Consider the following 55,067-nt stretch of genomic DNA (forward strand, 5'->3'; position numbering starts at 1 on the left):
GACCGGTGTCGATGGTATTCCAGGAAAACAACCTTTTTGCCCATCTTTCCGTCGAACAGAATGTCGGGCTCGGCCGCTCGCCCTCGCTGCGGCTGACCGAAGCCGACCGCGCTGATATCGCGGAGGCGATCGCGCGCACCGGCCTCGCGGGTAAGGAAAGACGTCTGCCGCGCGAGCTTTCGGGAGGCGAACGCCAGCGTGTCGCATTGGCGCGCGTGCTGGTTCGCGACCGTCCGGTGCTTCTCCTGGACGAGCCTTTCGCTTCGCTCGGACCTGCCTTGCGCGACGACATGCTCGATCTTGTCGCCGACCTTCATGCCGAGCGGGGCATGACGCTGCTGTTCGTCACGCACCAGCCACAGGACGCGCGCCGTATCTGCGAGGAGGTGGTGTTCCTCGACAATGGTATGGTTGCCGCCAAGGGCAAGGCGGATGATTTCTTTGCCGGGGCTGGTCCTGAAGTTTTCCGGCGCTATGTTGGCACAAGCACCTGGGAGGCTGGATCACGAGATATTGCCCGGAAGCGGACATAATTTACGCTCAAACCGGCTCCTGGCGACGGGGCGATTGCTTGCCATGATAGAGGTAGTGTGGCTAGGTCCGCCCAGTATCGGTCCGGTGCAGGCCGTGATTTGCCTGCAGCATCCGCCGCGCGTTGGGATGTCGTGGGTGCTGTAACGCTTTGATTTGCGCATGAGCCCTTGCGAGGATCGCCCCGATTTTCGCGGCATGCGCCAGACCCGAAAGGAAGCCGTTCTGCCGACCGGCATGGAAAGACCAAGAGGGAAAATGCTGGCGCGCTTTCTGGCGCTGGCCGGCTTTGCCGTGGCGCTGGCAAGCTGCCAGATGTTCACGCCTCCGGAAGTCCAGGAATCCGGCTTCCAGCCTTCCGACAAACCGATCACGGTCGACAATGTCGCGGCCAATAGCAAATTGGCCGAACTGGCCAAGGCGCAGCATCCACGCATCCTGGCGACCTATGGCGGCGAATATTCCGATCCCAAGCTCGAGCGCATGGTCGCCAAGGTCGTCGGCAGCCTGACGGTGGTGTCGGCCAATCCGACCCAGACCTATCGCATCACCATCCTCAATTCGCCCAACGTCAACGCCTTCGCGCTGCCGGGCGGCTATCTCTATGTCACGCGCGGCCTGCTGGCGCTGGCCAATGATTCGGCCGAGCTCGCCGCCGTCATCGCGCATGAGATGGGCCACGTCACCGCCAACCACGGCTTGCAGCGCCAGCAGCTCGAGGCCGAGGAGGGGCTCGCCACCAAGGTCGTTTCCGACGTGCTCGGCGACAGCCCGACAGCCAAGGCGGCGCTGATCCGCGGCAAGCTGAGACTGGCGCAGTTTTCGCGCAACCAGGAACTGGAGGCCGACGCGATCGGCATCAAGTCGATCGGCGAAGCCGGCTACGATCCTTACGCCGCCGGCCGCTTTCTCCAATCCATGTCGGCCTATACCGATTTCCGCTCGATCAGCGGCGCCACCGACGCCAGCCTCGACTTCTTGGCAACGCATCCCAATACCCCGCAGCGTATCGACCTTGCGCAACGCCATGCCCGCCAGTTCGGCCCGCCGGGCGTCGGCACCCGCGATCGCGACGCCTTCCTCGCCGGCATAGACGGCCTGCTTTACGGCGACACGCCGGAAGAAGGCTATGTGCGCGGCGAGACCTTTCTGCATCCGGGCCTGGGCGTGTCCTTCTCCGTGCCGGAGGGCTTCATCATCGACAATTCGGCCGCCGCGGTGACGGCGACCGGGCCGGGCGACATTGCGATCCGCTTCGACGGCGTGTCGATCGACAAGAACCGAGCCCTGACCGACTATATCAGGAGCGGCTGGGTGGCCGGCCTCGATGACGCGAGCGTCAGGCAGGAAACGATCAACGGCAACGAGGCGGCGACGGCGCATGCCGGCGCCGAAGGCTGGCAGTTTGACATCGCGGTAATCCGGGCCGGCGGCCAGGTCTACCGGCTGCTGACGGCGGCACCGTCCGCCAGCACGTCGCTGGACACCGTGGCGCGTTCCGTCAGCGGCTCGTTCCGCATTCTGAGTGCCGCCGAAAAGGCGGCGCTGAAGCCGCTGCATATCCGCGTGGTCACCGTCCAGCCGGGGCAGACAATGGGTTCGCTTTCGGCGCAGATGGTCGGCGTCGACCGCAAGCTCGACCTGTTCCGAGTGCTCAACGCGCTGTCGCCTGGCGCTGCGGTGTCGGCCGGCGACAAGGTCAAGATCGTCACCGACAAATAGCCGATTGTCGGCCTGACCCGCTCTATCGTTTTCGCAATCCCCCGACGGAAAACCGTTGCACGCTTTCCTGGAATTGATTTAGGCGGCGTTGGCAAGGAATTCCGGATTCTGCTTCACCAGCGCCACTTTCAGCTTTTCCATAGCGCGGGCCTCGATCTGCCGCACGCGTTCCTTGGAAATGCCGAGCGTCTCGCCGAGCGCTTCGAGCGTGGCGCCCTCGTCGCTCAGTCGACGCTCCTCGATGATGCGCAGCTCACGCGCGTTGAGCGCGGCAAGCGCCGCCTTCAGCCATACCGAGCGGCGTTCGATATCGATGGTGTCGCTGACGACCTCGTCGGGCAAGGGATCGTCCGACACCAGGAAGTCCATCCGCTCGGTCGCGCCCCCATCGTCGGCAAGCGGGACATTGAGGGAGGAGTCGGGCGCCGAGAGCCGCGAATCCATCAGCGCGACGTCGGCTTCGGAGACGCCGAGAGCTGCTGAAACCTCCCGGTACAGCGTCGTGTTCGACAGCGGTTCCGCCGCTCCGTTCGCCAGCCGGGCGCGCAGGCGTCGCAGGTTGAAGAATAGGGCCTTCTGCGCCGAGCTGGTACCGCCGCGCACGATCGACCAGTTGCGCAGGATGTAATCCTGCATAGAGGCCCGGATCCACCACGTGGCATAGGTCGAAAACCGCACCTCGCGCTCCGGCTCGAATCGGGCCGCGGCTTCGAGCAGGCCGACATGGCCCTCCTGAACCAGATCGCCAAGCGGCAGGCCGTAATGGCGGAATTTGGAGGCCATGGAAATGACCAGGCGCATATGGGCCACGGTGATGCTGTGCAGAGCGTTCTGGTCGTTGTCCTTTTTCCAGCGCAGCGCCAGCCGCAGCTCCTCGTCGCGTTCGAGATAGGGAGCTCTCATTGCCGCGCGGACCATGATCCGTCCTGCCGTGTCTTCCATCATGAGGCGCTCCCTGGCTCAGGCGATACGGATGTCATTTCGAAGCCCGGCAGCCGCCTCGACTTGAAATGACGGCGTCCTGCCCTACAACGAACGCAAAACGTGCCATGCGCGGGAAAGGTTCCGCCGCCGGCGGCGCGGCGTGGAAGCTGCGCGAAAAAACTCCAGGCGGGTTCGACGCGCCGCCAGAAACGTCAGTTGTAGAATCAAATTCCGAATAATGGATGTTTTTGAAATTCCATTCCTTATTTTTTCAACTCACATCTGTCAATTTCCAGCGCTCACACCATGCCGCATATCAGGCCAGGACGGGATCACAGAAAAATGAAATGGCTCAAGTCGCTCATCGTCGCCGGAACCTTGCAGGTTCTGGCTGTCACCGCAGGCTATGCCGGCGCCAATCTCGATCAGATCAAGCAGGCCGGCGTCATCAAGGTCGGCACGGAGGGCACCTACGCACCCTTTACCTATCATGATGCCGGCGGAGCGCTGGTCGGCTTCGATGTCGAAATCGCCAAGGCGATCGGCGACAAGCTCGGCGTGAAGGTTGAGTTCCTCGAGGGCAAATGGGACGGGCTGATCGCGGGCCTCGATGCCAACCGCTATGACGCGGTCATCAACGAAGTCGGCATCACCGACGCCCGCAAGGCAAAATACGATTTCTCCGACCCCTACATCGCCTCCAAGGCAGTACTGATCGTGCGCGGCGACAACACCGACATCAAGAGCTTCGCCGATCTCAAGGGCAAGAAGTCGGCGCAGTCGCTCACTTCGAATTTCGGCAAGCTTGCCGAGGCCAACGGCGCCGAACTGGTCGGCACCGACGGGTTCGACCAGTCGATCCAGCTGCTTCTGACCGGCCGCGCCGACGCAACCATCAATGACAGCCTGTCCTTCCTCGATTTCAAGAAGCACAAGCCGGATGCCAATGTAAAAATTGCCGCGCAGGAAGAGAACGCCGACTATTCGGGCGTCATCGTGCGCAAGGGCGACCCGGAACTGGTTGCCGCGATCAACAAGGCGCTGGCCGACATCAAGGCCGACGGCACCTATCAGAAGATCGCAGACAAATATTTCGGCCAGGACGTTTCGAAGTAATTTACGGCCGGGCCGTTGGCGGCCCGCGCGACATCGCCCGGCGGCGGACCGTTTTGACGGCCCGCCGCCTTTCGCGTGATATACGGCAGTCGCAAGAAGGAGCCTTTCGTGCCGCACTGGCTGCAACTCATGCTGGAATCGTTGCCTTCGCTGCTGTGGGCCGCGTTGATCTTCACGGTACCGCTGACGCTCTTGTCCTTTGTGCTTGGCTTGAGCGTCGGTCTCGGAACCGCGCTGATCCGGCTCTTTGGGCCAATGCCCCTGGTCGCGGTGGCGCGCTTCTACGTCTGGATATTCCGCGGCACGCCGCTCCTGGTGCAACTGTTCCTGATCTTCTACGGCCTGCCCTCGGTCGGCATCCTGCTCGACGCGTTTCCCGCGGCGTTGATCGGCTTCACGCTCAATATCGGTGCCTACTCGTCGGAAATCGTCCGCGCGGCGATAGGCGCGGTGCCAAAGGGGCAATGGGAGGCGGCCTATTCGATCGGCATGACCTGGAGCCAGGCGATGCGCCGCACCATCCTGCCGCAGGCCGGGCGCGTGGCGGTGCCGCCGCTCTCAAACACCTTCATCTCGCTGGTCAAGGACACGTCGCTGGCCGCCGCCATCACCGTGCCGGAAATGTTCCAGGCCGCGCAGCGCATCGTCGCCACAACCTATGAGCCGCTGATCCTCTATGTCGAGGCGGCGATCCTCTATCTGGCGATGAGTTCGGTGCTTTCGGCCTTGCAGACGCGGCTGGAGGCGCGGCTCAACCGCTATGGCGGGTTCCTGGAGGCGCGCTCGTGATCGACCTTGCCAATATCGAAAAGCGCTTCGGCGACAATCTCGTGCTGAAGGGCGTGACGGTTGCCATTGCCGAAGGCAGCGTCACTGCGCTGGTCGGTCCTTCGGGTGGTGGCAAAAGTACGCTGCTGCGCTGCATCAACCTGCTTGAGATCCCAACCTCGGGCACAGTGCGTATCGGCGATCAGGCGCTGGAGTTCCATCCCGGAGCGAAGGTGGCGGCCCGGGACATTCAGCGGCTGCGGCTGCAGACCGGCATGGTGTTCCAGAATTTCCAGCTGTTCCCGCATCGCACCGCGATCGAGAACGTCATGGAAGGGCTGGTGACGGTGCTGAAGTGGCCGCAGGCACGGGCGCGCGAACGGGCACTCGCGCTGCTGGAAAAGGTCGGCATGGCGCACAAGGTCGATGCCTGGCCGGCAACGCTGTCGGGCGGCCAGCAGCAGCGGGTAGCGATCGCCCGGGCGCTGGCGCCGTCGCCAAAGGTGCTTTTGTGCGACGAGCCGACCTCCGCGCTCGACCCGGAACTGGCGCAGGAAGTCGTCGACGTGCTCGGCCGGCTCGCCAGCGAGGGGACGACGATGGTGATGGCCACGCACGATCTGCGGCTTGCTTCAAAGATCGCTCGCGAGGTGGTGTTCCTCGACGCCGGCATCGTCGTCGAAAAAGGCCCCGCGGCGGTGCTGTTCGGCAATCCGGAGCGCGAACGGACAAGGCGATTCATCGCGACGCTAAAGCAGGAAATGGCGGAGAAGGAGGGTGGGGGAGAAGGCGGGAATATCCCTTCGTAGGCCTGCGTTGCCCCTTACTTTGCGGGCGTTGCTCCTTGTGAACCCGCCGCAAGGCACGGTCTGTTATTTCGATGGACGGGAATGCTCACGGGCTGCGATAGTGGGCTGATGGTTCGCGACGTTGCTCTTGTTCTCGGTGGTGGCGGGGCCGCCGGAAATGCCTGGCTGATCGGCATCATCGCGGGCCTCGCCGAAGCTGGTGTCGATCTGACGGAGGCCGCCGATCTGGTGATCGGAACCTCCGCAGGCGCCAATGCGGCAGTGCAGGTGCGCAGCGGCATTCCGCCGGGCGAACTGCTGGCTGCGGTGCTGTCCCCGCTGCCGGTTCAACCGGCCGGACAGAGCCGTCAACCGCCGTTCCCGTCGATGGATAGTGTGTTCGAGCGGATGCGTTCCATTTCTGCCGCCGCTACCTCGGCAGCCGATCTGCAGCGGGCGATGGGCGCATTCGGATTGGAGAGCGATGCCAAATTCGGACCTGAAGTGGCCAAACAGCGGCGCGCATTGGTCGCCGCCAGATTGCCTCGCCATGAATGGCCGGAAAGGCCGATGCTCGTGGTGGCCGTAGACGCGCTTACCGGTGAACTGGCTGCGTTCGACCGCGATTCCGGCGTCGATCTGGTTGACGCGGCCACCGCGAGCACCGCGCTGCCCGGTGCGGGGCCTACGCACAGCATTAATGGCGTTCGCTACATCTCGGGTGGCGTGCGCTCCGCCGATAATGCCGACCTTGCGTCGGGCTATGCGAATGTGATCGTGCTCTCGCCGTTCAGCGGACGGAGCGGGCCGCTACCGGAAGGCCAGTTCGAGGGCCTGCGCAGACCGCCGGGGGCGGACCTTGCAAGCGAGGTCGAAGCCCTGCGCCAGCAGGGCAGCCGGGTGGTGGTGATCACGCCTGACGTCGATTCCCGTGCCGCAATGGGCACCAACCAGATGGATCTGGCGACCCGCATTCCCGCGGCCCGTGCCGGTTTCGCCCAAGGCAAGCAGGAAGCGACCCGCATAACGTTCCTGTGACGATTGCACGCCGAGGGGCGTGCACCAACTTTCCAATATTGCCTGCAACAAAAAACCCGGCGCGAGGCCGGGTTTTTCAGAAACTCATAAGGCGCGAGGCCTCAGGCAGCTTCTTCCTGCTCGGCTTCCTCATTGTCGGCCTTGGCGCCGCGCTTAGGGCCCTTGTTGAGGTTGACCTCGATCAGGCGCACGGCTTCGGTCTCCGACATGCGGTTGACGGCAGCGATCTCGCGGGCCATGCGGTCGAGCGCGGCCTCGTAGAGCTGGCGTTCGGAATAGGACTGCTCCGGCTGGTTGTCGGCGCGGTAAAGGTCGCGAACAACTTCCGAGATCGAGATCAGGTCGCCGGAATTGATCTTGGCGTCATATTCCTGCGCGCGACGCGACCACATGGTGCGCTTGACGCGGGCGCGGCCTTGCACGACCTTCAGTGCGCGCTCGACGTAATCCTCTTCCGACAGCTTGCGCATGCCGATCGAGGTTGCCTTGGCGACCGGCACCTTGAGGCGCATCTTGTCCTTCTGGAAATCGATGACGAACAGTTCCAGCTTGTGCCCGGCCACTTCCTGCTCGTCGATCGAGACGATCTGGCCGACACCATGCGCCGGATAGACGATGTACTCGCCGGTCTTGAAACCGTGACGTGCAGCGGTGGACTTCTTCTGCGGGGTGATCGTTGCCATTACGCCCTGAACTCCTTGTTGTGGGCCGGCGGCGGTGCCGGCTGAACTCGCGCGATCGGGTTACCGATCATTAGCCGCACAACAGATGAACCCACCGGAAAAGCCGGGACCGGCAAACCGCACGATTGCGATCGCCTGGCCCAGATCGCTCTGGTCCGATATGGGATTTTCACCTTTCAGTGATTTGGGGCGTTAGCGCCATAAATCGACGTTGTGTCACCGGCATGTTTCGCTCATGTAACACAAAAAGTCGGAAGAATCAAGGTTTTGCTGCATAAGCGAAGGCCACAGGTCCACGCCGCCTGTCAAGGCGGTTAATAGGCCGTACCTCTTACGCCGCGTCATGCCGGTTGAAACGGCAGCGTTGTCAGTCGCCTTCTCCAGGTTCAGCCGAGAAATATTTCTCGAACTTGCCGGCCTCGCCATCGAAGGCCTTGGCGTCGGCCGGCGGCTCCTTCTTGGCGGTGATATTAGGCCATTTCTCGGCGTATTCGGTGTTTATCTGCAGCCATTTGTCGAGGCCCGACTCCGTATCGGGCTTGATCGCGTCGGCGGGGCATTCCGGTTCGCAGACACCGCAGTCGATGCACTCGTCGGGATGAATGACGAGCATGTTCTCGCCCTCGTAGAAACAGTCGACCGGACAGACCTCGATGCAGTCCATATATTTGCATTTGATGCAGTTGTCGGTCACGACATAGGTCATCGATCTGCTCCGGGACGTCCCGTTTTTGTTGGCTTTTTTTGTGAGGTAACGCCTTTGGCGCTCGCTTGCAAGGGCGGCCATTCCGGCCATGCCGGCCTTGCCGGAATGGAATTCCAACGGGGTCGGCAATGGCGGGCATCGGTCATGTGCCCGGACCGTTGTTCGGCGGCGTGGAAGAACATACATGCTCCCTCCGTGCACCGGCGGTCAGTCGTCGCCAAGCAGGCGGTCCGTCTCGCGGCGCTCCTTCTTCGTCGGGCGGCCGCTTCCGGCCTCGCGCAGCCCTGGGATCGCGTCGGGAGGCGCCTCGCCCGTCGGCGCGGCAGGCGACATGTCTTCGTAGAGCGTGCGTGCCTCCACGGCGGGGCCGCGCCGGCTTCCCGCATCGAGCACCTTCCAGATGAAGATGCGCCGCTCCAGCGTGATGGTCAGGACGTCGCCAGGCTTGACCAGGTCGGAGGCCTGCGCTGCTTTGTCGCGATTGATGCGCACCCGGCCGGCCACGACCAGTTTGGCGGCCAGCGAGCGCGATTTCACCGCGCGCGAGAAGAACAGCCATTTGTCGATACGCTGGCGGTCGGTGGCCATCGGGGCGACCATCGGATCCTGTGCGGCTATTTCTTCAGCTGGTCGCGCAAAGCGGCGAGCTTGGCGAAAGGAGAGTCGGGATCGAAGCGAGCCGGGCGCTCATCGCGCGGTTTTGCCTGAAACGAGGGCTTGCCGCCCTGCGGGCCGCCCTTGCCACCCGGCCGGCCTTCACGGCGGTCGGAACGCTCGCCCTGCGGCTTGCCCTCCCGCCGTTCCCCGCCTTCGCCTTGCGGCCTGGGCTTGAACTTCGAGCGATCGAAACGCGGCTTGCCGGCCCCATCGCGGCGGCCTTCATGGACGGGCCGGGTGCCGGGCTGGCCGCCAGCGGCATCCGCCGGGGCATCGGAGCGCGCCGCCTGGCCGTTGCGCGGACGGGCGCGGTTCTCGTGATGACGGTGACGGGGCCGCTGGTCAAAGCGGCCCTGCCGCCACAACAGGATCGGCTTAGGCTCTTCGGCTTCCGCGGCGGGCACGCCGGCTTCATCCTGTCCCTGTTGGAGAGCGTCGGCGCTGTCACCCCCACCACCGCCGCTTCGCTCCGCGACCTCCCCCGTCGAGGGGGAAGTGAGAGCGTCGGCGCTTTCGGCGGCAGGAGTCTCAAGGACGGCTTCTGCTACAGGCGCAACCTCTTCCGTAGCTTCGGCTGGAGCTTCGGGTTGTTCTTCCGCAACAGACTCGGCCGCTTCCGCAATGGGTTCAGGAATTTCGACGGCGGTCTGGGCAGTCGCAGTTTCCGGATCTTCCGCGGATGTCTCCGCGGCCATATCCGTCGCAGTCGCCTCCGCCGCCTTGGCCTGCTCGGCGCGCGCGGCCTCTTCCGCTGCCAGCTTGGCCGCCACGGCTTCCCGGGCGGCATTGTCCTGCGCTTCCAGCCGTGCCTTGACTTCGACAGCCGGCTTCGGCTCGGCACGGTAGCCAAGACCTTTCAGGATTTCTTCCATGTCATCGGCGGTGGCGCCGAGGATCGACATCATCGGCGGCGTCACCATGAAAGACTGGCCGTCATAGGCGCCATCCGGACGCTGGCCGAGGCCGGGCTTCCAGTTGGTCGCCGGGCGGATCAGGTCGGCCAGCCGTTCCAGAATGTCGATGCGCACGGCGCGGCGGCCGAGATTGCGGTAGCCGGCAAGCTTGTAAAAGGCCTTGTCGAAAGCCGGATCGATGACTACCGAGGTGCGGCCCGATGCCAGCGCATGGACGACGTCGCCGAAGCCGGGCTTATCCTTGCCGTCGTTTTTCAGCGCCCACAGCAACGTCACTAGTCCGGCGGGCGCTGGCTTGATCAGCGCCGGCACGAAGACATGATAGGCGCCGAAGCGCACGCCCAGCCGGCGCAGTGCCGCGCGGCCTTCCTGGTCGAGCGACTTCATCTCCTCGGCGATGTCGCGGCGGTTGATAAGGCCGAAATTCTCGACCAACTGGAAGGCAATGCCGCGGCCGATGCCTGATAGCTGCTCGGCATTCTTCAAATCGACCAGCGGCTTCAGCAGGGATTCGATCTGGAAATTGACGAAGCGCTCGGCGCGCGCGGCGACCTTGTCACGCGCGGGGCCGGTCAGTTGTTCATCGGCCAAAAGAACCAGGCGCGGCTTCAGCGCGTCTTCGCCGGCAACCAGCGTGCCGATCGGCGCGCCGATCCAGCGCAGCGTGCCGTCGGAACCGAGCGCGATGTCGCCATTGGCGCAGGCGCCGAAGCGTTCGGCGCGTGCCTCGAACTCCGCCGCCAGCGCCTTCTGGGCGGCCGCGCGCACGGCCTTGGCGTCTTCGCCGCCAGCGCTCTGATCGGCGGTGAAACGGAATCCCTGCAACTCGCCGACATGGTGGCCTTCGACGAGGACGGTCCCGGTTGGGCTTATTTCGGCTTCAGGCATGGTATTTTCTCTAAGGCGCCGCATGAGGACGGAAGTCCTGCGGTCTACGAAGCGTTTCGTCAACCGCTCATGCAGTGCATCCGACAATCTGTCTTCGATTTCGCGCGTCTTTTCCTGCCAGTGTGCCTGATCGGCCAGCCAGCCGGGCCGGTTCGACACGAATGTCCAGGTGCGGATCTGGGCGATGCGATGCGACAGCGTATCGATATCGCCCTCGGTGGTATCGGCGCGGCGCACCTGCTCGGCCATGTAATTCTCGTCGACATGGCCATGCCTGGCGAGGTCCATGTAGATCGACGCAATGAGGTCGGCGTGCTGGGCCGGCGCTATCTTGCGGTAGTCGGGGAGCGCGCAGGCCTCCCAAAGCAGCGCGACGCGCCTGGCATCGGTAGCCAACGCGCGGATGTCTTCGTCACGAGAGAGATGCTCGAGCGCCTGCGCATCGACTGCCGGCAGCGCACGGGTCAGGCCCTCCACCGGGGCGTTGGTCTCGATCGAGCGCTTCAGCGCGTCGAGGCTGGCGAAGTTGAAACGCGCTGTGCGCCATTGCAGCACCTTCACCGGATCGAAGTCGTGGCTTTCGATCTTTTTGACCAGCTCCTCGTCCAGCGGGTCGACCTGGCCGGTGACGCCAAAGGTGCCGTCGCGCAGGTGCCGGCCGGCGCGCCCGGCGATCTGGCCAAGTTCGGCCGCCGTCAGGTTGCGATACTGGTAGCCGTCGAACTTGCGGTTCTGGGCGAAGGCGACATGGTCGAGATCGAGGTTAAGGCCCATGCCGATGGCATCGGTGGCGACGAGATAGTCGACGTCGCCTGACTGAAACAGCGCCACCTGGGCGTTGCGGGTGCGGGGCGAGAGCGCACCAAGCACGACGGCCGCACCGCCCTGCTGGCGGCGGATCAGTTCGGCGATGGCATAAACCTCGTCGGCGGAGAAGGCGACGATCGCTGTGCGCCGGGGCAAGCGGGTCAGCTTCTTCGAACCGGCATAGGCCAGATGCGACAGCCGCGGCCGCGTCACCACCGAGACGCCCTTCAACAGGCGCTGCAAGATGCCGTGCATGGTGGCGGCGCCGAGCAGCAGCGTCTCCTGGCGGCCGCGCAGGTGCAGGATGCGGTCGGTGAAGATGTGGCCGCGCTCGAGGTCTCCGGCAAGCTGCACCTCATCGATGGCAACGAAGGCGGCGTCGGTCTCGCGCGGCATGGCTTCGACGGTGCAGACCGAATATTTGGCGCCTGGCGGCTGGATCTTCTCCTCGCCTGTGATGAGCGCCACCTTGTGGGCACCGACCTTTTCGCAGACGCGGGTATAGACCTCTCGCGCCAGCAGCCTGAGCGGCAGGCCGATGATGCCGCTTTCATGCGCCACCATGCGCTCGATGGCGAGGTGGGTCTTGCCTGTGTTGGTCGGCCCAAGCACGGCAGTCACGTCGCGACCCGACAGGATCAGCGGCTCGGTGGGTTTCGGACTGATGTTCATCGGCTCGGAAATAAGGCTTTCTGGCCTCTCATTGTCGGGAGCACGCCTCGGGTGGCGCGTATGACAGGCGACACATAGGGATTTCAGACGCGAAGCGAAAGCGGAATGTTCCGCCGTCGGTTCGAAGCCGCCTCCGTCAAACTTCGGTTCGGCTGCTGATTAAGGGTTGGAACGAGTCTGGAACGAATCGGCGACGAATCGCTGACTCGCCCGGATTCAGGTTTTGTTCACGGCTAGATGTGGAGTTTTGGCTGATGACTCTTACCACATGCTGAATCACGGAATTGGCCCGTTTCATGCTAAGGGAGAGTCGCCGTTAACTTTTGCCGGCAAAGCCGTTACGCAGCCCCGCCTGCTTCATCCAAGCTTATGAAATTATTGACTTTTCTTAAGAGGAATTAACGGTTTGACGGGCGATCCCGGCTGCTCTCGTTAACATTGCGGCCAAACATGGAACGAAAGGGTTACGAATCGGCGATGTCGGCATTTTCCCTGTTTGTTCACGACAAGATGTAGTGTTGCGCACAGGTTTTCCACCGACAATGCACAGCTTGTCCATGCAGTTTTGCACACTCCCCGCTGGCGCCATTAACCTTTGCGTGCCGGATTGGAACAGCAGACCGACAGCCATCATCGAACGGCGTCACGGACATGCGAAGCGGACGGCGAACGAGCCCTCCTTCAAATCGGCACCGGAAAGCCGGCAGTCCGGTCTCAGGCGAAGTACTGGCCGCCATTGGCGGTGATGGTCGATCCCGTGATGAAGCCGGCGTCCTCGGAGGCGAGGAAGACGACGCAACGCGCGATCTCCTCCGGCTCGCCGAGGCGCCCGACCGGGATTTGCGGGATGATGCGTTCGTTGAGCACCTTCTCGTCGATCGCCCGGACCATTTCTGTGGCGATATAGCCTGGGCAGATGATGTTGACGGTGATGCCCGCGCGGGCCCCTTCCTGGGCCAGGGCCTTCGAGAAACCGATGTCGCCGGCCTTGGCCGCGGAATAGTTGACCTGGCCGGCCTGGCCCTTCTGGCCGTTGATGGAGGAGATGGTGATGACGCGGCCGAACTTGCGGTCGCGCATGCCGCTCCACAGGGGATGCGTCATGTTGAAAACGCCTGAGAGATTGGTGTCGATGACCTCCTTCCACTGCTCACGCGTCAGCTTGTGGAACATGGCGTCGCGCGTGATGCCGGCATTGTTGACCAGCACCGCGACCGGGCCGAGATCGGCCTCGACCTGCTTGATGCCGGTGGCGCAGGCGTCGTAGTCGGCGACCGACCATTTATAGGTCTTGATGCCGGTCGAGGCCGTGAACTTGCTCGCCGCCTCGTCATTGCCGGCGTAATTGGCGGCAACCGAATAGCCGGCTTCCTTCAGCGCCATCGATATTGCCGCGCCGATGCCGCGCGATCCGCCCGTGACGATTGCAACCTTGGTCATGCGTTCCCTCCCTTTGGTCGGGAGAGTGAATGGGGAGCAGCGAATAGCGGCAGGGATCAGATAGCCCGTTGCGCTGACGCCGTTCTTCCCTATTCGCTACTCCCCATGCTCTTCTCTTTTAGAGCGCTTCGACGCACATGGCGACGCCCATGCCGCCGCCGATGCACAGCGTGGCGAGACCCTTCTTGGCACCTCTTCGGCGCATCTCGTGGACCAGCGTGTTGAAAATGCGCGCGCCAGAGGCGCCGATCGGGTGGCCGATGGCGATGGCGCCGCCATTGACGTTGACGATCGAGGGATCCCAGCCCATGTCCTTGTTCACCGCACAGGCCTGCGCGGCGAAGGCCTCGTTGGCCTCGATCAGGTCGAGATCACCGACTGACCAGCCGGCCTTTTCCAGCGCCTTTCGCGAGGCGGGAATCGGGCCGGTGCCCATGATCGCCGGGTCGACGCCTGCGGTCGCCCAGGAGACGATGCGCGCCAGCGGGGTGATGCCCCGCCTGGCAGCTTCCGCTTCGCTCATCAAAAGCGCGCCGGCGGCGCCGTCGTTGATGCCGGAGGCATTGGCGGCGGTCACAGTGCCCTCCTTGTCGAAGGCCGGCTTCAGCTTGGTCATGGCATCCAGCGTCGCGCCATGGCGGATGTATTCGTCCTGGTCGACAATTGTATCGCCCTTCTTGCCCTTGATGGTGAACGCGACGATCTCGTCCTTGAACCGGCCGGCCTTCTGCGCGGCCTCGGCCTTGTTCTGCGATGCCAGCGCGAACTGGTCCTGGTCTTCGCGGGTGATCTGGAACTGGCGGGCGACGTTCTCGGCCGTGTTGCCCATGTGATAGCCATTGAAGGCATCCCACAAGCCATCCTTGATCATGGTGTCGATCATCTTGTAGTCGCCCATCTTGACGCCAGCGCGCAGGTGCTGCGCATGCGGCGACAGCGACATCGATTCCTGGCCGCCAGCGACGATCACCTTGGCGTCGCCGGTGGCGATCTGCTGCATGCCGAGCGCGATGGCGCGCAGGCCCGAGCCGCACACCTGGTTGAGGCCCCAGGCGGTGGTCTCCCTGGGCAGCCCGGCGAGGATCGAAGCCTGGCGGGCAGGGTTCTGCCCTTGGGCCGCGGTCAAAACCTGGCCAAGAATGACCTCGTCGACCTCGGCCGCCTCGACGCCGGAGCGCGACAACAATTCCCTTACGACGACGGCGCCAAGCTCGTGAGCCGGGGTGGCGGCGAAAGCGCCGTTGAAGGAACCGACCGGTGTGCGCGCGGCGCTGGCGACGACGATGGCATTGGAAGCGGGCATTCTGTTCTCCAAACTTCAAGCTGATGTTCTGTCGTTGAAGACTTTTCTTGCCCTTTCCAAATCGCGAGTCAAACCGGAAATCGGCAGGGCACCCATGCGTCGCAAGCAAGCCGCGCGTTGCCGCGGCATCAAGCTGTCCGCTGCTGCGCAGCATGTTTCACCGGCCGTGCAGCGATAATTAATCCCGCACTGCACAAACTGCTTGGAATTGTGAGGCTTTTGCGCATATCCTTTGCTCGGGCGCAATCGTTACCGGCGGCTTACCCAAGCGCGCCGGTGTCCGGGGAGGATGCAGATGGCCGCGAAAGACGATCCGATCGTCATCAAGAAATATGCCAATCGCCGGCTCTACAACACCGGCACCAGCACCTATGTGACGCTTGAGGACCTGGCCGAAATGGTCAAGAAGGGCGAAGAGTTCACGGTGCAGGACGCCAAGACCGGCGACGACATCACGCATCCGGTTCTGACCCAGATCATCTTCGAATTGGAGAATAAGGACGGGCAGAACATGCTGCCGATCCCGTTCTTGCGCCAGTTGATCGCCTTCTACGGCGACCAGATGCAGATGATCGTGCCGAGCTTCCTTGAACAGTCGATGATCGCCTTCTCCAAGGAACAGGAACGCTTCCGCGAGCAGATGAAGGGGGCCATCGGCAAGTCACCACTCGACATGATGAAGATGGCCACGCCGATCAAGGCGCTGGAGGAGCAGACGCGCCGCAACATGGAAATGTTCCAGAATGCCATGCGGCTGTTCACGCCTTTCCCGCCGGCAGGCTCGGCACCCGCAGCGGCCCCCGCCGAACCGGCCAGGAAGGAAACGCCGGAAAAACCCGACGATCTGCAGCAGCTGAAGGACCAGATCGCGGCCATGCAGCGCAAGCTCGACACCATGTCGTGAGCGCCTAGCGCTTTTCTTCCGATCCTACGGCAATAATCCCTCATAGCGACCGCGCGGCCTGATGCTGCCGCCGCTCATTGCCTGTTCGACCATGTGGGCAGCCCAGCCGACGCTGCGTCCAAGCGCGAACAACTGGAACGGCGCATCGCGCGGCAGGCCGAGGCTGCGCGTCAGAACGGCCAGGGCAAAGTCGACGTTCGGGCGGGCGCCGGTCGCGGCGATGGCGGCGATTTCCAGCGATCGCAATGTTTCGTCGGCGTTGTCGATGGCCGCCAAAAGCGCCGTGGCGCGGGGATCGCCTTCGGGATAGAGCGGATGGCCGAACCCCGGCAGTGGTCGATCATGGCCGAGCCAGCGCCGGATCGCGGCATCGGCGTTGTGCCGCCCCGCATCCTCCGCCAGCTGCATCACCGCTTCGCTGGCGCCACCGTGCCGCGGGCCGGACAGGGTTGCCAGGCCCGCCAGCAGGCTGGCGGCGGGCGAGGCTCCGGTCGAGGCCGCGACGCGCGCGGCGAAGGTCGATGCGTTGAGTTCGTGATCGGCGAGCAGCACAAGGGCGCGCCGGATCGCCTGCGCACCGCCTTCATCCACCGACCAGCCTCGCGCCAGTCGCATGTGCACCGGATCGGATCCCGCGGAGGCGCCAAGAGCGCCTGCCAGCACGCCGATCGCGCGCGCGGCGTCGGCGCACAGCGAGGCGGCGCCGCGTCCAAGTGAAGGCCGCCCCTGGCCGGCGAGCATGGCAAGTTGCATGAAGGCTGGGGCTCGGCCGAGTTGTTGGGATGTATCCGAGGCCGGGGCCTCGAAACTCACCGGCTCAGGCAGGGCCCACAGCAAGGCGGCGGTCTCTTCGAGCGTGGCATGTTCGGACAGCGCGACGGCGTCGCGGCCCCGATAGACGAGGTGGCCGTGCGAAACGGTCGAGATCGAGGTGACGATCGACGGTTCGCCCCAGGCGATGGCGCTTTCGGCGATGGCCGACGGGCTGCGTCCGCGCGCTCTTCGCGTCGCCAGGGCCGCGATATCGTCGGCGCGATACTGGCTGCGGCGTGGATCGGCGCTGTCCGGGCGCATGCCGATGCGTCCGCGACTGACATAGGCGTAGAGCGTCTGCGGCCGCACCCGAAGTCTTTCCAGCGCCTCTTCCCGTGACAGCCATTCGGACATCGTGATCTCTGATATTGATTCTATTGATCAAGATTGATGCTTGTCTTCCCCACCCTTATCTCCCATCCGCAAAAGCTTCAAGGAGACAGCCATGGCGAATGGGCTTGACGATGTGGTGGCGGCCGAAACCGTTCTTTCGGACGTGGATGGCCTGGGCGGCCGCCTGACGATCCGCGGTCACTCCCTGCCGGAACTGGCCGGACGATGGACCTATCCGCAGGTCACCCGCCTGCTGCTGGACGGGTTCTTCGACGACCTTCCCGGAGACGCGGAACTGGCCGCGAGACTGGGCCAGGCGCGGGTCGAGGTGTTCGACCGCCTCCTGCCTTCGCTGCCTTTGCTGGCACCGCTCGATGTCTACAGTGCCATGCGCGCCGGCATGGCGTTGCTGCCGGACGGCGAGACGCTGGCGGACGCGCTTCGGCTGATCGCGGCGCCCGCCGTGCTGACGCCGGCCCTCTTGCGGCCGCAGCGCGGCGAGCAGCCGGTCGCGCCGGATGGGAAGGCCGATCATGCTGCCGATATGCTGAGAATGCTCGACGGTTTCGTGCCGACGCCGGCCCTGGCAAAAGCGCTCGACACCTATCTGGTGACCGTCTGCGACCACGGTCTCAATGCTTCGACCTTCGCCACGCGCGTCGTCGCCTCGACGCAGGCCGGGCTGACATCGTCGGTGCTGGCTGGCCTCGGCGCGCTCAAGGGGCCGCTGCATGGCGGCGCGCCGGGCCCTGTCATCGAGATGCTCGACGCCATCCAGGCGCATGGCGACGCCGCCGGCTGGCTACGCGGCGAGATCGCGCGTGGCGAACGCATCATGGGCTTCGGCCACCGCATCTACCGCGTGCGCGATCCGCGCGCCGATGTGCTGAAGACGGTTGTGCGCCAGCTCGGAGGCGAGGGCGAAACCGGCCGCCGGCTGGCCTTCGCGGAGAAAGTCGAGCAGGCTGCGCTCGAGGCGCTTCGCATCGCCAAGCCGCAGCGCTCGCTGCAGACCAATGTCGAGTTCTACACCGCGCTCGTGCTCGAAGCGGCGGGGTTTCCGCCGGAGGCCTTCAGCAATGTCTTTGCCGCCGGGCGCGTCGCCGGCTGGGTTGCGCATGCCCGCGAGCAGCAGACGACGGGGCGGCTGATCCGGCCGCAGTCGCGCTATGTCGGACCGATGCCGCACCTCGTCGCCTGAGCATCAAATCTGTTTGGAAGATACACGGCGCCCTCCGCCACAAGGCGGAGGGCGTTTCCGCATGATCGAAATTTCATGCGATCACGCGACCGTGCTCGTGTCCTTGCCTTGGTGTGTCCTTATATGCTGCACTGCAACATAGGTCTGCCGTGACGCTGACGTCCCGATTTCCGGGCGCGCAATAAGTCAGGCACTGGGATGGGCAGGAACGCCATGACAAAGAACGGCAAGGCGGAGGAAGTGAAGAAGATCAACATCGCGCTTCAGGGCGGCGGTTCGCACGGGGCTTTTTCCTGGGGCGTGCTCGACCGGCTTCTGGAGGATGGCCGGCTGGAGATCGCAGCGGTGTCCGGCACAAGCGCGGGCGCGATGAACGCGGTGGCGCTGGCCGACGGCTTCGTTCGCGGTGGCGTCGAAGGCGCCCGCAAGAAGCTCGACGACTTCTGGCGTGCGGTGGCGGCGAAGGGCCGGTTCAGCCCGGTGCAGCGCATGCCGTGGGACGTCGCCTGGGGCAATTGGTCGATCGAGAACACGCCGGGTTATGTCTTCTTCGACACCATGTCGCGCGTGTTCTCTCCCTATGTCGCCAACCCGCTCGGCCTCAATCCCTTGCGCGACGTGGTCGCGCAGGAGATCGATTTCGACAATGTACGCGCCTGCAAGTCGATGGAACTGTTCATCTCCGCCACCAATGTCGAGACAGGGCAGTTGCGGGTGTTTTCCGATGGCGAGATCGACCTCGACACAGTGATGGCCTCGGCCTGCCTGCCGCAACTGTTCCGTGCCGTCGAGATCAAGGGCGAGCCCTATTGGGACGGTGGTTATGGCGGCAATCCGGCGCTCTATCCGTTCTTCAAGACGGCTGCCACCGAGGATGTGCTTTTGGTGCAGATCAATCCGGTCGTGCGCGAGGGAACGCCCAAAAGCGCCAACGAGATCCAGAACCGCATTGACGAGATCACCTTCAATGCCGGGCTGCTGCGCGAATTCCGCTCGATCGCCTTTGTCAAGGAACTGATCGCCGCCGGCCGCCTGCCGCGGGGCGAGTACCGGGACATCCGCATGCACCGCATCGACGCCGACGAGGCTTTCAAGGACCTGTCGGCATCTTCCAAGGTCAATGCCGAATGGGCATTCCTGGCCTATCTGCGCGATCTTGGCCGTACCGCCGCCAGCGACTGGCTGGAGGAGAACTATGATGCCGTGGGCAAGCGGCCGACGCTCGACCTCTCCGGCGAACTCGACGACGGCTTCAAGCCGGTGCGGGGTCCGGCGCCTGGCCGACGGGTGAAGGAATTTCTGGCGGCGCGCAAGAACCCCGAAGCGGAGCGCCGCCGGGCCTGAGCCCGCATCCGTCACACGGGCGTGACCCGCCTCGCGGCGCCGGCAAGTTCCTTCCGGCGCCAGCAACAACCATCGCGTGTGAAGCGCGCATCATCATGCTGACGCCTGCTGCCAGTGTCGTGCGGGCGCCGGTGTTCGCTGCCATCCCTCGGCCGCATCCGGAACGGTGACTGGCGGGCGAGGAATACTGTCACGAACAGCACCAGCAGGCGGTTTGTTCGAGGCTATGTCACGTCTCAAGGCCAGACGGCGGAACGCCATGGAGCAGACGCATCGAGGCGATCCGCCCCGCTTTCGGAACATCTGTCTTGGTCAAGGAAGGGCAATCCGGACCTGAGTTGGGCGATCCGTTCTTTAAGCAATTCCAATGCATTACCTGAAATGCCGCGCGCCGGAATCATCCGTCAGGCCGAGGCCATCAGCATGGTCGACATCCGCGCCGGGGTGGCGATCGCTCGGCGCCGGCGTCGTGTTTGCGAGAGCACAAGCGGCCCTGCGGCGCCGGATCCCAACAGCCGATCATGGGCCGCTGGCGAGCCGCGCCAAAGCCGCTCCGCATCTGTGCAAAAAACGTTTCGCGACGGTCACACTCTGCCCGGCTTCGCAATGCTGCTGCAACTTTCCGACTATATTGCGTTGCAAACTTGATGTAGAAGCGCGCTTCGCCGATCACGGCAATTTGAACACGGCCTGGCGCGCACCCATATCGGCGACGCGCTCCTCGAGGAGGACGCAGTCCCGGCCAAACCCCGCAGTGGAAAAACGACGATGCCGAAAATCAGGTTTCACAAGCTTGCTGCCATTGTTGTGCTCATCGGTTTCGCCGCCTGGATGGTGACGGGAGAATTTTCGTCCGTTGGCAGTGCCGCCGCCGACGCCCAGAAAGCGGGAGAGGCCGATAAGGCCAAGACGCCGGAGGCCGGCAAGCCGAACACGGCGCAAGCCGAGCCGAAGGCCGCGCCGCGCACCGTCGCGGTGGTGACGCCGCCGCGCAAGACCTATGCGCGCGCTATCCGCATTTCGGGGCTGACCGAGGCCGACAAGCGCGCGGTGCTGGCAACGCGCGTCGCCGGCATCATCGACAAACTGCCGGTCAGCCAAGGCCAGCACGTCAAGGCGGGTGACCTGGTGCTGATGCTGGCGGCCGAAGAGAAAATCTCGAATGTCGACAACGCCAAGCAATTGCTGGCGCAACGCAAGGCCGAGCTCGACGCCGCCGAACGGCTGGCCAAGACCGGCAATCTGCCGAAGCTGCAGCTCGATACGGCGCGCTCGAATTTGACCTCGGCGCAATCGATGCTGGAGACCGCGCAGGCCGAACTCGACCGCAACGAGGTCAAGGCGCCGTTCGACGGCGTCATTGACAGGGTGCCGGTGGAACTCGGCAGCTCGGTCATGCAAGGCGGCGAGGTGGCGACCATCCTCAAGCTCGATCCGGTGATCGCCCGCGGCGAAATCAGCGAACGCGACCTGCGCTATATTAAGATCGGCGAAGAGGCCAATGTGCGCCTGGTCAACGACCAGAAGGTCACCGGCACCGTGCGGTATATCAGCCGCGACGCCTCCTCCCAGACCCGCACCTTCCGTGTCGAAGTGGCGATCCCCAATGCGGATGGCAGCATCCCCGCCGGCATGACGGCCGAGATTACGCTCAGCGCCGAACCGACCGACGCGGTTCTGCTGCCGCGTTCGGTGGTGACGCTGGGCGACAAGGGCGATCTCGGCATTCGCGCCGTCGGCGGCGACGACAAGGTGGCCTTCTACCCGATCGACCTGGTGGACGACACGCCGAACGGCCTCGTGCTCGGCGGAATTCCGAAAGATGCGCGCATTATCGTCGCCGGCCAGGAACTGGTGAAGGAAGGCGACATCGTCAAGCCCGTCGAGGCCGACCAGGCGACCATCAACAAGCTGATCGGCGAAGCCACCGCCGGTACGCAGTAGCGCAAGGCTCGGCGCCGTAACCTCAGGCGCTACCCGCCAGTTCGCCGCTTCCCAAGAAACAGCAGGCATCAAGTCATGGATATCGTCAGACTCGCAATCCACAACGCCCGCCTCACAATATCCGCCCTGCTGTTCCTGCTGGCGGCGGGCTGGGTCGCCTATCAGTCGACGCCCAAGGAAGCGGAACCCGACGTTCCGATCCCGATGATGTATATCAGCCTGATCTACCAGGGCATTTCGCCGGAGGATTCGGAACGCCTTCTGTTGCGGCCGATGGAAAGCAAGCTGAAGAGCCTGAAGGGCCTCAAGGAGATGCGCTCGGCCGCCTTCCAGGGCGGCGGCTACGTGCTGGTCGAGTTCCAGCCGCAGACCAATCTGGCCACGGCGCTCCAGGACACGCGCAGCAAGGTGCAGGACGCCAAGGCCGACCTGCCGCAGGCGGCCGAGGAACCGACGGTCAACGAGGTCAACGTCTCCGAGTTTCCGGTCCTCGTCGTCACTCTGTCGGGCGACGTGCCGGAGCGCGTGCTGACGGCGGCTGCGCGCGAACTGCGCGATCGCATCGAAGAGGTGCCGGGCGTGCTGGAAGGCTCGCTGCAGGGCGCGCGCGACGATCTGGTCGAAGTGGTTATCGATCCGGTGAAGCTGTCCTCCTACGGGCTGCAGCTCGACCAGGTGATGCAAGGCGTCGGCGCCTCCAACAGCCTGGTCGCGGCCGGCAATCTCGAAGGCTCGGAAGGCAAATACGCGGTCAAGGTACCGTCGCTGATCGAGACGCCCGAGGACGTCGCCAACCTGCCGGTCGTCGCTACACCCAACGCCGTGGTGCAGGCCAAGGACATCGCCACCATACGCTCGACCTTCAAGGACGCCGAGACGGTCACTCGCCTCGACGGCAAGCCGGCCATCGCCATCGAGGTGAAGAAGCGCATCGGCGCCAACCTGATCGACACGCTGAACCATATCAGGGAGGTGTCGGACACCTTCATCAAGACGATGCCCGAGGGCATGCATGTCACCTACACGCAGGACAAGTCGGTCTTCGTCAACCAGCTCTTGGGTGACCTTCAGAACCACGTCATGATCGCCGTGATCCTGGTGTTCATCGTCATACTCTACGCGCTGTCGGGCCGCGCCTCGCTGCTCATCGGGCTGGCCATTCCATCGTCCTTCCTGATCGGCATATTGCTGCTTGCCATGATGGGCTACACGATCAACATGATCGTGCTGTTCAGCCTCATCCTGGCGGTCGGCATGCTGGTCGACGACGCCATCATCGTCACCGAGTTCGCCGAGCGACGCATGAGCGAAGGCATGCCGAAGGCGGATGCCTTCGCGCTCGCCGCCAAGCGCATGGCCGGCCCGGTCATCGCGGCGACGATGACGCGCATCGCCGCTTTCTCGCCGCTCCTGTTCTGGCCAGGCATCATCGGCGACTTCATGAAATACATGCCGATCACGCTGATCGTCACGCTGTCGGCCTCGATGCTCTATGCGCTGGTGTTCGCGCCGACGTTGGGCGCGATCTTCGCCAAGGCGCCGAAGCATCACGAGGACGACAATCGCGACGGCTGGTACATGGCCATCGTCAAGCAGGCGGTGCGCTTCCCGATCACCGTCCTGGTGCTCACCGTGGCGCTGCTGTTCGGCGTCGGCTACGCCTATTCGAAATACGGCGCCGGCGTCGAGTTCTTCCCCAGCGTCGAGCCGGACTACGGCCTGCTCTACGTGCATGCGCGCGGCAATCTTTCGCTGGCCGAGATGGATGCCGCCACCAGGACGGCGGAGAACAGGCTGCTCGGCTGGCCGGGCGTGAAATCGGTCTATACCCGTGTCGGCAAGACCCAGGGCGGCGGCCAGGACATTCCCGAGGACGTCGTCGGCGTGATCCAGTACGAATTCGTCGACTGGCGCGAGCGCAAATCCGCCAACCAGATACTCAGCGATCTTCGCGGCGTCATGGCCGGCATTCCCGGCGTCGATGTCGAGGTGCGCGTGCCGGAGGCAGGCCCGCCGACCGGCAAGCCGATCCAGATCAGGCTTTCGGCCGCCGATCCCAAGGGGCTCGACGACAAGGCGCGCGCGGTGGCGGCGCGGATCGCCAAGGTGCCCAACGTCATCGACATTTCGGACGGCCTGCCGCCGCCCGGCGTCGACTGGGCGCTCGAGGTCGACCGCGCCAAGGCCGCCCAATACGGCATCAGCCCGACCTCGGTCGGCACCGTGGTGCAACTGGTGACCAACGGCTTGAAGCTGTCGGAATACCGCCCGGCGGGCGCCGACGATGCCGTCGACATCCGGCTGCGCCTTCCGGAAGACCGGCGCACGCTGTCGACGCTCGACGAACTCAGGGTGCAGACCTCGCAAGGGTCGGTGCCGATCTCGAACTTCGTCGTGCGCAAGCCCGAGCCGACGGTCGGCATCCTCAACCGCATCGACGGCGCGCGCACCGTGGTGGTGCAGGCCAACGTCGCCGCCGGAGCGCAGGTCGCCGCAGTACAGGAGCAGGTGACCAAGGCGGTCTCGGACATGGATCTCGGCAGCGGCATACGCTGGAAGCTCGCCGGCTCCAACGAGGACAGTGCGGAAGCGAGCGCCTTCCTCAGCAAGGCCTTCGGCGCGGCGATCTTCCTGATCTTCCTGGTGCTGCTGGCGCAGTTCAACAAGTTCACCAGCGTCTGGCTGGTGCTGTCCTGCGTGGTCATGGCGACGATCGGCGTGTTCCTGGGCCTGCTTCTGACAGGCGAGGCGTTCGGCATCGTCATGTCGGGCATCGGCGTCATCGCGCTGGCCGGCGTGGTGGTCAACAACAACATCGTGCTGATCGACACCTATGACCGGCTGCGCGAGGAGGGCTGGGACAAGATGGAAGCGGTGCTGCAGACCTGCCGCGAGCGTGCCCGCCCTGTGGTGCTGACGGCGGTTTCGGCTATCCTCGGCGTGTTGCCGATCGCCTTCGGCCTCGGCCTCGAGATCTTCCATCATGAGACGACGATCAATGCGCCTTCGACGCAGTGGTGGATTTCGCTGTCCTCGGCGATCGTGTTCGGCCTGTCCTTCGCCACCGTGCTGACGCTGGTGGTGACGCCGTCGATGCTGATGGTGTTCACCCGCGCCAAGGTCAAGCCCGGCGCGCGGCGAGGGTGGTTCAGCCGGCTGCTGCGACGCGGCAAGGGAGAGATATCGCCGCAGGAACCAACGGCCGATGGCGACGCCGAGCCGGCAATCGCCTTCCCGAAGGCCGCGGAATAGAGCGGTTTCGCAAGCCCGACCAAAAGGCCGCCCGGGAACTACCGGGCGGCCTTTTGCATTGTTCCCTCGGATTCAACCAGACGGCGAGGGCTCTAAAATGACGATCAGCACCATTCTCATCATCATCCTGATCCTGATCCTGATCGGCGCGGTGCCGGCATGGCCGCATTCGCGCTCCTGGGGCTATGGGCCGTCGGGCATCGTCGGCGTCGTCCTCGTCGTGGTGCTTATCCTGCTTCTGATGGGCCGGATCTGACCGGCAACGATTTGCAGCCGAGACCGCCGTTCTCATCTTTTCGGTACGCTCGGCAATCACGCTGCTTGGTGCCAGGCCGGCGCGACGGCGACGCCGATATCCTGCAAGGCTTCATGCACCGCCTGGTCCAGAGGGGTGTGCGGGATTTCACCGATGATCTCGTGCAGTCGCGCCGAGGCCAGCCGGTGCGCCTCGAAGCGCAGGTAGGACATCGAGACGATCTCGCGCCACATCGCCACGAACGGGCTGCCGGCGCGCAGCACCCACCAGGGCATGAAGCTTAGTTTAAGCTTGCGTCCGAGCGCCCTTTCGGCGGCCATCTTGATCTCGACGTCGGTGACGGCATGGCCCGGAAAATTCAGCGCCTCGTAAGAGCCGAGCTTGTCGAGATTGCGCGCCAGCGCGACGAAACCGACTGCGAAATCCGGCAGATAGGCCCATTCATGCACCAGATCGGCCGGGCCGGGCGCAGTGTAGATGCCCTTGCTCATCTTGGCGGCGACGACGAGGTCGAACCAGGAGCCGTTGCCGGTGCCGCCGAAGAAATCGCCGGCGCGCAGAATGATCGTGCGCACCCGACCGGCCTCGGCTTCACGGCGGAACAGCTCCTCCATGGCGCAGCGGATCCGCCCTTTCTCGGTTGTCGGATGGAACGGCGTGTCTTCCGTGATCACCGCCGGCATCGGCGAGCCATAATTGTAGACGGTGCCGGGGAAGAGATGCAGCGTGCCGTTGGCCCGGCAGGCGGCCATGACATTCTCGGCCATCGGCAGGCACTTGCCCCAGTCGGTATAGATCGGGTTCAGGCCGTTGAAAATGATGTCGACGCCCTGCGTGGCGCGGATCAGAGACTCGCCATCCAGCGCATCGCCGGCGACGGCCGTCGCGCCTGCAAGCTCAGCCGGCACCTTGCCGGTGCGGGTGATGGCGCGGACATCATAGCCCGCATCGATGAAAGCCTTGGCGACCACGCGGCCGAGCCGGCCGTTGGCGCCGAGGATTGCAATCTTGGTCATTCTTCGTCTCCTGTTTGCTTTGAAGCGAGGGGACAAGCCCGCCGCCTTGGGGATATCTCGACGTCTGTTCAGCGGTTGCCGAAGAGGTCGCGGTTGCTGCCCTGGACGACTGGCTTCCGGACGATCGCATCCGACTTCTCGATAGATGTGGTGATCGTCTTGTCGGTGCTGGCGACAGGCTTCTGGCTGGCATTGTTCGAGCCGAACTTGTCGCTGCTTGCGAAAGCGGCGTGGGTGGCGATGAGGAGGGCAGCGGCGGTGAGTGCAATCTTGGTCATTTGGGTTACTCCTGATTGGCTTGTGGCAGTGCGTATCGGTGTCTGCAGGCCGAATATGATTTCCTCATCAATGAATTGAAATTGACCATGCGTGCAATTTTGATATTCATTTTTGAATGGCAGATATCGACTGGAACCTGATCAAGAGCTTCGTCACGGTCGCTGAGACCGGCAGCCTGTCGGCCGCGGCGAGAAAGCTATCGGCAAGTCAGCCGACGCTTGGCCGTCACATCTCGGAACTGGAACAGGCGCTCGGCGTCATCCTGTTCCGGCGCGGGCGAAGCGGCTACGCGATGACTGAAGCCGGGGCCACTCTGTTCGAGCGCGGCAAGGCGGTGAGCGAGCAGGCGAGCGCTTTTTCACTCCTGGCGCTGGGTTCGGTCGAAGCGATCGAAGGCACGGTGCGCATCGCAGCCAGCGAGGTGGTGGCGGCCTATGTGCTGCCGGACATGATGGCGCGGCTCGGCATCGAGGAGCCCGGCATCGAGGTCGAGATCGTCGCTTCCAACCAGGTCGAGAACCTGCTGCGCCGGGATGCCGACATCGCCATCCGCATGGTCAAGCCGGCACAGAACGAGTTGGTGGCGCGCAAGGTCTGCGATATCGCGCTCTGCGCCTGTGCTGCCCTAGCCTATCTCGACCGGTGCGGCCGCCCGCGCCAACCGGCCGACCTGCTCGACCACGCGCTGATCGGCTTCGACCGGAGCGACGAGATGATCCGAGGCTTTACGCATTTCGGCATACCGGTCACCCGGAACAGTTTTCGCTTTCGGGCCGACAACCAGATCGTGCTTTGGGAGGCGGTGCGGGCGGGAAACGGCATCGGCCTGGGCCAGGAGCCGCTGGCCGAGCGGGACCCCCTGGTGGAGAAGGTGCTGCCGGCCCTGCCGCTGCCCAGCTTGCCGGTGTGGCTGGCCATGCATCGCGACGTGCGCACCAGCGTGCGCATCCGACGCGTGGCGGATTTCCTTCACGAGGAACTGAAATGCTATTCGGCCGGCGCCGCGTCGGGAGCGAATTCGGCACGGTGAGCCAATCCGGCCATCAGCAGGACGACGATCAGCAGGCCCGACATGGCGATGAAGATCGGGCCGAAGCTGGAATGCTCGGCGACAAAGCCGATCGCGGAGGGCGCCACGAGGATGCCGGAATAGCCCATCGTGGTGACCACGCTCATGCCGGTGCCCGACGACATGCCTTCCTGGTTGCCGCCGGCCGAAAAGATGATCGGCACCATATTGGCAATGCCGAAGCCGCACAGCGCGAAGGCCGAGATGGCAAGCCAGGGTGAGGGCGACAGGCCTGCGATCAGCATGCCAGCGGCAGCGACGATCGCCGAACCACGCAACGTCGTCACGGCACCGAAACGATTGCGCACACCATCGCCGAAGAAACGCATGATCGCCATGACGCCGGAAAAGGCGGCGTAGGCGAGGCCGGCAATGGCGAGATCGGCGCCAAGTTCCTGCCTGAGATAAAGCGCTGCCCAGTCGAGCACGGCGCCTTCGGAGACCATCGTCAGCAGCGCCATCAGGCCGACGAAGTAGACCAGCGGGTTTGCCGGCAAGGTGAATTTATGATGCTCGGCAGCCTGCGGCCTGCCCTCGGCGACGATATAGGGCACCGCCGCCGCGATCGCCGCGAAGGCAAGTACCGTCACCACCGCGGCATGGGCGAGGTGGCCGTAATTCTGGATAGCAAAGCCGCCAAGGGCACCGCCGGCGAAACCGCCGAGGCTCCAGAAGCCATGCGAGGAGGACATGATCGCGCGCGACAGCCGCCGCTCGACCACCACCGCATTGGCGTTCATGGCGACATCCATGCCGCCGATGGAGCCGCCAAAGATGAACATGGCGACGGCAGCCAGCGGCACGTTGGGCGCCAGCGCCACGACCAGCAGGCCGAGGCTACCGCAGAGGCCAAACCAGCGCAGCACGGTGCGCGAGCCGTGTCTCGAGATCAGGTGCCCGCACCAGGTCATGGCGGTGACAGCGCCGGCGCCGAACAGCAGGATCAAAAGCCCCAGAGTGAACTTGGAAATGTCGAGCCGGGTCAGGAACACCGGGATCTGCGGCGCCCAGCTGCCGGTCAGGAAGCCATTGGCGAGGAAGATGGCCGCCACGGCCCATCGCCCGCGAATGGCGGTCTGCATTGCATTCGACGCGTTCATAGGCGAATCCGGTCAGAAAATGGCTTTGCACGGCAAATTAGATCGATTCAATTTTCAGTCAAGCGCTCGCTCGGGAAGCATTTGGGCCAAACCGAACGCTTAAGGTAATCGAGGACGTGAGAGACCACCTAGTGGTCTCGGGGTCGCCTGGCTTCGAATTCAGCCTTCTTGGCGTCGGAGGCTTCGGTCTGGTGCAGCGCCTGCCATTGCGCGTAAGGCATGCCGTAGACGATCTCGCGCGACTGGTCCTTGCTCAGATCGACGCCTTCGGCTTCCGCAGCCTCGCGATACCAGTTCGACAGGCAGTTGCGGCAGAAGCCGGCGAGGTTCATCAAATCGATGTTCTGCACGTCGCCGCGCTCACGCAGATGCGCCACCAGCCTGCGAAAGGCGGCGGCCTCGAAGTCGCGTTTCTGTTCGTCGCTGAGTTCGGTCATCGAAACTTCCTCATAACGGCCCGGTGCGGGAGCCGAACATCTTCACTTGGTGTATATCGGGACGGCGATCGATCGCGTCAACGATCGGCGCCAGACGCTCAGCCCACGAAAGCGCATCCCCGCCGGTCGCGATCAGGTCCTGGCGGATTTCGATCAGCGCGTGGGCGTAGCCGTTGACGATGGCGTGCCTGAACATGGTGTCGCCCCGCAGCGCGCCGTCATAGGGCTCGTTGTCGCCGACAATGAGGTTTTTGTCAGCGGCCAGCATGTCGATCAGCGGCCGCGCCACGCGGTCGTCGCGGTCCCACAGTACGCCGACATGCCACGGCCGCTGCCTGCCCTGCATGACCGGCGTGAAGGAATGCACGGAGAAGATGAATGGTGCCTTGCCGGAAGCCTGCGCGACCGAGGCGATCATGGCGCCGACGGCGTCGTGATAGGGCCGGTAGAAGCGATCAAGCCGCCTTTCGCGCTCTTCCGGGGTGAGGGGATAGTTGCCCGTCACGACGGTGCCGTCATAGAGCTGGCGGATCAGCGTCGGATCATCCTCGCCGCGATTGGGATCGATCAGCAGCCGCGAAAAATTGGCGAGTACCGCTGGCACGTCGAGCACGGCAGCGAGTTCGCGCGTCACCGCCTCGACGCCGATGTCATAGGCGATGTGGCGGTCGAACGCGGCCGCCGGCAGGCCAAGGCTGCCATAGTCTTCAGGCAGGTCGCGTCGGGCATGGTCGGCAAGCAGCACCACGCCCCGCTTGCGATCGCCCTCGACGACATCGAAAGGCGCGAAAACTGTGGATCGGGTCATTGGCGGGAAATGGTCTGTTCGCTGGCTTCCGGGGAGGATGCTATCGTCTTTCCACGAAGAAGACGCGGGCGCAATGCCGTTGTTTGGCCAAGGTTTCCGCTGAAATCTGGCAAGGGCGACGGATCGCACGCCGGGAGCCTTCTTAAATCGATTGGAATTGGACAAAACGGCGCGTTGACATGCGCCCGGACTTTTCCGAAAAGGGGCGCAGAGAGATGCTGATGTGGTTCTTGAGGGGTTTCAGGATGAGTTCCGCCGGCGGGCGGCGCGTGCGCTTCGCCTTCGCCATGCCGCTCCTGACGCTCGCCGTGGGCTTGTCCGCGATGGTTGCGGCCTCGCCCGCACGCGCTGATTTCCGCGTCTGCAACGCGACGCAAAACCTGGTCGGCGTCGGCATCGGCTATCGTGCCAAGGCCGGCTGGATCACCGAGGGCTGGTGGCACATCGAAGGATCGAGCTGCAAGACGCTGATCGAAGGGCCGCTGTCATCAAGGTTTTACTATCTTTATGCAGAAGACGCCGAACGCGGCGGACGCTGGGACGGCCCGATCAACATGTGCGTGGCTGAAAAAGAGTTCAAGATCGCCGGCGTCACCGATTGCGTCGCCCGGGGCTTCCAGCGCGCCGGATTCCAGGAATACGACACGGGCGAGCAGGCAAGCTGGATGGTCCAGCTGACCGACGACCCCGCAACGGGAGGCGCACCAGCCGCCCCGGGAACAAACAGTCAATGAGACGCAGCCGCAAGGTCAAGATCCTAGCCACCATCGGTCCGGCCTCCTCTTCCGAGGAAATGCTGAAGAAGCTGTTCGAAGCGGGCGCCGATGTGTTCCGCATCAACATGAGCCACACCGATCACGAGTTGATGCGCACGCTCGTCGGACGCATCCGCGCCGTCGAGGAGACGGTCGGAAGGCCGATCGGCATCCTTGCCGACTTGCAAGGGCCCAAGCTGCGCGTCGGCAAGTTCGCCAACGGCAAGGAGGTGCTGACCGTCGGCCAGACCTTCACGCTCGACGACAATCCCGAGCCCGGCACCGCGGCCAGGGTCTATCTGCCGCATCCCGAAATCCTGAGTTCGGTCGAAGCCGGCCACCGGCTGCTGATCGACGACGGGAAGCTGGAGCTGAAAGCGGTGAAGGCCAACGGCAAGGCGATCGTCTGCACCGTCGTCGCCGGCACGACGATTTCCGACAGAAAGGGCGTCAGCCTGCCCGATACCGACCTGCCGGTCGGCGCGCTGACCGAGAAGGACCGTAGGGATCTCGACGCGGTGCTCGCCACCGGCGTCGACTGGATAGCGCTGTCCTTCGTGCAGCGGCCGGAGGACCTGGCCGAAGCGCGCAAGATCGCACGCGGCCGGGCACTGATCATGGCCAAGATCGAGAAGCCGCAGGCGGTTGCCCGTCTGGCCGAAATCATTGAACTGTCGGACGCGCTGATGGTCGCGCGCGGCGATCTCGGCGTCGAGATGCCGCTGGAAGCCGTGCCCGGCATCCAGAAGCAGATCACGCGCGCCGCGCGCCGCGCCGGCAAGCCGGTGGTAGTCGCCACGCAGATGCTGGAATCGATGATCACCGCGCCCGTACCGACCCGCGCGGAAGTCTCCGACGTTTCGATTGCCGTCTTCGAAGGCGCCGACGCCATCATGCTTTCGGCCGAATCGGCTGCGGGCGCCTATCCGGTGGAAGCGGTGGCGATGATGAACCGCATCGCTACCAAGGTGGAAACCGATCCGACCTATGCCGGCATCATCAACGCCCAGCGTTCCGAGCCTGAAGCAACCGGCGCCGATGCGATCTCGCTGGCGGCCCGCGAAATCGCCGAGACGTTGAAACTGTCGGCGATCATCACCTACACGGCCTCCGGCACCACGGGCCTGCGCGCCGCGCGCGAGCGCCCGCAGGTGCCGATCGTGGCCCTGTCGCCGATCGTCAACACGGCGCGGCGGCTGTCGCTGCTGTGGGGCACGCACTGCGTCGTCTCCCCCGACGCCACCGATCTCGACGACATGGTCGATCGCGCCTGCCGCATCGCGCTTGAAGAGGAATTCGGCAAGCCCGGCGACCGCGTCATCATCACCGCCGGCGTGCCGCTAAGGACGCCGGGTTCGACCAATATGCTGCGCATCGCCTATGTCGGATCGGACTTGGGCACCCGCTAAGCCCCGAGGACCTCAACGCGTCGCGATATTGAGAGCTCTTGCTGCCGCTTCGGCGTGGTCTATGCGCTGAAGAAAGCGGCACGCGCGGGCTATGGGATCTTGCAGATACTGATCCGGTCCCCGCATCTTTCGCCGATTGAGTTCGGCAGTGTCGAGCAGATCGAAATCGACCTTTTCCAGCGTGCAGTGCCAGTCGGCGCTGTGCGAAGCCCATCCCCGTCGGTGGTGTTCCAGAAGCCGTTCGCGGCTGGAATAGCCATGGTAGTCGAACGCGATCACGCCGTTGGTCACATAGACATGGTTTCCAGGATAGTTTCCGCTTGGAACGATCCGCTCGCCGTAGAATCCCTCCAGGGGAGGATAGCCGAGAAAAGTACCCGCGAGAATGTGGCAGGCGCCGTAGCCGAAGAAGATGCGGTCCGGCAGCGCCCAGAATTTCTGGGGATTTTTCTTCATGCCGTGTTTCAGGACATACATGCCGCTGTGGCCCCGCTACCGTTTTTCGACGACCGCTTTCGGAAGACGCACATCAGGTCGGCGCCAACTCCGCTTCGGGTTCCTTGAGGTCGGCGCATTTGCCGGCGCCATGGGCATCGCCGGCGACCCGCGCTTCCACCGCCCTTGCCATCGCCTCCAGATCCACGCTCCTGCCGGCGACCTTCTCGATGGCTCCAACGACCAGATCAGACGCGATCCAGTCCGGCTTGTGGCCGAGATTGCGCACCCAGACGAGTTCGGCGCCGGCAATGTTGCGCTCCAGGCCGACCGAATGGACATGGGCGTAGACGACCTTGTCACGATCGCCCGAGATGATCACTGTCGGCGCCTTTATCTCGGCGTAGCGCGGCGCGGCTCCAAGCGCATGGCGGTGGAGGCTGGCGACATCGCTGGCATTTGCGCGGAAGGCCGATGGCCTCAGCACCAGCGGGATCGCGGCTTTGGCTACATAATTGTCCGGCACTTTGTTGGGCGAGAAGACGCAGGTCGTGGCGGCGGCGATCCGCAGCATTCCTGCCGGATAGCTCAGCGTTTCGGAGAACAGCCGCCCGATCACCGGAATGGTGGTCAGGTCGTAGTACCAGGCGGTTGCGCCGCCTGGCCACGGATGGGTCGCCGGTGCCAGGAACACCAGCCCGAGCGTCTTGTCGGCATGCTCGCGGCCGAAGGCGGCCGTCACCGCGCCACCGAAGGAATGGCCGACGATGATGGCCTCCTTCATGCCGAGATGGTCCATCAGCGCGGCGACGGTGCCGGCCTGCGACCAGGGATCCTCGTTGTTGCCGGGCCCGCGTCCTGACCAGCCGAATCCCGGCCGGTCGAAGAACAGCAATTCGGTGCGCCCTTCGAGCAGCGGCCTGAGCGGCAGCATCTGATCCCTGAGATTGGCGCTGGCGCCGTGGATGAAGACAACAGGCGGCAGGTCGGCCTTGGCGGGGCCAGGAACGTGGACGTAGTGGATGCGCACGCCGTCGATGTCGACGAATTCGCCGACGGCCGGGTTGCGGCGCTCGATCAGCCAGGAGCCGACGCGGGTGATGCCGACAAAGCCAAAGACGAGCGCCAGAAGGAAGGCGAAGACGGCATAGAGCAGGTTCATGCGGGATATACGAGAGGGAGTAGGGGAGTAGGGGAGTAGGGGAGTAGCAAGTATTTCCAGGCGATCTCTCTCCTACTGCCGTACTGCCCTATTCCCCTACTGCCTTAAATATCAAATGCCTTCACCGGCGAGCTCTTCCGAAAGCGTGCCGACCTGGTCCTGGGCGCTGCGCAGCATCGGATAGATGGCAAGGACCTTCTGCCAGGCCTCGAGCGCCGATTGCTTGCGTCCGGTCACGGTCATGATCTGCGCCAGGCCCGACAGCGCGCCGAAATGGCGTGGTTCGAGTTGCAGCGCATGGTCGATGTCGGACATCGACTTGCCGTAGTTCTTCATCATGAAATGCACCGTTGCACGCCGGTTCCAGCCCTCGGCATACGCTGGCTGCAATGTCACCACCTGGTCGAGGAAATCGAGCGCGACGTCGAACTTCTGGTTCTCGATCGCCTTCTGCGACCATTGCATCATCAGGTCGATCGAGGCGCTGCCCGACTGGGACCATTCGTTCCAGATGATGCCGGCGATACGCTCTGCCGCCTTTTCGTTGCGCTCGCGCTTGAGATCGGCAAACAGCTTGTCGAGCCGGGCCTCCCTGGTCATTGCGGGAGGCGGGGCTTCCGGCACCGGCTGGGCATCCGGAGGCGCCGGCTCCGGGGCCGCTTGCACCGCCGCCCGATCATCGGCCCGCGCCGGCAACGAGACGGCGCTGCAAACGAGAAGGATCGTCAGAAATGCAAAAAGAATCCGCATCGCCCGAATCTAGTCCCGGGCGGCGGAACGTCAAACCGATTTTAGCGTGAAAAGCCGGCGGACCGACGATAAACACCAACTGCGGAGGCAAAAAGCCTCGCGACGAAGCTCAGCCCTGGCGCGCCTTGTAGCGCGGGGCGGTCTTGTTGATGATGTAGACGCGGCCCTTGCGGCGAACCAGACGGTTGTCGCGATGACGCGCCTTCAGCGCCTTGAGCGAATTCTTGATCTTCATGGTCTTGCCTGTCGGTGTGGACCCGGTCGGGTCGAAATTTTAAGGCGCGCCAGAAGACGCGCCTTTGAACTGTGGGTGGCTCATAAACGAGGAGCCTTGTCCGTGTCAACCGCAAGCATGCCTCGTAGCGGAGATGAATGCCGGGTGTCGTCAAATATCCGCAACCGGCCCATGGCTCGGCACCGGCTGGTATGATGTGGTGGTCGCCACGTGACTGGGGGAACGACATACGCCGAGTTTTCCTGCCCAGTAGCTCGCGGTGTCGCTGTCGCTGTCAGGCGCGGCGGCTGATCCGGGTGAAATGGCCCATCTTGCGGCCGGGCCGCGCCTCGGCCTTGCCGTAGAGATGCAACATCAGCTCTGGCTCCGCCAGCAATTCTGGAACGCGCATGATATCGTCGCCGATCAGGTTCTCCATCACGCAGTCGGAATGGCGCCGCGGGTCGCCGAGCGGCAGCCCGGCCACGGCGCGGATATGCTGCTCGAACTGCGAAACGGTGCAGGCGGCTTCCGTCCAATGACCTGAATTGTGGACGCGGGGCGCGATCTCGTTGGCCAGCAGCGAGCCGTCGGCCAACACGAAGAACTCGACGCCGATGACGCCGACATAGTCAAGCGCCGACAGGATCTTCACCGCCGCCGTCCGGGCCGCCTCGGCTGTCTGGGGCGCGATCGCAGCCGGCACGGTCGATGTATGGAGAATGCCGCTGCGGTGGACGTTCTCGGCCGGATCGTAAGCGGCGACGACGCCATCGATGCCGCGCGCGGCGATGACGGAGACTTCGCGCTCAAAGGAAACGAAGGCCTCGAGGACCAGCGGCACGTTGCCCATGGCCTCGCAGGTGCCGGCGAAGCCGCCGGCTTCCATGTCGCGGAAGACGCGCTGGCCCTTGCCGTCATAACCCATGCGCCGCGTCTTCAATATGCCGCTGCCGCCAAAGGACTTCAGCGCCGCCGTCAGCTCGTCGTCATTGTCGACTGCGCGGAAATCCGCCGTGGCAATGCCGATGCCGTTGAGAAATGTCTTCTCGGTCACCCGGTCCTGCGCCACATCAAGCGCGCGCGCAGGCGGATAGACCGGCACCTTTGCGGCGAGCGCCTCGGCGGCGGCAACCGGAACGTTCTCGAACTCATAAGTGACGACGGCACTTGCCGCGGCCAGTTCGGCAAGCGCGGCGGGGTCGTCATAGGCGGCCGTGACCTGACGGTTGGCGACCTGCGCCGCGGGGCAATCCGGCTGCGGCTCCAGCACCACGGTGCGGTAGCCGAGGCGAGCGGCCGCCATTGCCAGCATGCGGCCGAGCTGGCCGCCGCCGATGATGCCGATGGTCGATCCGGCGGGCAGGCTCACGGCGCGTCCGTGGGTTCGGCAGCGACCTTGGCGGTCTGGGAGGCGCGCCAGGCATCAAGCCGCCCGGCAAGCTTGTCGTCGTGGAGCGCCAGCACGGCAGCGGCCAGCAGGGCTGCATTGGCCGCACCGGCCTTGCCGATGGCCAGCGTCCCCACCGGAATGCCGGCCGGCATCTGGACGATGGACAGCAGCGAATCCTGTCCCGACAGGGCTTTGGATTCCACCGGCACGCCGAACACCGGCAGCGGTGTCATCGCCGCCGTCATGCCGGGCAGGTGCGCCGCGCCGCCGGCACCGGCGATTATGACCTTGTAGCCGGCGGCCTTGGCGCCCTTGGCGAAGTCGTAGAGTCGGTCGGGGGTGCGGTGCGCCGAGATGATCCGCCTGATATGCGGGATGCCAAGCGCCTCCAGTGTCTCAGCGGCATGGCGCATGGTCGCCCAGTCGGACTGGCTGCCCATGATGATGGCGACGTCGGCGCGTTGATCGTCCAAGCTTCTGCTCCCGGCGACAAAGGCGCGCCTTAGCGGAATTCGGCGGCGGCGGCAAGGATGCAGGGCATTGCCGGTCGTCCGGCCGGGAGATCGGCCTATGCCGCAGCCTTGCGGAAGCGGGCGACGAAATCGTCGAGTTCGGGCCGCTCCATGTCGGAGATCGCCCAGTAGGAGAAGGCGCCGTCGCTCCACTGCACCAGCGAAAAGCCGCCGGAGGACAGATCGTCAGGCTCGCTGACCTTACCGCCCTGCTGCGGTTCGGCGACCAGCGTGATCAGATGTTCGCGGTGGCGGTAGACAAGTGCCGGCACGGGCCGGCCGGCGATTACCTCCACGCGGCCGCCGATCATTGCGTAGCCGTCCTGGGCAAGATCAGGTGCCGGCGGTGACACGCCGATCCGGGCGTCGAGCCAAGGCTTTACCGTATGGCGATCCGACGAGACGATGTCGATCGGGCTGGCGGCAAGCAGGCTGCGGCGATGGCCGCTGGCGACCGCGGCGGCAAGGCCGTCTTCCGCACCGCTGAACATCACCCATTGCGTCGCCCCGCTGGCGAGTACCGCGCTGATCATGATCGACGCGGCCATGGCCCGCCAGTCGAACGAGCCGAAGCGGCGCGCTCGACCTGGCGACAGCCGCGGATCGGCATTTCGCCTCTGCCCTCCCCCGCCTGGGGCAAGCACCCCCGGCAGCGCCGGTGAGCCCTGCTGCGGTTTGACCGTTTCGCCTGCCTCCGGCTGCGCGGTGGCCGCAGCGCCAATGGCCGCGATACGAGCCCGAAAGGCATCGCTGATCTCGGAGTGCGGCGAGCGGCCGATCGCGCCCTGCAAGGCCACGATGCGGGCATGTTCGGCGGCAAGCCGCGGATCGGCGGCGATGCGCCGCTCCACCGCAAGCGCGGCCGCTGCATCAAGTTCGCCGTCGACGAGGGCGTGGATCATCAGCCTGATGCCTTCCGGATCATTGGGCAGTCCGTCGTCATGCATGGTCATGGCGCTCTCCCCAGTTCAGACATAAGCAGGCTCCGCGCGCGGGCCAGCCTGGACATTACCGTGCCCATCGGCACGCCGAGCATGGCCGCTATCTCGCGGTAGCTGAGGCCGTTGATGTCGCGCAGCACAAGCGCCTCGCGGAACGGCTGCGGCAAGGCTGCTATAGCCGCTTCAAGTGCCGCCGTATCCGCCTTGGCGATCAGGCTTGCCTCCGGACCACGTTCGTCCGGCACACTGATGCCGTGTGCCGCCGCCATCTCGTCGAGGTCGCCGAGATCGCCGACAGCCAGCATGCCGCGCGGCCGGTTGCGCGACATCCAGGTATAGGCGGTGTTGCGCACGATGGTCAGCAGCCAGGCGCGGGCATTGCCGCCGGCATAGCCTGATATGCCGGCATGCGCCTTTATGCAGGCGTCCTGCACGACGTCCTCGGCATCGGCGCCATTGCCGGTCAGCCAGCGGGCAAGCGCGAGCGCGTCGCCGAGATGCGGCAGCACCACCTCGTTGAAGCGCTCGGCCCTGGCCTTATCGCTCAAAGCAGAACCATCCGATACTCCGCGAGGAACAGGCCGGGCGCTTTCAGGCAACGCGGGTGATCTCGTCCCGCCCGCCCGGGCGAAACCCGCGGCAACAGGCAGAGCCGCCTGCCGTGGCGAAAGTGAATTCATCTGCGTCACCAGTGTCAAGCGCAAGGGGAAAGCCGTGCATCATGGGAGAAAGGCCGGCTAAGGTCATGCGCTCGAGCATATGGCGGCCGCCGACGCGGCGGCCATGCTCGCTGTCGTTTTCGCAATGACGGGCATGCCGGTCTCCTCAACGCCTGTAGCGGTCTATGTCGAGGAGACCCGTTGCCGCCGAGATTTATTCCCGGCGCGTACGCATCCGGCTGTTCACGGTCACGTGATCAGCCGTGCTTCTGGTTCGTTGGTCCGCTTGGCGCTCAATCCGGCCAGCGCAAGGCGCCCGAAGAATCCTTGCGCGCGATCTTCATGGCGTCGGCGGGCCGGTCCTTCGCGGTCAACAGGGCACGCAGCCGTTCGGCGACGATCTCCGCCTCTCCGGGATGAAGATTACAGGGGTCGAGGAAGAAATGGCCGCGTTCGACCTCGTGGTTGCGCACGATGATGGGCGGCGATCCCGCAGCAAGCGCCGAGGCAAGGCCGGCGGCGGTGAAACCGCTTTCCGGCCGCACGAAGACCTGCAGGCGATCGAGCGGGTTGGCGGTCGGGTCGGGAATGATCTCCGCGCCGATGCCCGGGATACCTTGCAGAGCAGCCTTCCAAAGGTTGAGGGCGGCCTCTTCGCGCCGGCGGATGCCGGCGTGGTCGCGCTTCTCCCAGGCCTCGAGCGCGGCCATGGTGCCGGCGATGCTTTCCTTGCCGACCTTCATGGCGCGGGCGACGCCGCGGTTCTGCAGATAGGCTGATCGCACCAGATCCTTGCGTCCGGTGACGATGCCGCTGGTCGGGCCGCTCAGGAATTTGTGGCCGCTGTAGATGACGATGTCGGCGCCGCGCGCCAGGAAGCCGCGCAGGTCATATTCGGAAGCCGCGTCGACGATCACCGGCACCCCCTTGGCGTGGCAGATTTCGCAGAATTCCTCCAGCGACAGCATGCCGTACTGCACGGTGTGATGCGCGACGACATAGAGGCCTGCCGCCGTGCGGTCGTTGATCGCGTCCCGGACATGATAATCCTGCGTCACGCTGACCGTGCCGGCAGGCACGACCTTGGCGCCGGCCACCCGGACCGACTGGTCGATCGGCGCCCCATAATTGACGATGTGGCCGAGCTGGACGATGACTTCGGACTTCAGGCCTTCCGTGACGTCAGGCAGGCGTTCAATGGCGAGCAGGTTGGTTCCCGTCATCGCGCCGGCGATCGCCATGGTGATGCCGCTGGCGCAGCAGGCGGTGATGAAGCCGGCCTCGCCGCCGGTGAGGCGCGCGACGACGGCGCTTGCGGCGCGCTGCAGATCATCCATCTCCACCCATTGCGATGCCATTTCAGACATGGCGCTGATCGCTTCAGGTACGATGATCGATGCGCCGAGCGCCGTCATCGTGCCGGAGACGTTGATGATCGGGCGAAGGCCGAGCCGTTCGCGGATCGTGGTGTTGGAGCCGGTGTCGGAATAGGTTTTCATCTCTGGATCCCATTTCTAGCAGGTCAGGCGGCGATCTCGACGACCGCTTCGATTTCGACGGTGATGTTTCCGGGCAAGGAGCCGACGCCGATCGCCGAGCGGGCATGCCCGCCGATCGTGGCGAAAACGTCGGCGAAAAGATCGGAGCAGCCATTCACCACTTTGGGGTGATCGCTGAAGGTCGGCGTGGCGTTGACGAAGCCGAGCAGCTTGACGACGCGCACGATGCGGCCGAGATCGCCGGCGGCAGCATGCATGACGGCAAGCAGGTTAAGGCCGGTGAGGCGGGCATGCTGATAAGCCTGCTCCACCGTCACGTCCTCGCCCACCTTCCCGGTGCAGAGCGTGCCGTCAGCTCGCAGCGGTCCCTGGCCGGACAGGAAGATCAGCCGGCCGCTCTCGGCATGGGTGACGAAGTTGGCGATGGGCGTCGGCGGCTCGGGCAATGTGAGGCCGAGTTCGGCGAGCCTGGTGTAAGGCGTCATGGAAGAAGGCTCCTTGGGATGGCGTCGACCATCCGATGTCAGAAGTGCGAGGCGCGGAAGCGCGCCAGGAAATTGCGCAGACGCTCATTGTCGGCGTCTGCTGCGAGAATCTCCTTCGGCGGGCCGACCGCGCCGACGCCGCCATCGGCCATGAAGACGATGCGGCTCGAGGCGTCGCGGGCAAAGGCCATCTCATGCGTGACCATCACCATCGTCATGCCGTCCTCGGCGAGGCTGCGCACCACCTCAAGCACCTCGCCGACGAGTTCCGGATCGAGGGCGGAGGTTATCTCGTCTAGCAGCAGGATTTTCGGCCCCATGGCCACGGCGCGCGCAATGCCGACGCGCTGCTGCTGGCCGCCCGAGAGCTCCGCCGGCAGGCTGTCGGCCTTATGGGCAAGGCCGACGCGGCCGAGCCAGTGTTCGGCAATCGCGCGCGCCTCCGCGGTGCTCTTGCCGCGCACCTTGGTGAGGCCGAGCATGATGTTGCCGGCGGCGGTGAGATGCGGAAACAGGTTGAAACTCTGGAACACCATGCCGGTCTCGGCGCGCATCGCGGCAAGGTCGCGTTCACTGCGGCGCTGGCGGGCTCCGGTTTCTCGGAAGCCGACCTCCTTGCCGTCGATGCGGATGGACCCGCTGTCATAGCTCTCCAGGAAGTTGACGCAGCGCAGCAGCGTGGTCTTGCCGCTGCCCGAGGGCCCGATGACCGTCACCACCTCGCCGCGCGCCACGCGCAGGCTGACCGAGCGCAGGACCTGGACGGCGCCAAAGGATTTGGACACATCGCGGATATCGAGAAGGGCCGGGGCATCGTTCGAGCTTGTGGACATTGCTATTCCCGGATGAAGGAGAAGCGCCGCTCCAGCCGCCGGCTGGCAAGCGAAAGCGCATAGTTGACGGCGAAGTAGATGAGGGCGCCAAGGATGTAGAGCGGCATGGCCTCATAGGTGCGGCCGATGACCTGGTTGATGGCCTGCATGAGATCGGTGATGCCGAGCAGCGAGACCAGCGCGCTGCCCTTGACCGCGTCGGTGACGCCATTGATCCAGGGCGGCAGGAAACGCCTGAACGCTTGCGGAAAGATGACATGGGCCAGCCGCTGGCGAAAGGTCAGGCCGATCGCCATTGCGGCCTCCGATTGTCCCTTCGGGATGGAGCCGACGGCGCCCCGCAGGTATTCGACGACCTGGGCTGTCTTGAACAAGGTCAGCGCCAGCACGGCAGCCCAGAAGGACGGCAGGTGAAGCCCGACGGCCGGCATTCCGTAATAGACGAAGAAGATGAGCACCAGTATCGGTATGCCGCGGATCGTGTCGCTGAAGATGCGCACCGCCCAGCGCGCCGGCGCCGGGCCATAGACCAGTCCGACGCCAAGGAGGACGCCGGCGACGAGCGAAAACGTCACAACCAGCAGCGACACCCAAAGCGTCAGCGCGAAACCCTGAGCCAGGAAAGGCAAGGCGTAGGCGATCTGGCCAAGCATGCTAGTGCACCACCTTGAACCAGCGTTCGACGAGCCGGAGCGCGTAAAGCAGGGCGTAGCCGGTCAGCAGATACATCGCCGTCACGACGAGATAGACCTCGACGATGCGGAAGGTGTTGAAGTTGATCCATTGCGCGCCGAAGGTCAGCTCGGGCACCGAGATGACCGAGGCGACGGAGGTGTCCTTGAACAGCGATATGAAGGTGTTGGAAAGTGCCGGCAGCGTGATGCGCAGCATGGTCGGCAGGCGCACATGCAGCAGCCTTTGCCAGGGCGTCAGGCCGATCGCCTTGCCGGCGTCGAGCTGGCCGCGCGGCACCGCTTCGAGACCGGAGCGGAACACCTCGACCAGATAAGCGCCGCTGTAGAGCGCCAGCGTGGCGACGAACGAGGTTTGCGCGCTGTAGGCGATGTCGACCACGGTCGGCAGACCGTAGAAGACGAGATAGACGAGCAAGATCAGCGGCACGTTGCGGATGAATTCGACATAGGCGGCGATGATGCCGCGCACCATGCGTCCGGCCGACACGTACCAGACCGCCAGGACCAGGCCGATGACGATGCCAATGGCGATCGAGATGACGGCGAGTTCGAGGCTGAGCAGCAGGCCGCCCCACAGCTTGTCGAAATGCCGCCAGATCAGGTTGAAATTAAGCGCATAACCCATGCGTCGGCCTCAGTGCTCCCGATGTGACGCAAAGCTGGCCGCGTCGCCAGGAAAAAGGGCGGAAGGGCGCCGGGGCGCCTATCCGCCGATGACGTCAGATAACCGGGAAGCCGGGATGGCGCGCCGGCGGCTCCTGCCCGAAATAGTCCTTGAACGCCGCGTCGTAGAGCGCCGTTTCATGGCCGAACATGGCGATGGTGAAGGTCTGGTTGACGAAGGTCAGCCAGTCGAGATCGCCTTGCCGGAGCGCTGCGCCATAAAGCATCGAGTACCAGCTCTTGCCGGCATCGAAGTATTTGTCAGGATTGCGCGAGGCGAGCCAGCGCACGGTGGAGAGGTCGACGGCCGCGGCATCGGCACGCTTGGATTCCAGTGCCTGCAGCACGTTGGCCTGTGTATCGATCTGCATCACTTGCGCCTCCGGCAAGGCAAAATGCACCGAAGATTCGGCGTCGACATTCTGCAGGATGGAAACGCGCGTCGCAGAGCCTGCGGCAAGCAGCTTGTCGAAGGTCTTGTTCTCGGCGCCGGGCAAAGTCAGCAAGGCGACGCCCTCGACGTAGTAAGGCCTGGAGAAGTTGATCAGCTGCGAGCGCTGCGCGGTCATGGTCATGAACTGGATGGTGATGTCGACTTTGTTCGTCGTCACGTTCGGAATGCGCTGCGCCGGGTCCTGCATGACGAACTCGACCTTGGCCGGGTCATCGAACAACCCCTTTGCGAGAATGCGCCCCATGGTGATGTCCATGCCGACGAGTTCGCCGGCATCGTTCTCGAAATGCCAGGGCGCATTGGTGCTTCCGGTGCCGACAATCAGCTTGCCGCGCTCCAGCACGGTGCGCAGCAGGCTATCGGGCGCAGCCTGCGCCGCAGCCTTCTGCACGTCGACCGTTGCCGCCGCGCTCATGACGCCGGCCGTTGCCAGTCCGGCCATGCCCAGTTTCAGAAAATCACGCCTTTTGGATGTGTCGTTCACAGCGACCTCCTTTCGTGTTGTGTTCCCCTACGCACAGGCAATACACGCGCCGAATCATTCAGAATTGTCTCTTACAAGGGACGTGTGTATCCTGTACAAGACAGATACTAACATCAGGAATCGACAATGCAAGATGGCAGCGCCTTGGCGGTCTCAGCGGACGCAAAGATTTCGGCCTCTCGGGAGAAGGGCCTCAACCGGGTGCTCGAGATTCTGGAGTTCCTTCATTCGACACAGCGCGCCATCGGCATCGGCGACCTGGCCAAGGGGGTCAACGCGCCGCGTTCGACCACCTACACGCTGGTGCGATCGCTGGTCGATGCCGGCCTCCTGGAAATGGCCGGCGACGGCAACCGCGTCTATTTCGGCAAGAAGCTCTATCTCTATGGAATGGATTATGTGCGCGGCAACGACCTCTTGAGGCGAGGACGCCAGGAGGTCGACAACCTGTCGCGCGAGACCGGCGAGACGTCCGAACTGTGCATGCTGCAGAGCGGCCGCTATACGATCGTCCACTCGAGCCCGGGCACCCGGCCGTTCCGCATCAGCTCCGCCACCGGATTGCAGATCCCGCTGCCCTGGACCGCCTCAGGCAGGCTCCTGCTCGCCGGTCTCGAACAGGCCCGGATCGAGGCGATGATATCGGAAGACGATCTCATCCTGCCCGATGGCCGCAGATTGCGGCTGGACGATTTCATCGCCGACATAGCGACGGCGCGCGCCACCGGCTATTGTATCACTTCGGGGCTCGTCGACGCCTATACGAAATGCCTCGCCGCGCCGGTGTTTTCAGCGCCCGGCACGGTCGAGGCGACGATGTGTCTGGTGGTGCCCATCGACACGTCGCAGGAGAAGACAGGCGAACTCCTGGCCCTGCTGCGCGAACGCGCGGCGAGGCTTTCGATCGCGGCCTGGACCTGAAGTCAGGCGATGATGTCCGGGATGATCTTGTCTTCCAGCTTCATCAGCCGATCCTTCAGCGCAAGCTTCTTCTTCTTCATGCGCTGGATCTGCAGCGGGTCGCAGTTCATGGCGATCATCGCATTGATCGCAGCGTCGAAATCGGCGTGTTCCTGCTTCAGCCGGGAAAATTCGAGGCGAATATCGGCCTGTTCCTGATCGGACATTCTCTACCGTCTGCACGTCTGCGGCGCCCAAAACTGGGCCTGATTGGGCGGGGGTGGCTCGTTTTGCCACCGGCGCGCAGCCCATATCACATTTCACAGTGCCGTGGAATGCTACCACGGATCATTCGACATCGCTGCGCGAAGGTGGCACACTGTCATTGTGCCGTCACAGAGCGAGCCTGCGGTGGACGCGCCTTTGGCGGCTGCAATCGAGGAAACCATGAAAGGGAGAACCAATCATGTCTCTTGCATCCCATCTTGATGAGTTGCAGCGGAAACACGGCGACATCGAACGCGAGCTCGATGATGCGATGAATCACCCGTCGGTGGACGACCTCGAAATCGTGAATCTCAAGCGACGCAAGCTGGCAATCAAGGACGAGATTGAAAAACTGAGGGCCAAACCCACGACGCATTGATGCCCCACTGACATAAACGCTCACCATCCGGGTCTTTCCTGCCGGCGGCAATTGCCGCCGGACTGGTGGTTTTGATTCCGTTTCAGGTCGGCCATCACAGATATCCGTACCAGGCCGAGGTCTTCGGACTTCGGAATCCGAGGACGAGCAGGAGCGAAGCGCTTCGCGGGAACCCTTGAATCTATACGGGAACTCTTGACCGAAGAGTGCAGCGGAGCAGAATTCTGTCTTGCCGTGGCGCTCTGAGGTCAGGGCTTGGATTCTGGGTCTGTGCTGCGTCGCTCTTCTCCTTGCTCCTCCCCGGAACTCATTCCCGGAATTGTGAGGCGATTGGGGGCCCGCCAATCGCCAGGTAGCCGATTGGCCAACGCAAGCGACCGGCAAAAATCGGGTGCCAAGGAACTGGCGGCGGGATGATTGCGGCCAGTGGCGACCTGTCGCCATTGACAAGCCATCTTTGCTCCTCCACCTCATGCCGGGACTTCAGCGCATCGGCCCGGAGCGCGCTTTTGTGCGTCCAAGTGGACGCGCGGCGCCCCAGAGATTAAAGGCTGCCGGCATGACCGGATATTATTCCTTCCCCTTCCCGCGCCGCACCTCGGTTGGCGTCGATGTGGGCGGCGTGGTGGTTGGCGGCGGTGCTCCCGTCGTCGTGCAGTCGATGACCAATACGGATACCGCCGATGTCGACCAGACGGTCGCCCAGGTCGCGGCCTTGCATCGCGCCGGCTCCGAGATCGTGCGCATTACCGTCGACCGCGATGAAAGCGCCGCCGCGGTGCCGCGCATCCGGGAGCGGCTGGCGCGGCTCGGTATCAACGTGCCGATTGTCGGCGACTTCCACTATATTGGCCACAAGCTCCTGGCCGATCATCCGGCCTGCGCCGAGGCGCTGGCCAAATACCGCATCAATCCCGGCAATGTCGGTTTCAAGGACAAGAAGGACCGGCAGTTCGCGGCAATCGTCGAAATGGCGATCAAGCATGACAAGCCGGTGCGCATCGGCGTCAACTGGGGCTCGCTCGACCAGGAACTCCTGACCCGGCTGATGGACGACAACCAGGCCCGCGGCTTTCCGTTGACCGCACAGCAAGTGACGCGCGAGGCGATCGTGCAGTCGGCGATCCTCTCGGCCGAGATGGCCGAGGAGATCGGCCTTGGCCGCGATAAGATCATCCTCTCGGCGAAGGTCAGCGGCGTGCAGGACCTGATCGCCGTCTACACCGAGCTCGCCAGCCGTTCCGACCATGCGCTGCATCTCGGCCTCACCGAGGCCGGCATGGGCTCGAAAGGCATCGTCGCCTCATCCGCCGCCATGGGCATCCTGTTGCAGCAAGGCATCGGCGACACCATCCGCATATCGCTGACGCCGGAGCCGAACGGCGATCGCACACGGGAGGTGCAGGTATCGCAGGAATTGTTGCAGACCATGGGCTTCAGGCAATTCGTGCCGATCGTCGCCGCTTGCCCCGGCTGCGGCCGCACAACCTCGACCGTGTTCCAGGAACTGGCGCAGAACATCCAGGCTGATCTTAGAAAGAACATGCCGGCGTGGCGTGAGAAATACCCAGGGGTCGAGAACCTCAAGGTCGCGGTCATGGGCTGCATCGTCAACGGCCCGGGCGAGTCCAAACATGCCGATATCGGCATTTCGCTGCCCGGCACCGGCGAGACGCCGACGGCGCCCGTCTTCGTCGACGGCAAGAAGGCGGCGACGCTGCGCGGACCGTCGATCGCGCAGGATTTCGAAAAGATGGTCACCGACTATATCGAACAACGATTTGGTCGCGGCAAGGCCGCGGCAGAGTAGGTCGAATGCTGCGCTTCCTCCCGGTGGCGCTGATCCTGCTGTGCGGGTGGCCGACCCTGGTCCAGGCCGATCCGCCGCAATCGGCCAAGCAGCGGCTGATCGACAAGGTCTGCAATCTGATCCAGGCCCATGCCGACCAGAACGGCCTGCCCAGGGATTTCTTCGCCCGGTTGATCTGGAAGGAAAGTCGGTTCGATCCCAACGCCGTCAGTCCAGTCGGCGCCGAAGGAATCGCCCAGTTCATGCCGGGGACCGCCAGGATGCGCGGGCTCGCCAATTCCTTCGACATCAACCAGGCGATCCCGGCCTCGGCGAAATACCTCGCCGAGATGAAGACCAGCTATGGCAATCTCGGCCTGGCGGCCGCCGCCTACAATGCCGGCGAAAACCGGGTCTCGCGCTGGCTGGGCTCGGGCGGCTTCCTGCCGATGGAAACCGAAAGCTATGTCTTCGACATCATGGGCGAGCCGGTCGATAAGTTCGCCGACCGCGCCTATGCCGGAAGCGTACGACCGCTCGACGCGAAATCCGATTTCGTCGCGGCCTGCCGCAAGCTCCCGGTGATCATGTCGCGGACGGTGGCGATGGCTTCCATCAACATAAAGCCGTGGGGAGTCCAGGTGGCCGGCAATTTCCGCCGCAGCGCCGCGATCAACCAGTGGCTCAGGGTGAGAGGCCGCTTCCCGGCCCTGCTAGCCGGGCATGATCCGGTGGTCAGCCGGGTGCGGACGCCGATCGGCCGACGCGGCATCTACGCGGTCAGGATCGGGGTCGACGACCGTGCCGCCGCCGGCGCCATCTGCCAGAAACTGCAAAGCGTCGGCGGGGCCTGCGTGGTGGTGCGCAACCGGTAGAGCCGCATTGAACGAGCTCGGTAACGCTTTGTTCGCCTGAATGCGTCTGTCGCATCCATCACAAATTTACGCCGTCTTCGCCACCACCGTTTCGCTGAGCCAGGTGCCGATCTTGGCGCCGAGGCGGTCGGGTGAAACCGGCTTCGGCAGATAATCGTCCATGCCGGCTTCGATGCACTTGTCGCGGTCGCCCTTCAGCGCATGCGCGGTGACGCCGATGATCGGGATGTGGCTGCCATCCGAAGCCTCCGTCGCCCGGATGGCGCGGGTCGCCTCGTAGCCGTTCATTTCCGGCATGGAGACGTCCATCAGGATGAGCCTCGGGCGCAGCGAGCGGTACATCTCGACCGCCGTGCGGCCGTTGCCGGCTATGCGATAGCTCAAGCCCAACCCGTTGAGGATTTGGCCGAACACCAGCTGGTTCACTTCATTGTCCTCGGCGATGAGGATGTCGATCGGACCGTTCGGCGCGACCGTCGGCTCCGGCACGGGGACGGCCGGCATTGCCGGGCCGCGGATGACGGTAAAGGCGGGCGGCGCCGCCTGCGGCAGCGCCGGTGCCGGTTCGCGAACGAACTGCGCCCTGCCGAGCTGCGAGCGGGCTTTCTGGACGACCGAGATGACGGTGCCGAGCAGGACCGCGGAGCGTGCCGGCTTGGTCAGGTGCGCGGCAATGCCGAAATCGATGATCATCTTGCCGAAATCGACCTGATCGACCGAGGTCAAGAGCACGACCGGTACGGCCGACAGCCGGCTGTCGGCGGCAATGGCTTTCGCGACATCGGCGCCGTTCATACCGGGCATCTGGTAGTCGAGGATAATGCAATCGACGGCGGCTCCCAGCTGGCAGGCGCGGTCGAGGAAAGCCAGGCCGACCGCACCGCTTTCGGCGGCGGCGCAGTCGAAGCTCCAGCTCCGGAGCTGTTCGAGCAGGATCTCGCGGTTGACCGGATTGTCATCGATGACCAGAACGCGCGCGCCGGTGACGTCGACCGGCACGATCTCGTCGCGAGCCTCGGCATGATGCACGGGCAGGGGCACCGCGAACCAGAATACGGAGCCGCGGCCGATCTCGCTCTCGACGCCGATCTTGCCGGCCATCAGGTCGACGAGGCGGGCGGCGATGGCGAGACCGAGGCCGGTGCCCTCGTGACGGCGGGTCGAGGAGCCGTCGACCTGGGCGAATTTTTCGAACACGTTCTGCAACTTCTCGGCCGGGATGCCGATGCCGGTGTCCTCGACGCGCAGCTTGAGCTGGACGACATCATTGACGGTTTCGCCGCCGACGTCGATCAGCACATGGCCCTTCTCGGTGAACTTCACCGCGTTGCCGAGCAGGTTGGTGACGATCTGGCGGAAACGCCCGGCGTCGCCGACGACGTAGGCCGGCAGGCGCGGGTCGACACGCACGATCAGTTCGAGGTTCTTTTCGGCGACGTGGGCGGAGACGAGCGTGGCCACATCCTCGACCGCCTCGGCAAGGCGGAACGGCGCCGGGTCGAGCGTGAGCTGGCCGGCATTGATCTTGGAGAAATCGAGGATGTCGTTGATGATGGTGAGCAGCGCGTTGCCGGATTTGACGATGACGTCGGTGAAGGTCTTCTGGCGCGCGGTCAGCTCGGTCTTGGCCAGCAACTCGGCCATGCCGAGCACGCCGTTCATCGGCGTGCGGATCTCATGGCTCATATTGGCGAGGAATTCCGATTTGGCGCGGTCGGCGGCCTCGGCCTTGAACAGCGACTCGGCGGATTCGGCGAAGGCGCGGCGGATGGCCTGCTCCATCGGCCGGAAGATCCAGAAAGCGGCGATGGAGAGCACCGCGAACAGCAATCCGCTCGCCCACAGCAGCAGCCGGTCACTGGAGGCGTCGGCCAAATGGCGCTCGTCGTCCATGGCGGTGCGGACGCGGACCAGCATCGGCTGGGCAAACAGGTCGTTCTGGTTGCGGATTTCGCGATAGCTCCACTCGTCGACCTTCTGCGCCACCGACATGAGGTTGAAGTTTCGAACCATGTCGCGCGGCGACCAGAACAGGTCGCCATTGACCGAAGCGGATTCGAGCTCGTTGATGGTCTTTGTCGACAGGCGTGGACGCAATGCGGCGATCTGGGCCGCAAGCGTCCCAATCTCGCGGGAGAGGCGTTCCGAATGGCCGCGCGCCGATGCGGTCAGCGCATCGCGCGTCTCCGCGCGCCAGGCGGTTCCCGTCGTTTCGGCGAAGCTGGTCGCGTTGCGCAGGTCGCGGGTGAATATGACAAGGTTGCTGCTCAGGGCATCGATCTGGTGGCGGAAGGAATTGACGCGATCAAGTGCAACCATGATCGCGAGCGAAGCCAACGCGAAGATCAGCAATCCTGAGAGATAACGGGTCCGGATGGACCGTATGAAGGAAGAATATTCCGGCATGCGCAACCCCAACACATACGCATTATTTTAACGGTCGGGATTACGCTTGATTTACATTAAGATTTCGTTCTGGCGACCGAGAATCTCGGATTCCCGCAGAGCCTCCCATGTATCCCGCCGGCTGCGCCGAGATGAAGGGCCGCGGCACTTCAAGGAACGGTCAACCTTCGGATATTCCTTCAATCCGCGGACCGTTTGTGATGCCGGGATTCCTGGTTCGAGCCGCGAAGCATTTCGCGGTCGTCGGCATCGACCAGATCGACGTCGCCGCCCCTGAGCGCCTGGCCCTGCTGGCGAGCCGTTCTCTCCTGCTTCGACCGCTTCAGTTCGTCCTCGGCATTGAAATTCTTGTCCGCATTCTTGGTGTTCACCCGCTCCTCGATGATTTGCATCTGCTGTTCGTGGGTCTTCTTGCCGGTCATGGGATATCTCCCTCTATTTGTTCGTCCGGCCGGTCTGGTCGGGGTTCACACCGCCTTGTGGGGTGGTGTCGTTCTCGACATCGCCCCGAAAAGTATTTTCGCCATCGAGCTCCTCGTCGTCGTCAAGGATGTCGCCACCCTTGATGGTGCCTTTGGATGCGCCGATGCCGGGGTCGTTGCGCAAGTCGCGATCGCTTGGCCTCGGCTGTTTGCGATGCTTGTTGTCGTTCATGGGATGCCTCCTGCTTCTGGTCCCGAACGTCGCGACGGGTGCAATTGTTCCCGAAACGCAAGTCCCCAAACGCTCTGGCGGGGAGTGAGGCCACCGCAGCCGTGTATCTCCGAACAGCGGAATGCTGCCACGAGTGACGTCAGTTCCGCGTCAACCGATTATCGATCGGGCAGCATTTGGCGCGCCGGCCTGTTCGGCGCGGCGGATCAGATCGACGCTGTGATGCCGCCGTCCACATAGAGAATATGGCCGTTTACGAAAGAGGAAGCGTCGCTGGCCAAGAAGACGCAGGCGCCGACCAGTTCCTCGACCTTTCCCCAGCGTCCGGCCGGGGTGCGCTTTTCCAGCCAGGTGCTGAACGCAGGGTCGGCGACAAGGGCAGCGTTGAGCGGCGTATCGAAATAACCGGGTGCAACGGCATTGCATTGCAGGCCGTGTTTGGCCCAATCCGTCGCCATGCCCTTGGTCAGGTTGCCGACCGCGCCTTTCGTTGCCGTGTAGGGCGCGATGCCCGGACGGGCGAGCGCGGTCTGCACGCTGGCGATGTTGATGATCTTGCCACGGCCGCGGCCGATCATATGGCGCGCCACGGCCTGGCCGACATGGAAGACGCTGGCGACATTGGTCTGCAGCAGGCGCTCGAATGCATCGGCGGGAAACTCCTCGAGCGGCGCGCGGAACTGCATGCCGGCATTGTTCACCAAAATGTCGATTGGTCCGCCGCCCAATTCGAAACCGTCGATCGCCGAGCGGACCGCTTCATGATCGGTAGCATCGAAGGCCAGCTTTTCCGCTCCGGGGATCTGCCTGATCGCCGCGGCGAGCCTTGCCTCATCACGGCCGTTGAGGATCACTCTGGCGCCGGCTTCGGCCAAACCCTTGGCCAAGGCGAAGCCTATGCCTTGCGAGGAGCCGGTTACGAGCGCGGTGCGCCCGCTGAGATCGAACAATTTGGTCGACATCGAACCTGATCCTCCCGATTGGCTCGTCAAACAGAAACCTTCACGCCAAGCCTCGGGGTCTGCCCCGATCTCAATTGTTGCGCCTCGCCACGAAGGTCGCGGCTGCCTTCAGCAGGCCGGCCTGCTCACCATAGGGTTCGAGCAGCGCATGCGCCTGATGGACAAGGCCATGCAACTGGGCGCGTGCCCATGCCTCCCCGTGCAGCGCCACCAGCGTTGCCTTGCCGGCGGCGGCGTCCTTGCCCGTTGCCTTGCCCATCTGTGCGGCATCCGCGGTCAAATCGAGAAGATCGTCGGCAAGCTGGAAGGCAAGCCCGATCGCCGAGCCGAACTCGGCCAGTCTTTCGCGATCCTCGGCAGGCACGCCGGCGACGACCGCGCCCGCCTCGCAGGCAAAGCGGATCAGCGCACCGGTCTTCATCGCCTGCAGCCGGATGATCCCGGCCTCGTCCGGCGCGATGCGCTCGGCCTCGAGGTCCAGCGTCTGGCCGCCGACCATGCCGCCGGTCCCGGCGGCGCGGGCGAGCGCCAGCACAAGGGCGGCCCGCCGCTCCGCCGGCAGCGCCGTTGTCTCGTCGGCGACGATGTCGAAGGCAAGCGTCAGCAGGGCGTCGCCGGCCAGGATGGCGGTCGCCTCGTCGAAGGCCCTGTGCACGGTAGGCTGGCCGCGGCGCAGATCGTCGTCGTCCATCGCCGGCAGGTCGTCATGGATCAGCGAATAGCAGTGTACGCATTCCAGTGCGGCCGCCACGCGCAGTGCCGCTTCGCCGTCGGCGGAAAACAGCGCCGCACTTTCCATCACCAGAAAGGGGCGCAGGCGCTTGCCGCCGTTGAGCACGCCGTGCCGCATCGCCGCCATAAGGCGCTTGGGCCGCGCGATCTCGCCCGTGAGCGCGCGGTCGTCGAGCAATCGCCGCAGCAACGTCTCGACGGCGGCGGCCCGCGCAACGAGCGCCGTTTCGAACGCCATTTCATTGTCATTCGTCATGGCCCGGACCGGTAGCCGACACTCAGACGTTGCGCAAGAAGACAAGCGCCATTATGCCGGGGGAAGGAGAGACACGGGTTGGGCGACTTGGCGGAACCGATCGTCGATCATGAAACCGAAAAGCTGGACATGGCGACGAGATCCCGTGGCGTGAACCGTCGTGCTCTCAAACGCTGGGTCCGGCGCGGTATCGTCGTGGCTGCCGTGCTGGCGCTTATCCCTACGGTGCTGACGTTCCTCTATCTGCCGTCTTTCGTGCATCCGGTGTCGACGCTGATGCTGAAGGACCTTGCCACCTTCTCCGGCTATGACCGCCGCTGGGTTTCGATCGACGACGTGGCACCGGTGCTGGCCAATTCGGTGATCATGTCGGAGGACGGACAGTTCTGTTTCCATCGCGGCGTCGATCTCGGCGAATTGCGGGGTGTCGTCGACGACGCGCTGGCCGGCGAGGGGACGCGCGGCGCTTCGACCATCACCATGCAGACGGTGAAGAACCTGTTTTTGTGGTCCCGTCCGCTGGGCACGGTTCGTAAAGTCGTCGAGTTGCCGCTGGCCGTGTACTTCGACGCGGTGATGTCGAAACGGCGCATCATGGAAATCTACCTCAACATCGCCGAGTGGGGGCCGGGCATTTACGGCATCGAGGCGGCGGCGCGGCACCATTTCGGCGTTTCGGCAAAACAGCTGTCGCGCCGGCAGGCCGCGCTGCTTGCCGTCAGCTTGCCAAATCCGATCGCCCGCAACCCGGCCAAGCCCGGGCCAGGGCTGAGGAGGCTGGCCAACCTGATCGAGCGGCGCGCCGGTCGATCCGGCGCTTATGTCGGCTGCCTCCAGTAGCCGACATAAAAAAATTCGCGGGCAGCGCTGGCCAAAACGGCACCGGGCGTGTATAGGCACCCGACTTTCTCAGATTCCGGCCCCTGACACGGCCCTTTCACGAGGGCGGGCGGGGCTTTTGACCATGTAGTGGAGCATATCCATGGCCGTTCCGAAACGAAAAACCTCTCCGTCCAAGCGCGGCATGCGCCGCTCGGCAGACGCCCTCAAGGCCCCGACTTATGTCGAGGACAAGAACTCCGGCGAAATGCGCCGCCCGCACCATATCGACCTGAAGACCGGCATGTATCGCGGCCGCCAGGTGCTGACGCCCAAGGAAAGCTGAGACCAGCTTTCCTGATGTTTGAGCTAAAAAGACCGGCCGCTGGCCGGTCTTTTTGCGTCTGTCGGGTCCGACGACCGACAGCGTAGCTGCGTCTCCAGGCCTTGATCTCCGATCGGCCCGGACGCCGCCTCATCGTGCATCCTCGAGGCATGGCCGATTAGTGCCGGACATCGCCATCGACATCGGTCGGCACGACTTTTCCCAATAATCGAACCGTGAGCCCGATGCCCGGCGCCGCCGGAGGCAGCGTCGCTCGGTGTTTTTCGCAATCTGTGGGATTGCCATAGACGGTTTCTTATGTAATTTTTGAATTTATAGTCGGAAATCGACACAGATTGGGAATTCGATGTGGGATTTCGTCAGCACAAGTGATCTCGACGATACCGAGCAGGCCGTGCTTTCCCAACTCAAGGTCGATGGGCGGATGTCGAGCGTGGATATCGCCAAGCGCATTGGCGTCACCGAAGCGACGGTGCGGCGGAAAATGGCCCGTGTGCTCGAGGACCCCGATATCTGCATCCAGGCGGTCGTGCGCCCTTTGCGCAGCGATGTCGGCATTGCGGCCATTGTCGGGCTCGACGTCGACCGCGAGCACATCATCAGCGTTGCTCGAAAACTATCGGAATACTCGTTCGTCGACAGCGTCTACGCCATGACCGGGCCGTTCGACATCATCATCCAGCTCACTTTGCCATCCACGACCAGCCTGCACGATTTCCTCGTCAGTGAACTGGCCAACGTTCCCGGGATCAAGGATTCCGAGAGCTACATGATCGGTCGCGTCTTCAAGCATAGCGGCCGGGCTTACCAGCACAGCAAAACCGAAGAAAAAAGAGGGTAACAATGGGTGAGTTTCTTTCCGCTTCGCGCCGCCGCGTTCTGGCCCTTCTTGCCGCCGCGCCGCTCCTCCTGCCGTTCGCTACCGCCGCCCATGCCGATGGGCTGGTCGACCAAATCAAGCAGCGCGGCACCATCCTCGTCGGAACCGAGGCCGCGTTCGAGCCGTTCGAATTCGTCCGCGACGGCCAGATCGTTGGCTATAACAAGGACATTCTCGACTATGTGGTCAGCCAGCTCGGCGTGAAGCTCGACCAGCTCAACCTGCCTTTCCAAGGCTTGCTGCCGGGGCTGCTGGCCAAGAAGTTCGACCTGATGGCGACCTCGACCGGCATCAACGCCGAGCGGGCGGCGAAATACGCCTACACGCGGCCGACCGGTTCGTTCGAGAACGTCATCGTCGTGCGCGTCGACGAGGAGCGCATCAAGAAGCCGGAGGACATCAACGGCATGGTGGTGGCCACGCAACTCGCCTCCTCCGTGCAGCCCATCATCGAGGCCTATGACAAGGAGCTCAAGGATAAGGGCGGCAAGGGTGTCGGCGAGCTGAAGTTGTTCACCTCCTTTCCCGAGACCCATGTCGCTCTGGCCTCCGGCCAGGTCGACGCCATCGTCATCGCCTCGCCTTCGGCGGCCGTTCTGATGAAGAACGTTCCCGACACCTACAAGGTCGTCGGCTCGATCGGCGAATTCTCCTATCTGTCCTGGGTGGTGCGGCCGGAGGACAAGGATCTGCGCGCCTTCATCAACGCCAAGATCGGCGAGCTGAAAGACAGCGGCAAGCTGAAG

At 64.1% G+C, this 55,067-nt stretch carries 58 protein-coding genes (2 of these 58 only partly in view); 25 read left to right on the forward strand and 33 right to left on the reverse strand.

The features are described 5' to 3' along the window. Both thiQ and FJ964_RS13775 read left to right on the forward strand, forming a co-directional pair. Positions 1-533: the 3' portion of a thiamine ABC transporter ATP-binding protein gene (thiQ, locus tag FJ964_RS13770; RefSeq protein WP_140550871.1), read on the forward strand. It extends 250 nt beyond the left edge of the window; only the last 533 of its 783 coding nucleotides appear in the window; its start codon lies off the left edge, out of view; it ends in the stop codon at positions 531-533. A 256-nt stretch (positions 534-789) separates the two neighbouring features. Beyond that, positions 790-2,253, forward strand: coding sequence for a M48 family metalloprotease (locus FJ964_RS13775; RefSeq protein WP_140550872.1), 1,464 nt, complete (start codon positions 790-792; stop codon positions 2,251-2,253). Positions 2,254-2,331: 78 nt separating this feature from the next. Here the strand turns inward: FJ964_RS13775 and FJ964_RS13780 are convergent, their stop codons facing one another. Next, positions 2,332-3,198, reverse strand: coding sequence for an RNA polymerase factor sigma-32 (locus tag FJ964_RS13780; protein WP_140550873.1), 867 nt, complete (start codon positions 3,196-3,198; stop codon positions 2,332-2,334). Between the two features lie 321 nt (positions 3,199-3,519). Here FJ964_RS13780 and FJ964_RS13785 point away from each other — a divergent pair, with 321 nt between their 5' ends. The 4 genes from FJ964_RS13785 to FJ964_RS13800 all read left to right on the forward strand — a co-directional run bounded on the left by FJ964_RS13785 (position 3,520) and on the right by FJ964_RS13800 (position 6,887). After that, positions 3,520-4,293: an amino acid ABC transporter substrate-binding protein gene (locus FJ964_RS13785; RefSeq protein WP_140493318.1), complete on the forward strand. Its 774-nt coding sequence runs from the start codon at positions 3,520-3,522 to the stop codon at positions 4,291-4,293. Between the two features lie 108 nt (positions 4,294-4,401). Beyond that, positions 4,402-5,082 carry an ABC transporter permease subunit gene (locus FJ964_RS13790; protein WP_140550874.1) on the forward strand — a complete coding sequence of 227 codons (681 nt, stop codon included), beginning with the start codon at positions 4,402-4,404 and terminating at the stop codon, positions 5,080-5,082. Beyond that, a complete protein-coding gene (locus FJ964_RS13795; RefSeq protein ID WP_140550875.1) occupies positions 5,079-5,870 on the forward strand; it encodes an amino acid ABC transporter ATP-binding protein in 792 nt (263 codons plus the stop codon). The genes FJ964_RS13790 and FJ964_RS13795 overlap by 4 nt, the downstream gene beginning before the upstream one ends. Positions 5,871-5,978: 108 nt before the next feature. Then, entirely contained in the window at positions 5,979-6,887 is a 909-nt protein-coding gene (locus FJ964_RS13800) for a patatin-like phospholipase family protein (RefSeq protein ID WP_181172454.1), read from the forward strand. 101 nt (positions 6,888-6,988) lie between these two features. Here FJ964_RS13800 and FJ964_RS13805 read toward each other — a convergent pair whose 3' ends face one another. The 6 genes from FJ964_RS13805 to FJ964_RS13830 all read right to left on the reverse strand — a co-directional run bounded on the left by FJ964_RS13805 (position 6,989) and on the right by FJ964_RS13830 (position 14,957). Then, positions 6,989-7,570 carry a CarD family transcriptional regulator gene (locus FJ964_RS13805; RefSeq protein WP_006327799.1) on the reverse strand — a complete coding sequence of 194 codons (582 nt, stop codon included), beginning with the start codon at positions 7,568-7,570 and terminating at the stop codon, positions 6,989-6,991. A gap of 367 nt (positions 7,571-7,937) precedes the next feature. After that, complete coding sequence (gene fdxA / locus FJ964_RS13810; RefSeq protein WP_140493333.1) at positions 7,938-8,276, reverse strand: ferredoxin FdxA; 339 nt, start codon at positions 8,274-8,276, stop codon at positions 7,938-7,940. Positions 8,277-8,483: 207 nt separating this feature from the next. Next, on the reverse strand, positions 8,484-8,876 hold the full coding sequence (locus tag FJ964_RS13815) for an RNA-binding S4 domain-containing protein (protein ID WP_224625253.1): 393 nt from the start codon (positions 8,874-8,876) through the stop codon (positions 8,484-8,486). 14 nt (positions 8,877-8,890) lie between these two features. Continuing rightward, positions 8,891-12,214: a helicase-related protein gene (locus FJ964_RS13820; protein ID WP_140550877.1), complete on the reverse strand. Its 3,324-nt coding sequence runs from the start codon at positions 12,212-12,214 to the stop codon at positions 8,891-8,893. A gap of 714 nt (positions 12,215-12,928) precedes the next feature. Beyond that, positions 12,929-13,654 carry an acetoacetyl-CoA reductase gene (gene phbB / locus FJ964_RS13825; protein WP_140550878.1) on the reverse strand — a complete coding sequence of 242 codons (726 nt, stop codon included), beginning with the start codon at positions 13,652-13,654 and terminating at the stop codon, positions 12,929-12,931. A gap of 118 nt (positions 13,655-13,772) precedes the next feature. Beyond that, entirely contained in the window at positions 13,773-14,957 is a 1,185-nt protein-coding gene (locus FJ964_RS13830; protein WP_140550879.1) for an acetyl-CoA C-acetyltransferase, read from the reverse strand. On the opposite strand from FJ964_RS13830, the gene FJ964_RS13835 reads away from it, so the two are divergent. Continuing rightward, the gene (locus FJ964_RS13835) at positions 14,938-15,135 is read left to right on the forward strand and encodes a hypothetical protein (RefSeq protein WP_140550880.1); all 198 of its coding nucleotides are present in this window, start codon (positions 14,938-14,940) and stop codon (positions 15,133-15,135) included. The two genes, FJ964_RS13830 and FJ964_RS13835, sit on opposite strands and share 20 nt — an antisense overlap. A gap of 117 nt (positions 15,136-15,252) precedes the next feature. Beyond that, a complete protein-coding gene (gene phaR, locus FJ964_RS13840; protein ID WP_140493348.1) occupies positions 15,253-15,861 on the forward strand; it encodes a polyhydroxyalkanoate synthesis repressor PhaR in 609 nt (202 codons plus the stop codon). Positions 15,862-15,885: 24 nt separating this feature from the next. Here the strand turns inward: phaR and FJ964_RS13845 are convergent, their stop codons facing one another. After that, positions 15,886-17,028: a citrate synthase gene (locus FJ964_RS13845; RefSeq protein ID WP_140550881.1), complete on the reverse strand. Its 1,143-nt coding sequence runs from the start codon at positions 17,026-17,028 to the stop codon at positions 15,886-15,888. Between the two features lie 91 nt (positions 17,029-17,119). Here FJ964_RS13845 and FJ964_RS13850 point away from each other — a divergent pair, with 91 nt between their 5' ends. The 6 genes from FJ964_RS13850 (at position 17,120) to FJ964_RS13875 (ending at position 25,004) form a co-directional block, all read left to right on the forward strand. Further along, the gene (locus tag FJ964_RS13850; RefSeq protein ID WP_140550882.1) at positions 17,120-18,208 is read left to right on the forward strand and encodes a citrate synthase/methylcitrate synthase; all 1,089 of its coding nucleotides are present in this window, start codon (positions 17,120-17,122) and stop codon (positions 18,206-18,208) included. A gap of 213 nt (positions 18,209-18,421) precedes the next feature. Further along, complete coding sequence (locus FJ964_RS13855) at positions 18,422-19,552, forward strand: patatin-like phospholipase family protein (protein ID WP_140550883.1); 1,131 nt, start codon at positions 18,422-18,424, stop codon at positions 19,550-19,552. A gap of 381 nt (positions 19,553-19,933) precedes the next feature. Beyond that, complete coding sequence (locus FJ964_RS13860) at positions 19,934-20,200, forward strand: hypothetical protein (RefSeq protein WP_140550884.1); 267 nt, start codon at positions 19,934-19,936, stop codon at positions 20,198-20,200. 120 nt (positions 20,201-20,320) lie between these two features. Continuing rightward, entirely contained in the window at positions 20,321-21,496 is a 1,176-nt protein-coding gene (locus FJ964_RS13865; RefSeq protein WP_140550885.1) for an efflux RND transporter periplasmic adaptor subunit, read from the forward strand. Between the two features lie 75 nt (positions 21,497-21,571). After that, entirely contained in the window at positions 21,572-24,748 is a 3,177-nt protein-coding gene (locus FJ964_RS13870; protein WP_140550886.1) for an efflux RND transporter permease subunit, read from the forward strand. A 97-nt stretch (positions 24,749-24,845) separates the two neighbouring features. Further along, entirely contained in the window at positions 24,846-25,004 is a 159-nt protein-coding gene (locus tag FJ964_RS13875) for a DUF3309 family protein (protein WP_140493366.1), read from the forward strand. A 56-nt stretch (positions 25,005-25,060) separates the two neighbouring features. Here the strand turns inward: FJ964_RS13875 and FJ964_RS13880 are convergent, their stop codons facing one another. Both FJ964_RS13880 and FJ964_RS13885 read right to left on the reverse strand, forming a co-directional pair. Then, complete coding sequence (locus FJ964_RS13880; RefSeq protein ID WP_140550887.1) at positions 25,061-26,020, reverse strand: SDR family oxidoreductase; 960 nt, start codon at positions 26,018-26,020, stop codon at positions 25,061-25,063. Between the two features lie 68 nt (positions 26,021-26,088). After that, positions 26,089-26,298, reverse strand: a complete 210-nt coding sequence (locus FJ964_RS13885) for a DUF680 domain-containing protein (RefSeq protein WP_140550888.1) — start codon at positions 26,296-26,298, stop codon at positions 26,089-26,091. 116 nt (positions 26,299-26,414) lie between these two features. Here FJ964_RS13885 and FJ964_RS13890 point away from each other — a divergent pair, with 116 nt between their 5' ends. Then, positions 26,415-27,329, forward strand: coding sequence for a LysR family transcriptional regulator (locus tag FJ964_RS13890; protein ID WP_140550889.1), 915 nt, complete (start codon positions 26,415-26,417; stop codon positions 27,327-27,329). Here FJ964_RS13890 and FJ964_RS13895 read toward each other — a convergent pair. From FJ964_RS13895 to FJ964_RS13905, 3 genes are all read right to left on the reverse strand, one after another. Then, positions 27,287-28,468, reverse strand: coding sequence for an MFS transporter (locus FJ964_RS13895; protein WP_140550890.1), 1,182 nt, complete (start codon positions 28,466-28,468; stop codon positions 27,287-27,289). The genes FJ964_RS13890 and FJ964_RS13895 overlap by 43 nt on opposite strands. Positions 28,469-28,596: 128 nt before the next feature. Beyond that, entirely contained in the window at positions 28,597-28,905 is a 309-nt protein-coding gene (locus tag FJ964_RS13900) for a DUF1244 domain-containing protein (protein WP_140517585.1), read from the reverse strand. 10 nt (positions 28,906-28,915) lie between these two features. Beyond that, entirely contained in the window at positions 28,916-29,713 is a 798-nt protein-coding gene (locus FJ964_RS13905) for an N-formylglutamate amidohydrolase (RefSeq protein ID WP_140550891.1), read from the reverse strand. 245 nt (positions 29,714-29,958) lie between these two features. On the opposite strand from FJ964_RS13905, the gene FJ964_RS13910 reads away from it, so the two are divergent. Both FJ964_RS13910 and pyk read left to right on the forward strand, forming a co-directional pair. Next, positions 29,959-30,447 carry a DUF1036 domain-containing protein gene (locus tag FJ964_RS13910; RefSeq protein ID WP_140493388.1) on the forward strand — a complete coding sequence of 163 codons (489 nt, stop codon included), beginning with the start codon at positions 29,959-29,961 and terminating at the stop codon, positions 30,445-30,447. Next, positions 30,444-31,877, forward strand: a complete 1,434-nt coding sequence (gene pyk, locus FJ964_RS13915) for a pyruvate kinase (protein ID WP_140493391.1) — start codon at positions 30,444-30,446, stop codon at positions 31,875-31,877. The genes FJ964_RS13910 and pyk overlap by 4 nt, the downstream gene beginning before the upstream one ends. A gap of 12 nt (positions 31,878-31,889) precedes the next feature. On the opposite strand, the gene FJ964_RS13920 is transcribed toward pyk, so the two are convergent. The 14 genes from FJ964_RS13920 to FJ964_RS13985 all read right to left on the reverse strand — a co-directional run bounded on the left by FJ964_RS13920 (position 31,890) and on the right by FJ964_RS13985 (position 43,056). Then, positions 31,890-32,354 (reverse strand): hypothetical protein, encoded by a 465-nt coding sequence (locus FJ964_RS13920; RefSeq protein ID WP_140550892.1) that lies wholly within the window; start codon positions 32,352-32,354, stop codon positions 31,890-31,892. Between the two features lie 52 nt (positions 32,355-32,406). Next, positions 32,407-33,474: an alpha/beta hydrolase gene (locus FJ964_RS13925; RefSeq protein ID WP_140550893.1), complete on the reverse strand. Its 1,068-nt coding sequence runs from the start codon at positions 33,472-33,474 to the stop codon at positions 32,407-32,409. Positions 33,475-33,585: 111 nt separating this feature from the next. Beyond that, positions 33,586-34,224 carry a hypothetical protein gene (locus tag FJ964_RS13930; RefSeq protein WP_140550894.1) on the reverse strand — a complete coding sequence of 213 codons (639 nt, stop codon included), beginning with the start codon at positions 34,222-34,224 and terminating at the stop codon, positions 33,586-33,588. 109 nt (positions 34,225-34,333) lie between these two features. Then, the gene (ykgO, locus tag FJ964_RS13935; protein ID WP_125004464.1) at positions 34,334-34,459 is read right to left on the reverse strand and encodes a type B 50S ribosomal protein L36; all 126 of its coding nucleotides are present in this window, start codon (positions 34,457-34,459) and stop codon (positions 34,334-34,336) included. Positions 34,460-34,733: 274 nt separating this feature from the next. Further along, a complete protein-coding gene (locus FJ964_RS13940) occupies positions 34,734-35,810 on the reverse strand; it encodes a 5-(carboxyamino)imidazole ribonucleotide synthase (protein ID WP_140550895.1) in 1,077 nt (358 codons plus the stop codon). Further along, entirely contained in the window at positions 35,807-36,304 is a 498-nt protein-coding gene (gene purE, locus FJ964_RS13945) for a 5-(carboxyamino)imidazole ribonucleotide mutase (RefSeq protein WP_140550896.1), read from the reverse strand. Before purE ends, FJ964_RS13940 begins: the two co-directional genes overlap by 4 nt. Before the next feature lie 95 nt (positions 36,305-36,399). Further along, positions 36,400-37,296, reverse strand: a complete 897-nt coding sequence (locus tag FJ964_RS13950; protein ID WP_140550897.1) for an anti-sigma factor — start codon at positions 37,294-37,296, stop codon at positions 36,400-36,402. After that, positions 37,293-37,832, reverse strand: coding sequence for a sigma-70 family RNA polymerase sigma factor (locus FJ964_RS13955; RefSeq protein WP_140550898.1), 540 nt, complete (start codon positions 37,830-37,832; stop codon positions 37,293-37,295). Before FJ964_RS13955 ends, FJ964_RS13950 begins: the two co-directional genes overlap by 4 nt. 404 nt (positions 37,833-38,236) lie before the next feature. Further along, positions 38,237-39,442 (reverse strand): aminotransferase class V-fold PLP-dependent enzyme, encoded by a 1,206-nt coding sequence (locus FJ964_RS13960; RefSeq protein WP_140550899.1) that lies wholly within the window; start codon positions 39,440-39,442, stop codon positions 38,237-38,239. 23 nt (positions 39,443-39,465) lie between these two features. Beyond that, positions 39,466-39,927: a RidA family protein gene (locus FJ964_RS13965; RefSeq protein WP_140550900.1), complete on the reverse strand. Its 462-nt coding sequence runs from the start codon at positions 39,925-39,927 to the stop codon at positions 39,466-39,468. A gap of 38 nt (positions 39,928-39,965) precedes the next feature. Beyond that, positions 39,966-40,760 carry an amino acid ABC transporter ATP-binding protein gene (locus FJ964_RS13970; protein WP_140550901.1) on the reverse strand — a complete coding sequence of 265 codons (795 nt, stop codon included), beginning with the start codon at positions 40,758-40,760 and terminating at the stop codon, positions 39,966-39,968. A 2-nt stretch (positions 40,761-40,762) separates the two neighbouring features. Beyond that, positions 40,763-41,413, reverse strand: a complete 651-nt coding sequence (locus FJ964_RS13975) for an amino acid ABC transporter permease (protein WP_140550902.1) — start codon at positions 41,411-41,413, stop codon at positions 40,763-40,765. 1 nt (position 41,414) lies between these two features. Further along, positions 41,415-42,080, reverse strand: a complete 666-nt coding sequence (locus FJ964_RS13980; RefSeq protein ID WP_140500485.1) for an amino acid ABC transporter permease — start codon at positions 42,078-42,080, stop codon at positions 41,415-41,417. A 94-nt stretch (positions 42,081-42,174) separates the two neighbouring features. After that, on the reverse strand, positions 42,175-43,056 hold the full coding sequence (locus FJ964_RS13985; protein ID WP_140550903.1) for a transporter substrate-binding domain-containing protein: 882 nt from the start codon (positions 43,054-43,056) through the stop codon (positions 42,175-42,177). A 126-nt stretch (positions 43,057-43,182) separates the two neighbouring features. On the opposite strand from FJ964_RS13985, the gene FJ964_RS13990 reads away from it, so the two are divergent. Beyond that, positions 43,183-43,977, forward strand: coding sequence for an IclR family transcriptional regulator (locus FJ964_RS13990; RefSeq protein WP_140550904.1), 795 nt, complete (start codon positions 43,183-43,185; stop codon positions 43,975-43,977). A gap of 2 nt (positions 43,978-43,979) precedes the next feature. Here FJ964_RS13990 and FJ964_RS13995 read toward each other — a convergent pair whose 3' ends face one another. After that, complete coding sequence (locus FJ964_RS13995; RefSeq protein ID WP_140550905.1) at positions 43,980-44,183, reverse strand: YdcH family protein; 204 nt, start codon at positions 44,181-44,183, stop codon at positions 43,980-43,982. Positions 44,184-44,422: 239 nt separating this feature from the next. Here FJ964_RS13995 and FJ964_RS14000 point away from each other — a divergent pair, with 239 nt between their 5' ends. From FJ964_RS14000 to FJ964_RS14010, 3 genes are all read left to right on the forward strand, one after another. Beyond that, positions 44,423-44,602, forward strand: a complete 180-nt coding sequence (locus tag FJ964_RS14000) for a YdcH family protein (protein ID WP_097571999.1) — start codon at positions 44,423-44,425, stop codon at positions 44,600-44,602. A 559-nt stretch (positions 44,603-45,161) separates the two neighbouring features. Next, positions 45,162-46,412: a flavodoxin-dependent (E)-4-hydroxy-3-methylbut-2-enyl-diphosphate synthase gene (gene ispG / locus FJ964_RS14005; protein ID WP_140550906.1), complete on the forward strand. Its 1,251-nt coding sequence runs from the start codon at positions 45,162-45,164 to the stop codon at positions 46,410-46,412. A 5-nt stretch (positions 46,413-46,417) separates the two neighbouring features. Next, the gene (locus FJ964_RS14010) at positions 46,418-47,266 is read left to right on the forward strand and encodes a lytic transglycosylase domain-containing protein (RefSeq protein ID WP_140550907.1); all 849 of its coding nucleotides are present in this window, start codon (positions 46,418-46,420) and stop codon (positions 47,264-47,266) included. 66 nt (positions 47,267-47,332) lie between these two features. Here the strand turns inward: FJ964_RS14010 and FJ964_RS14015 are convergent, their stop codons facing one another. From FJ964_RS14015 to FJ964_RS14035, 5 genes are all read right to left on the reverse strand, one after another. Beyond that, on the reverse strand, positions 47,333-49,672 hold the full coding sequence (locus FJ964_RS14015; RefSeq protein ID WP_140550908.1) for a response regulator: 2,340 nt from the start codon (positions 49,670-49,672) through the stop codon (positions 47,333-47,335). Positions 49,673-49,851: 179 nt separating this feature from the next. After that, complete coding sequence (locus FJ964_RS14020; RefSeq protein WP_140550909.1) at positions 49,852-50,094, reverse strand: hypothetical protein; 243 nt, start codon at positions 50,092-50,094, stop codon at positions 49,852-49,854. A gap of 13 nt (positions 50,095-50,107) precedes the next feature. Continuing rightward, complete coding sequence (locus FJ964_RS14025) at positions 50,108-50,326, reverse strand: hypothetical protein (protein ID WP_140517598.1); 219 nt, start codon at positions 50,324-50,326, stop codon at positions 50,108-50,110. A gap of 206 nt (positions 50,327-50,532) precedes the next feature. Continuing rightward, positions 50,533-51,288 carry an SDR family oxidoreductase gene (locus FJ964_RS14030; protein ID WP_140550910.1) on the reverse strand — a complete coding sequence of 252 codons (756 nt, stop codon included), beginning with the start codon at positions 51,286-51,288 and terminating at the stop codon, positions 50,533-50,535. Between the two features lie 70 nt (positions 51,289-51,358). Further along, positions 51,359-52,276, reverse strand: coding sequence for a polyprenyl synthetase family protein (locus FJ964_RS14035; protein WP_140550911.1), 918 nt, complete (start codon positions 52,274-52,276; stop codon positions 51,359-51,361). A gap of 78 nt (positions 52,277-52,354) precedes the next feature. Here FJ964_RS14035 and FJ964_RS14040 point away from each other — a divergent pair, with 78 nt between their 5' ends. From FJ964_RS14040 to FJ964_RS14055, 4 genes are all read left to right on the forward strand, one after another. Beyond that, on the forward strand, positions 52,355-53,116 hold the full coding sequence (locus FJ964_RS14040) for a transglycosylase domain-containing protein (RefSeq protein ID WP_140550912.1): 762 nt from the start codon (positions 52,355-52,357) through the stop codon (positions 53,114-53,116). A 142-nt stretch (positions 53,117-53,258) separates the two neighbouring features. Continuing rightward, positions 53,259-53,441 (forward strand): 50S ribosomal protein L32, encoded by a 183-nt coding sequence (gene rpmF, locus FJ964_RS14045; protein WP_008834724.1) that lies wholly within the window; start codon positions 53,259-53,261, stop codon positions 53,439-53,441. Positions 53,442-53,787: 346 nt separating this feature from the next. Continuing rightward, complete coding sequence (locus FJ964_RS14050) at positions 53,788-54,282, forward strand: Lrp/AsnC family transcriptional regulator (RefSeq protein ID WP_140500504.1); 495 nt, start codon at positions 53,788-53,790, stop codon at positions 54,280-54,282. 2 nt (positions 54,283-54,284) lie between these two features. Continuing rightward, a protein-coding gene (locus FJ964_RS14055; protein WP_140550913.1) for a transporter substrate-binding domain-containing protein crosses the window boundary here: on the forward strand, positions 54,285-55,067 show its 5' portion. It continues 75 nt past the right edge of the window; the window shows 783 of its 858 coding nt (coding positions 1-783); the start codon lies at positions 54,285-54,287; its stop codon lies off the right edge, out of view.

Origin of the sequence: Mesorhizobium sp. B2-3-2 (assembly GCF_006442295.1) — a bacterium.
Lineage (GTDB): Bacteria > Pseudomonadota > Alphaproteobacteria > Rhizobiales > Rhizobiaceae > Mesorhizobium.

Excerpts from the sequence above, each read along its gene's own strand:
- FJ964_RS13775 (WP_140550872.1), top strand. The coding sequence starts at position 790 with ATGCTGGCGCGCTTTCTGGCGCTGGCCGGCTTTGCCGTGGCGCTGGCA.
- FJ964_RS13780 (WP_140550873.1), bottom strand. The coding sequence starts at position 3,198 with ATGATGGAAGACACGGCAGGACGGATCATGGTCCGCGCGGCAATGAGA.
- FJ964_RS13785 (WP_140493318.1), top strand. The coding sequence starts at position 3,520 with ATGAAATGGCTCAAGTCGCTCATCGTCGCCGGAACCTTGCAGGTTCTG.
- FJ964_RS13800 (WP_181172454.1), top strand. The coding sequence starts at position 5,979 with ATGGTTCGCGACGTTGCTCTTGTTCTCGGTGGTGGCGGGGCCGCCGGA.
- FJ964_RS13805 (WP_006327799.1), bottom strand. The coding sequence starts at position 7,570 with ATGGCAACGATCACCCCGCAGAAGAAGTCCACCGCTGCACGTCACGGT.
- fdxA (WP_140493333.1), bottom strand. The coding sequence starts at position 8,276 with ATGACCTATGTCGTGACCGACAACTGCATCAAATGCAAATATATGGAC.
- FJ964_RS13815 (WP_224625253.1), bottom strand. The coding sequence starts at position 8,876 with ATGGTCGCCCCGATGGCCACCGACCGCCAGCGTATCGACAAATGGCTG.
- FJ964_RS13820 (WP_140550877.1), bottom strand. The coding sequence starts at position 12,214 with ATGAACATCAGTCCGAAACCCACCGAGCCGCTGATCCTGTCGGGTCGC.
- phbB (WP_140550878.1), bottom strand. The coding sequence starts at position 13,654 with ATGACCAAGGTTGCAATCGTCACGGGCGGATCGCGCGGCATCGGCGCG.
- FJ964_RS13835 (WP_140550880.1), top strand. The coding sequence starts at position 14,938 with ATGGCATTGGAAGCGGGCATTCTGTTCTCCAAACTTCAAGCTGATGTT.
- FJ964_RS13830 (WP_140550879.1), bottom strand. The coding sequence starts at position 14,957 with ATGCCCGCTTCCAATGCCATCGTCGTCGCCAGCGCCGCGCGCACACCG.
- phaR (WP_140493348.1), top strand. The coding sequence starts at position 15,253 with ATGGCCGCGAAAGACGATCCGATCGTCATCAAGAAATATGCCAATCGC.
- FJ964_RS13845 (WP_140550881.1), bottom strand. The coding sequence starts at position 17,028 with ATGTCCGAATGGCTGTCACGGGAAGAGGCGCTGGAAAGACTTCGGGTG.
- FJ964_RS13850 (WP_140550882.1), top strand. The coding sequence starts at position 17,120 with ATGGCGAATGGGCTTGACGATGTGGTGGCGGCCGAAACCGTTCTTTCG.
- FJ964_RS13855 (WP_140550883.1), top strand. The coding sequence starts at position 18,422 with ATGACAAAGAACGGCAAGGCGGAGGAAGTGAAGAAGATCAACATCGCG.
- FJ964_RS13860 (WP_140550884.1), top strand. The coding sequence starts at position 19,934 with ATGCCGCGCGCCGGAATCATCCGTCAGGCCGAGGCCATCAGCATGGTC.
- FJ964_RS13865 (WP_140550885.1), top strand. The coding sequence starts at position 20,321 with ATGCCGAAAATCAGGTTTCACAAGCTTGCTGCCATTGTTGTGCTCATC.
- FJ964_RS13870 (WP_140550886.1), top strand. The coding sequence starts at position 21,572 with ATGGATATCGTCAGACTCGCAATCCACAACGCCCGCCTCACAATATCC.
- FJ964_RS13875 (WP_140493366.1), top strand. The coding sequence starts at position 24,846 with ATGACGATCAGCACCATTCTCATCATCATCCTGATCCTGATCCTGATC.
- FJ964_RS13880 (WP_140550887.1), bottom strand. The coding sequence starts at position 26,020 with ATGACCAAGATTGCAATCCTCGGCGCCAACGGCCGGCTCGGCCGCGTG.
- FJ964_RS13885 (WP_140550888.1), bottom strand. The coding sequence starts at position 26,298 with ATGACCAAGATTGCACTCACCGCCGCTGCCCTCCTCATCGCCACCCAC.
- FJ964_RS13890 (WP_140550889.1), top strand. The coding sequence starts at position 26,415 with ATGGCAGATATCGACTGGAACCTGATCAAGAGCTTCGTCACGGTCGCT.
- FJ964_RS13895 (WP_140550890.1), bottom strand. The coding sequence starts at position 28,468 with ATGAACGCGTCGAATGCAATGCAGACCGCCATTCGCGGGCGATGGGCC.
- FJ964_RS13900 (WP_140517585.1), bottom strand. The coding sequence starts at position 28,905 with ATGACCGAACTCAGCGACGAACAGAAACGCGACTTCGAGGCCGCCGCC.
- FJ964_RS13905 (WP_140550891.1), bottom strand. The coding sequence starts at position 29,713 with ATGACCCGATCCACAGTTTTCGCGCCTTTCGATGTCGTCGAGGGCGAT.
- FJ964_RS13910 (WP_140493388.1), top strand. The coding sequence starts at position 29,959 with ATGAGTTCCGCCGGCGGGCGGCGCGTGCGCTTCGCCTTCGCCATGCCG.
- pyk (WP_140493391.1), top strand. The coding sequence starts at position 30,444 with ATGAGACGCAGCCGCAAGGTCAAGATCCTAGCCACCATCGGTCCGGCC.
- FJ964_RS13920 (WP_140550892.1), bottom strand. The coding sequence starts at position 32,354 with ATGTATGTCCTGAAACACGGCATGAAGAAAAATCCCCAGAAATTCTGG.
- FJ964_RS13925 (WP_140550893.1), bottom strand. The coding sequence starts at position 33,474 with ATGAACCTGCTCTATGCCGTCTTCGCCTTCCTTCTGGCGCTCGTCTTT.
- FJ964_RS13930 (WP_140550894.1), bottom strand. The coding sequence starts at position 34,224 with ATGCGGATTCTTTTTGCATTTCTGACGATCCTTCTCGTTTGCAGCGCC.
- ykgO (WP_125004464.1), bottom strand. The coding sequence starts at position 34,459 with ATGAAGATCAAGAATTCGCTCAAGGCGCTGAAGGCGCGTCATCGCGAC.
- FJ964_RS13950 (WP_140550897.1), bottom strand. The coding sequence starts at position 37,296 with ATGACCATGCATGACGACGGACTGCCCAATGATCCGGAAGGCATCAGG.
- FJ964_RS13960 (WP_140550899.1), bottom strand. The coding sequence starts at position 39,442 with ATGAAAACCTATTCCGACACCGGCTCCAACACCACGATCCGCGAACGG.
- FJ964_RS13965 (WP_140550900.1), bottom strand. The coding sequence starts at position 39,927 with ATGACGCCTTACACCAGGCTCGCCGAACTCGGCCTCACATTGCCCGAG.
- FJ964_RS13970 (WP_140550901.1), bottom strand. The coding sequence starts at position 40,760 with ATGTCCACAAGCTCGAACGATGCCCCGGCCCTTCTCGATATCCGCGAT.
- FJ964_RS13975 (WP_140550902.1), bottom strand. The coding sequence starts at position 41,413 with ATGCTTGGCCAGATCGCCTACGCCTTGCCTTTCCTGGCTCAGGGTTTC.
- FJ964_RS13980 (WP_140500485.1), bottom strand. The coding sequence starts at position 42,080 with ATGGGTTATGCGCTTAATTTCAACCTGATCTGGCGGCATTTCGACAAG.
- FJ964_RS13990 (WP_140550904.1), top strand. The coding sequence starts at position 43,183 with ATGCAAGATGGCAGCGCCTTGGCGGTCTCAGCGGACGCAAAGATTTCG.
- FJ964_RS13995 (WP_140550905.1), bottom strand. The coding sequence starts at position 44,183 with ATGTCCGATCAGGAACAGGCCGATATTCGCCTCGAATTTTCCCGGCTG.
- FJ964_RS14000 (WP_097571999.1), top strand. The coding sequence starts at position 44,423 with ATGTCTCTTGCATCCCATCTTGATGAGTTGCAGCGGAAACACGGCGAC.
- ispG (WP_140550906.1), top strand. The coding sequence starts at position 45,162 with ATGACCGGATATTATTCCTTCCCCTTCCCGCGCCGCACCTCGGTTGGC.
- FJ964_RS14010 (WP_140550907.1), top strand. The coding sequence starts at position 46,418 with ATGCTGCGCTTCCTCCCGGTGGCGCTGATCCTGCTGTGCGGGTGGCCG.
- FJ964_RS14015 (WP_140550908.1), bottom strand. The coding sequence starts at position 49,672 with ATGCCGGAATATTCTTCCTTCATACGGTCCATCCGGACCCGTTATCTC.
- FJ964_RS14020 (WP_140550909.1), bottom strand. The coding sequence starts at position 50,094 with ATGACCGGCAAGAAGACCCACGAACAGCAGATGCAAATCATCGAGGAG.
- FJ964_RS14025 (WP_140517598.1), bottom strand. The coding sequence starts at position 50,326 with ATGAACGACAACAAGCATCGCAAACAGCCGAGGCCAAGCGATCGCGAC.
- FJ964_RS14030 (WP_140550910.1), bottom strand. The coding sequence starts at position 51,288 with ATGTCGACCAAATTGTTCGATCTCAGCGGGCGCACCGCGCTCGTAACC.
- FJ964_RS14035 (WP_140550911.1), bottom strand. The coding sequence starts at position 52,276 with ATGACGAATGACAATGAAATGGCGTTCGAAACGGCGCTCGTTGCGCGG.
- rpmF (WP_008834724.1), top strand. The coding sequence starts at position 53,259 with ATGGCCGTTCCGAAACGAAAAACCTCTCCGTCCAAGCGCGGCATGCGC.
- FJ964_RS14050 (WP_140500504.1), top strand. The coding sequence starts at position 53,788 with ATGTGGGATTTCGTCAGCACAAGTGATCTCGACGATACCGAGCAGGCC.